This window comes from Faecalibacterium sp. Marseille-P9590 (assembly GCF_017377665.1).
In the GTDB taxonomy this organism is placed as follows: Bacteria; Bacillota; Clostridia; order Oscillospirales; family Ruminococcaceae; genus Faecalibacterium.
The window spans coordinates 339,112-396,473 of sequence record NZ_JAFREF010000002.1; the positions used below are offsets into that span (position 1 = coordinate 339,112).

The following is a 57,362-nucleotide window of genomic DNA, read 5'->3' on the forward strand; positions in this document are numbered from 1 at the left end:
GCAAGGCCCGGCCCGGCTCGTTTCAGGTGACACCGGAGCATATCGCTCTGCTGGACGCCATCGGGATGCAGTGGGACGCCCGGGAGGCCAAGTGGGCCGGGGCGTTCCGCCGTGCCGAAGAATACTGCGCCGCCCACGGCAATCTGCTGGTGCCGGTGAACTATAAGACCGAAGACGGCTTCTGCCTCGGCGACTGGGTCCGCCGGATGCGCGAAAACTACGCCTGTGCCGAGAAAAAGCTGACGTCAGAGCGCATCGCAAAGCTCGAAGCGCTGGGCATGGTCTGGACCGTGCCGCAGGAGGGCTGAGATATTGCATTTTAGGGCGGAGTGTGTTATACTTCACCTCGTCTGAATAGAAAACAGCAGGTGCCTGCCGCCGGGGCTTCGTCCCCGGCCGGGAGGGTAAAAGGGAAGCGGGTGCGAGTCCCGCGCGATCTCGTCACTGTGATAAGGGAGTCCGCTGCCTTGGCGCTCAGCGCCGGTCACTGGAGGCTTTGCCTCTGGGAAGGCGGCAGCGGGCGGTGAGCTTTCAGTCAGGAAACCTGCCCGCTGTTGGTACAGGAGCGTCCGGCTCCGGATCACGAGGAATTGGTCGTACCAAAAAGCCCGAAAGTTCAAAGGGTCTTTTTGCTGTGCCTTCCGCGCGGTGAAAAGGCTCTTTTTTCGTTTGAGCTGGCCCCCGTTTCGTACCCTTTCTATCGGAAACGTACATTCCACACAACAGAAAGGACTCAAACAATGCGTAAGGCAACCAACAAGAACTGGCAGCGCGTCACCGCCGCTGCTGCCGCACTGGCCCTGTGTGCCGGTGTCCTCACCGGCTGCGGTGCATCTTCTTCCACTGCCGCCGGCAGCACTGCCGCAAGCTCTGCTGCCGCCAGCGAAGTGAGCAGCGAGGAGGCTGATGAAATGGCAGCAAAGAATGTGGCAGACCTCATCGATGCCATCTATGTGCAGGAGCGCAATGAGAACACCGACGCTCAGTGTGAGGCTGCAAAGGCAGCATGGGACGCTCTGACCGACGCTCAGAAGGAGATGGTCGAGGGCGAGGAGGCTGACCCCGATTACTTTGGCCGCGACACCGGCGATGCCTCCAAGGACGACGCCCGCAATGAGGACAACATCGGCGACAACGAGATCCTGGTCGTCAGCTTCGGCACCTCCTTCAACGACAGCCGCGCAGCGGACATCAAGGGCATCGAGGACGCCATCCAGGCCGCATATCCCGACTGGTCTGTCCGCCGTGCCTTCACCGCACAGATCATCATCAACCATGTTCAGGCTCGTGACGGCGAAAAGATCGACAACATGGAGCAGGCCATGGAGCGCGCTGTTGCCAACGGCGTGAAGAATCTGGTCATCCAGCCCACCCATCTGATGCATGGCGCTGAGTACGACGAGATGATGGAGATGGTGGACAGCTACCGCGATAAGTTCGAGTCCGTCGCCATCGCCGAGCCTCTGCTGGGCGAGGTGGGCAGCGATGCCACCGTCATCAACGCCGACAAGGAAGCTGTAGCCAAGGCCATCACCGCCGAGGCCGTCAAGACCGCCGGTTTCGACAGTCTGGACGCCGCTGCTGAGGACGGCACCGCTTTCGTCTTCATGGGCCACGGCACCTCTCACACCGCAAAGGTGAGCTACACCCAGATGCAGTCTCAGATGGAGGCTCTGGGCTACAAGAATGTCTTCATCGGCACCGTCGAGGGCGAGCCTGAGGAGACTGCCTGCGAGAACGTCATCGAGGCTGTCAAGGCCGCCGGTTACACCAAGGTCGTCCTGCGTCCCCTGATGGTCGTTGCAGGTGACCACGCCAACAACGATATGGCTGGCGACGACGAGGATTCCTGGAAGAGCCAGTTCGAGGCCTCCGGCGAATTCGATTCTGTCGATTGCCAGATCGCCGGTCTGGGCGAGGTCGCTGACATCCAGCAGCTCTACGTCGCACACACCAAGGCCGCTGTCGATTCCCTGAACGGCTGAGCATAAGTTTATGATTGCCCGGAAAGGAGTGCCTTTTCGGGCAATTTCTTTTTCGGCCTGCTTTGAATTCGGGCCATTGCGTGTTATAATCTTTTCTGTAAAATAGATACTTCGAGGTATATCATCATGAAACTGAACCATAAATTTGCTCTTTTGCTGGCCGGCGCTGTGCTGGCTGGTTCTCTCACCGGCTGCGGCGCATCCGGCACCCCGGCCAGCTCTGCCGCTTCCTCCGAGGCTGCGGCTTCCTCCGCCGTGAGCGAGGCAGCTTCCGAACCGGCGGCAGAGGCTGCTCTGCCCGACGGCGTCTACACCGCCGACTTTGACACCGACAGCTCCATGTTCCATGCCAACGAGGCCAATGACGGCAAGGGGACCCTGACTGTGAAGGACGGTCAGATGACCTTCCACGTCAGCCTCGCCTCCAAGAAGATCGTCAACCTCTACGTCGGCATGGCCGCTGATGCCGAGGCCCACGAGGGCGACTGGCTCCAGCCCACCACCGACACCGTCACCTACTCCGACGGCCTGTCCGATGAGGTCTACGGCTTCGACATCCCGGTGGAGGCTCTGGACGAGGACTTCCAGCTGGCCATCCTCGGCACCAAGGGCAAGTGGTACGACCATACCGTCCGTGTCGCCAACGCCCAGCCTGCTGCGGCGGAAGCACCTGCCGACGGCACCTACACCTGTGATGTGACCCTCGAGGGCGGCTCCGGCCGTGCCACCGTGGACAGCCCTGCTGCTCTGACCGTGGCCGACGGCAGGATGACCGCCACCATCGTCTGGTCCAGCCCCAACTACGACTATATGCTGGTGGACGGCGAAAAGTATCTGCCCACCAACACCGAGAGTAACTCTACCTTCGAGATCCCCGTCACTGCTCTCGACACCCCGCTGGATGTGGTGGGCGATACCGTCGCCATGAGCACCCCGCATGAGATCGAGTATACGCTGACCTTCGCCTCTGCATCCCTGATCGAGGCAAAGTAACGATGAAACGCCGCAATTTCCTGAAAGCCCTGCCTGCCGCCGCCCTCACCCTTGCGGGCTGCGGGCAGCACAAGACCGCCCCAGCCAATACAGCATCCCTCGTGTTCGACCACAGCTACCCGCTGGACTATGCCACCCAGTTTTCCGCCGACTGCTATGAGGGCGGCTATGTGATGATCGACATCCCGGACGCCGGGCGGTTCCTCGTCGTCCCTGAAGGGGCCGCCGAGGTGGACGACCTGCCCGAGGACGTCGTGGTGCTGCGCCAGCCGCTGGATCATATTTATCTCGTCTCCACCTCGGTGATGGACCTCTTCGTCCATCTGGACGCATTGGACAGCATCGCCCTCTCCGGCACGAAGGCCGAGGGCTGGTATGTGGAAGAGGCCAGACAGGCCATGCAGGAGGGCCGCATCGCCTACGCGGGCAAGTACAGCGCCCCGGACTATGAGCGCATCCTTGCCGCCGGCTGCACCCTCGCCATCGAGAACACCATGGTGCTCCACGACCCCGAGGTCAAGGAGCAGCTGGAAAAGTTTGGCGTGCCGGTCCTCGTGGAGCGCTCGAGTTACGAGAGCGGCCCGCTGGCCCGGATGGAGTGGCTCAAGCTCTACGGCATCCTGCTGAATAAGACTGAGATGGCGGAAGAGGTCTTTCGCCAGAAAGTGGAGCAGGTGGCCCCTATCCTCGAGCAGGAGAACACGGGCAAGACCGCGGCCTTCTTCTCCATCACCACCAACAACCTCATCACCGTCCGCCGTACCAGCGACTATGTGGCCCAGATGGTGGGGATGGCCGGCGGCGTCTACATCTTCGACGACCTCGAGGGGGAGACGTCGGCCCAGTCCACCATCAAACTGCCGCTGGAGACCTTCTATGCCCGGGCCAAAGACGCCGACGTCCTCATCTACAACAGCACCATCGAGGGCGTGATGGAGACCCGTGACCAGCTCATCGAAAAATGCCCGATGCTGGCGGATTTCAAGGCCGTCCAGTCCGGCGACTGCTGGTGTACGGCCCAGAGCCTCTTCCAGCAGAGCATGGAGCTGGCCGACCTCATCTCGGATATGAACCACGTCTTCACCGAGGGCTCGCCCGACCCGGCGTCCCTCCGTTTCTTACAGCGCATCGTATAAAAGGAGCTTTGTCATGACCACCACCCGCCGCCTCAGCCTCGCGTACCTCGCCCTCACGGTGGGGGTCGCGGTGCTGTTTGCACTCAACCTGTTCTGGGGCAGTGTGTCCCTGACGCCCGGCGCGGTGGCGGCGGCTCTGCTGGGCAGGGACGAAGATGCGCTGGCCGTGGGCATCGTGCTCCAGCTCCGTCTGCCCCGGGCGGTCATGGTCGTGCTGCTGGGCGCGGCCCTCTCGGCTGCAGGCTACCTCCTGCAGACCTTCTTCGCCAACCCCATCGCCGGCCCCTTCGTCATGGGCGTGTCCAGCGGCGCAAAGCTGGCAGTGGCCCTGACGATGGTGGTGTTTTTACAGCAGGGGCTGCTCACTGGCTCGGCCACCCTCATCATCGCCGCCTTTGCAGGCTCGATGGCGGCGATGGCCTTTGTGCTGGTGGTGGCCCGGCGGGTGCCGCGGATGAGCATCCTCGTCATCTGCGGCATCATGATCGGTTATATCTGCTCGGCTGTCACCGACATCGTGGTGACTTTCGCTCAGGACTCCAACATCGTCAATCTCCACAACTGGTCGATGGGCAGCTTTTCCGGCATGACCTGGGCCAATGTGGGTGCAGCGGCCTGCGTGGTGCTGCCCGCGCTGGCGGCGGCGTTCCTGCTCTCGAAGCCCATGGCGGCCTACCAGATGGGCGAGAGCTACGCCAGGAGCGTCGGCGTACCGGTGCGGGCCTTCTCGACGGCCCTCGTGCTGCTTTCCAGCCTGCTTTCCGCCTGCGTGACGGCCTTTGCAGGCCCCATCTCCTTTGTGGGCATCGCGGTGCCGCATCTGGTCAAGAACCTGCTGGGCAGCGCAAAGCCCCTTTATGTCCTGCCGGGCTGCTGTCTGGGCGGGGCAGCGTTCTGTCTGCTCTGCGACCTCATCGCCCGCAGCCTGTTCGCGCCCACTGAGCTGTCCATCAGCTCGGTGACGGCGGTTTTCGGTGCGCCGGTGGTCATCTGGCTGTTGGTGCGCCGCCAGACACAGGAGGGCCGGGAATGAGCGATCCGAAATTCTACTGCCGCGCCGAGGACCTTGCCATCGGCTACGGCAAAACGTCCCTGATGGAACACATCGGACTCGGCGTCGGGAAGGGGACCATCCTCACCCTCATCGGCCCCAACGGCGCGGGAAAATCCACCCTGCTCAAGACACTGGCAGCGCAGCTGGCCCCCCAGGGGGGCGCTGTGCTGCTGGACGGCAAAAATCTCGCGGACTACTCCGGCCCGGAGCGCGCCCGCAAAATGGCCCTGATGGTGCCTCACACCCGCCGCACCGAGCTGACCACCTGTTTCGAGATGGCGTCCGCCGGGCGCTACCCCTACACGGGGCGGCTGGGTGTCCTCTCGGCGGAAGATAAGCGCCAGGTCCATGCCGCGCTGGCCCTCGTGGGGGCCGAGGCGCTGGCGGGCCGGGACTTCAACCGCATCAGCGACGGCCAGCGCCAGCGCGTCCTGCTGGCTCGGGCCATCTGCCAGCAGCCGGAGCTGATATTATTGGACGAACCTACGTCTTTCCTCGACATCAAGGGCAAGGCCGAATTGCTGGCCATCCTGAAAAGCCTCGCCCGGGACAAGAAGATGGCCGTCATCCTCAGCCTCCACGAGCTGGAGCTGGCGCAGAAAGTTTCCGACAAGGTCGTCTGCGTCTCGGCGGCGGGCGTCTCGGACGTCATGACGCCGGAAGAGGCCTTTGCCCGGGAAAACATCTGCAAAATTTATGCTCTGACCGATGAGCAGTACGCATTTCTCTACGGCGAAGAAAAAGCGCCGGAGGAAAAGCGCCCGCTCTTCGAGCACTACGTCCGCAGCGGCCAGAAGCTCCTGCGCTGCGGCTACACCACCGGCACCTGCGCGGCGCTGGGCGCGGCGGGCGCGGCACGGCTGCTGCTCACCGGCCGCACCCCCGAGACGGTGGCCCTCCGCACCCCGAAGGGCATCGTGGTGGAGGTGGAGCCCATCTTCTGCCGCCTGTCCGGTGAGGGGGCTGAGTGCGCCATCCGGAAGGACGGCGGCGACGATGTGGACGTGACCACCGGTCTGCCGGTCATCGCCGATGTCGCTCTCCGGCCCGAGCTGTCCGGCGAGGTGCGCATCCACGGTGGTGAGGGCGTGGGCCGGGTGACAAAGCCCGGTCTCGACCAGCCCGTGGGCGAAGCCGCCATCAACCACGTCCCCCGGGCCATGATAACGGAAGCGCTGGAAAAGGAGGCCGAATCTGCCGGGTACGCGGGCGGCTTTGACGTCACCATCTCCATCGAGGGCGGGGCTGAGACGGCGAAGCGCACCTTCAACCCCCACATGGGCGTGGAAGGGGGCCTCAGCGTCCTCGGCACCAGCGGCATCGTCGAGCCCATGAGCCAGCAGGCCATCCTCGACACCATCCAGCTGGAAATGGGGCAGGCGGCGCTCCGGGCGGTCAGCCCCCGGCGGCTCATCCTCGCCCCGGGCAACTACGGCCTCGACTATCTCCACGAGAAGATGCCCGCCCTAAAGAATATCCCGGTGGTCAAGACCTCGAACTTCATCGGGGATACGATGGATATGGCGGCGGCATCCCACTTCGAAGAGGTGGTGCTGGTGGGCCACATCGGCAAGCTGGTCAAACTGGCGGGCGGCGTCATGAACACCCACTCCCGCACAGCCGACTGCCGCACCGAGCTGCTCTGCGCCCACGCCGCCCTCTGCGGTGCGTCCAGGGACGTCTGCGCGGCCCTGATGAACGCAGCCACCACCGACGCCTGCATGGAGATATTAGACAAAGCAGAGATGAGAGAGCCGGTGCTGTCCAGCCTGCTGGACGCCATCCAGCTCCACCTCGACCGCCGCGCCGCCGGGGCGTTCCGGGTGGGCGCGGTGCTTTTCTCGAATCAATACGGCCCGCTGGGCCAGACCAGAACTGCAAAGGAGCTGCTGGACGAATGGAAAAACGGATAGGCACTTTTTACGGCGTCAGCGTCGGCCCGGGCGACCCCGAGCTCATGACCCTGCAGGCTGTCCGCCGCCTCGAAAACTGCCCGGTCATCGCCGCGCCCCAGACCCCGAAGGGCGGGATGCTGGCGCTGGACATCGCAAAAGGTGCGGTGGAGCTGAGCGGCAAGACCATCCTGCCGCTGCGCTTCGCCATGAGCCTTGACCCGGCGGTGCAGAAAGCCGCCCACATCGAGGCGGCCCGGGCCGTGAAAGAATATCTCGACGCCGGGCAGGATGTCGCCATGCTCAACCTCGGTGACGTGTCCGTCTACGCCACCTTCGGCTACCTGCAGGAGATCTTGGAGGCCGAGGGCTGCAAGACCGTGATGCTCCCCGGCGTGACGAGCTTCTGCGCCGCTGCGGCCCGGCTGGGCCAGTCCCTGACGGGCGGCATGGAGCAGCCGCTGACCATCGCCCCGGGGCGCTGCGCCGCTGAGGTGCTGGCCGCACCGGGCGCGAAAGTGCTGATGAAATCGGGCCGTCAGCTGCCCGAGACGCTGGCCGCGCTGGCCGACGCCGGGCTTCTGAGCTGGAGCGCGATGGTCTGTAACTGCGGCCTGCCGAACGAGGAGGTCTGGCCCGACCTGGCCGATTACGACCCGGCCCGGTCGGCGGGCTATTTCGCAACGATTTTGGTGAAGGAGGGGTAAGATATGGTCCATTTTGTAGGAGCCGGGCCGGGCGCGCCCGACCTCATCACCCGGCGGGGCGCGGCCCTGCTGGCCGATGCCGACTGCATCATCTACGCGGGCAGTCTCGTCAACCCGGCCCTGCTGGGGCTGGCGAAGCCCGGCTGTGCCATCTATAACAGCGCCGAGATGACGCTGGAACAGGTGCTGGACACCATCCGTGCCGCCGAAAAGGCCGGCGGAACCACGGTCCGCCTCCACACCGGCGACCCCTGCCTCTACGGGGCCATCCGGGAGCAGATGGACGCGCTGGATGCTGACGGCATCCCTTATGACGACACCCCGGGCGTGTCCAGCTTCTGCGGCGCGGCGGCGGCGCTCTGTGCCGAGTACACCCTGCCCAACGTCAGCCAGACCGTCATCATTACCCGGATGGAGGGCCGCACTCCTGTCCCTGAGGCCGAACAGCTGGAAAAGCTGGCCGCTCACGGGGCTACCATGGTCATCTTCCTCTCCATCGGGCTGGTGGACAAAGTCCAGCAGGCCCTTCTCGAGAGCGGCGGCTACCGCCCCGATACCCCTGCCGCTGTGGTCTATAAGGCCACCTGGCCCGAGCAGAAGGTGGTGCGCTGCACCGTCTCCACACTGGCCGAGGAGACCCGCAAAAACGGCATCACCAAGACCGCCCTCATCGTCGTGGGCGACTTTCTGGGCGAAAACTACGAGCGCAGCAAGCTCTATGACCCCGCCTTTACCACCGAGTTCCGGCAGGGGACGGAGGCCGGGCAGTGAGCCGGGCATATCTGGCCTTCACCGCAAAAGGCGAGGCGCTGGCCCATCGGCTGGCGGAAGCTCTGCCCGGCAGCGTGAGCCGCTGCGGCGGAGACGTGACCCTGAAAGGCTGGACGGCGGAGCATTTTGCACAGGATGAGGCCCTGATTTTTGTAGGAGCTGTGGGCATCGCGGTGCGGGCCATCGCGCCCCACTGCAAGAGCAAGGCCGCTGACCCGGCGGTGGTGGTCGTGGACGAGGGCGGGAACTTCGCCGTGCCGCTCCTGTCGGGCCATCTGGGCGGTGCCAACGCGCTGGCCCGGGCGCTGGCAAAAGCGTGCGGCGCGGTGCCGGTCATCACGACGGCCACCGACGTCAACGGTCTCTTCGCCGTGGACCTCTGGGCCAAGGCCCAGAACTGCGCTGTCCTTGAACCGGAGCGCATCAAGCGCGTCAGCGGCGCCCTGCTGGCCGGGCAGACTGTCCGGTACTGGTCGCCGTGGCCGGTGGCGGGGGAAATCCCCGCCGGCGTGGAAAAAACTGACGCACCCGAAGCCGCCGACTTCGCCCTGACCCTCACGCCGCAGGGCAGGGCGCTCCACCTCGTCCCCCGCATCGGGGTGCTGGGGGTGGGGTGCCGCCGCGGCACGACGGCCCAGCAGCTGGAAGAAGCCTTTGCGGCGTTCTGTGCCGCGTCCGACCTCAGCCCGGCGGCGGTCTGCGCCGCCGCCAGCATCGACCTGAAAAAAGATGAGCCGGGGCTTGCAGAGTTCTGCAAAGTCCACGGCTGGCCCATCACGTTCTATCCGGCCGACGAACTGCGGGCCGTGCCGGGACAGTTCACCCCGTCGGCCTTTGTGGCAAGTGTCACCGGCGTGGACAACGTCTGTGAGCGCTCGGCGGTAAAAGCCTCGGGCGGGATGCTCCTTCTGCCCAAAACGGCAGGCGGCGGCGTGACGCTGGCGCTGGCCGTCCGCCCCTTTGCACCCGATTGGAGGACAGAGCAATGAGTGAGAGTAAAAAGACCGTGTTCGTCGTGGGGCTTGGCCCCGGCGGCGGACAGTTTCTGACCGTGCAGGCGCAGAGCGCCTTGCAGCAGGCCGAGGTGTTGTGCGGCTATACGGTCTACATCGACCTTGTGCGCCCCCTCTACCCGGAAAAAGAGTGCTACACCACCGGCATGACCCGGGAGATCGACCGCTGCCGCTGGGCGCTGGATACCGCCCGGGCGGGTCGGGACGTGGCGCTGGTCTGCTCCGGCGACGCCGGGGTCTACGGCATGGCCAGCCCGCTGCTGGAGCTGGCCGAAGAGTACCCGGATGTCAACGTGGAGGTCGTCCCCGGCCTGACCGCCGCCCTCAGCGGCGGCGCGGTGCTGGGTGCGCCGCTGGCCCACGATTTCTGCGTCATCTCGCTGTCGGACCGTCTCACGCCGTGGGAGGTCATCGAAAAGCGGCTGGTCTGCGCCGCCCAGGGCGATTTCGCACTGGCGCTGTACAATCCCTCGTCCAAGGGCCGCCCGGACTATCTGCGCCGGGCCGTGGACGTCCTGCTGGCGAACGGCAAAGCCCCGGACACCCTCTGCGGCTATGTGCGGAACATCGGCCGGGAAGGGCAGGAAAAGCACATCCTGCCTCTCAGCCAGCTCCGGGACACCGAGGTGGATATGTTCACCACCGTCTTTGTGGGCAGCGCCGCCACTCGCGCGCTGAGCGGGCGGATGGTCACGCCGCGGGGGTACCGCCGATGAACGTCGTCGTTTTCAGCGGCACCACCGAGGGGCGGGAGCTTTCCCGCCAGCTGGCGGCGCTGGGCATCGAAGTCACCGTCAGCGTGGCCACCCCGCTGGGGCAGGAAGAGCAGGGGAGCACCCCCGGCGTCACCGTCCGGTGCGGGCGGCTCCTGCCCGATGAGATGGCCGCGCTCTTGGGGGATTCCGCCCTCTGCATCGACGCCACCCACCCCTACGCAGTGGAGGCGACCAAGAACATCAAAGCAGCGGCAGAGAAGGCCGGGGTAGGATACCTCCGCCTGCTGCGTCCGGCCAGTCCGCTGCCGGAAAACTGTCTCGTCTTTGAGAGCGCAAAGCAGGCAGCCGAGGCGCTGGCCGCAAAAGAGGGCAACCTTCTATTGGCCACCGGGGCCAAGGAGCTGGCGCAGTTTGCGGCCATCCCGCCCGAGCGGCTCTACCCCCGTGTCCTGCCCACGCTGGAAAGCATCGCGGCCTGCGAGGCGGCGAATATCCCCCACCGCAACATCATCGCCATGCAGGGCCCCTTCAGCTTTGCCCTCAATCAGGCCATGATGGAGCAGTTCCATATCCGCTGGCTCGTCACAAAGGACGGCGGCGCGGCCGGAGGCTTCGACGAAAAAGCCGCCGCCGCCTCTGCCGCCGGGGCGCAGCTGGTGGTCATCCGCCGCCCGCCCGAGCAGGGCGAGACGGCTTCCGAGGTGCTGAAACGCTGCAAGGAGATGATAAGATGAACGTGACACTTATCGGCATGGGCTCCGGCCAGCCGGAGAACCTGACCCTTCAGGGCCTGGCCGCACTGCGGCAGGCCGACCTCATCCTGGGCGCACGGCGTCTGCTGGCAGTTCTGCCTGCCGGCTGCACCGAGAACCGCGCCGCCGCCTACCGCCCCGACGAGGTGGCAGAGCTGCTGCAGACTTCCGGCGCAGAGAACGCCGTGCTGGTCTACAGCGGCGACACCGGCTTTTACTCCGGCGCGTCCTCCATGATGGAAAAGCTGGAGAACCTCGGCGTCCGCGCCCGGGTGCTGCCCGGCCTTTCCAGTATCCAGCTGCTGGCGGCGGCGCTGGGCCGTCCGTGGCAGGGGTGGAACCTTGTTTCGGCCCATGGCCGCACCTGTGACCCGGTGGCCGAGTGTATGCAGGGCAGACCCACCTTCTTCCTCACCGGCGGCAGCGAAGACCCCGCCACCCTCTGCGCCCAGCTGGCGGCAGAGGGCTTCGGGGACGTGCAGGCTGTTGTGGGCCAGTGCCTCGGCACGCCGGAAGAGAAGATCTTCCGCGGCAGCGTCAAAGAGCTGGCCGCAGGCCGCTTCAACAGCCTGAGCGTCCTTCTCGTGGAGGCGGCGGAGGTGCTGCCCCGCCGCGCCCCGGGCCTGCCGGACGAAGCCTTCGAGCGGGGCGACGTCCCCATGACCAAGCAGGAAGTCCGGGCCGCTGTGCTGGCGAAGCTGGCCGTCCGCCCGGAAGACATCCTGTGGGACGTGGGGGCCGGGACGGGCAGCGTCAGCGTGGAGCTGGCATTGGCCGCGCCCCGGGGCCGGGTCTACGCAGTGGAGTGCAGGCCGGAGGGCTGTGCGCTCATCAAAGCCAACCGCGAAAAATTCAGGACCCGGAACCTCGTCCTCGTGGAGGGGCTTGCCCCCGCCGCGCTTTCGGACCTGCCCGCGCCGGACGCTGTTTTCATCGGCGGCAGCAAGGGTAGCCTTGCCGCCATCGTGGACGCCGCGCTGGATAAGAACCCCGACGCCCGCATCTGCGTGTCGGCCATCGCCCTTGAGAGCCTTTCGGCGGCGGTGGCCGCGCTGACGGCCAAAGGCCGGACCGTGCAGGTGAGCCAGATCGCCGTCAGCCGGGCCAGGGCCGTGGGCGGACTGCACCTCATGATGGCCCAGAACCCCATCTACCTCATCACAGGAGAATGACATGATACAGTTTCTGCTGGCGGCGCCCCGCTCGGGCAGCGGCAAGACCACCATGACCTGCGCCCTGCTCATGGCGCTGAAGCGGCGGGGCTGTGCGCCCTGCGCCTTCAAGAGCGGGCCGGACTACATCGACCCCATGTTCCACCGGGCCGTGCTGGGGGTGGAGAGCCGCAACCTCGACCTCTTTTTTTCTGCGCCCGAGACGGTGCGCACCCTCTACGCGAAGGGGGCCGCCGGCCACGGTGCGGCGGTGTGCGAGGGGGCTATGGGCTTTTACGACGGCCTCGGGGGCGTCAGCGACAGGGCCAGTGCGTGGCATCTGGCCGACACGCTGGGCCTGCCGGTGCTGCTGGTGGTGGAGCCGAAGGGTCAGAGCCTGACGCTGGCCGCAGAGCTGAACGGGCTCGTAAACTTCCGCACTCCCAGTCACATCGCAGGCATCCTGCTGAACAACTGCACGGCACGGATGCACGCTCTGCTGGCCCCGATGCTGGAAGAAGAGACGGGTCTGCCGGTGCTGGGCTTTCTGCCGAAACTCCCGGAGGCCGTCATCGGTTCCCGCCATCTGGGCCTCTACACGGCGGCGGAAGTGGAAAATTTACAGCAGAAGCTGGCCCTTCTGGCCGACGCGGCGGAGGAGCACATCGACTGGCCCCGCCTGCTGGCCCTCTGCGAAAAGGAACCGCCCGTCCTGCCGGTGCAGCCGGAGACGCCTCCGGCCCGCGTCCGCATCGCCGTGGCGCAGGACGAGGCGTTCTGCTTCGCCTACGCCGAGACGCTGGAAGCCTTCCGGGACGCCGGGGCAGAGGTGGTCTTTTTCAGCCCCCTCCGCGACACGGCTCTGCCGGAAAACATCGGCGGGCTGTATCTGCCCGGCGGCTATCCGGAACTTCACGCAAGAGAATTGAGTGAAAATACCTCGCTTCTGCGCGAGATAAAGCAAAAAATCGAGTCCGGTCTGCCCACGGCGGCCGAGTGCGGGGGCTTCCTCTATCTGGGGCGGAGCCTCACGGACGCCGAGGGGCAAAGCTGGCCGATGGTGGGCGTTCTGCCGGGCGAAGCAAAAGATGCCGGACGTCTCGTCCGCTTCGGCTACGCCGCGCTGAGCGCAGACTCGGACAGTATGCTCTTCCGGGCCGGGGAGAGCTTTCCCATCCACGAATTCCACCACTGGGATTCCACCGCCAACGGCGTGGCTCTCGTGGCAAAAAAGCCGGTGGGCGGCGCAGAGTGGCGGTGCGGATCTGTAAACGAGCATTTCTATGCGGGCTTCCCGCATTTGTACTGGGCGGGTACGCCCCTGCCGCAGCGCTTTGCCGCCGCGGCTGAAAATTACAGGAGAGACCATGACTGAGACAGAACTCGCCGCCCTCTGTGCGGCCATCACGCCGCCGGACGAAGCCGCCCGGGCGGCGGCGCACGCCCACTGGGCCAGCCTTGCAAAGCCGCTGGGCGGGCTGGGTAGATTGGAAACGACCATCGAGGACGCCGCCGCCCTTACCGGCAGCGCAAAGCTGGATATTTCCCGCCGGGCGGTGCTGGTGCTCTGCGCCGATAACGGTGTGGTGGCCCAGGGCGTCAGCCAGACCGACAGCAGCGTGACCCGCGCCGTGGCTGAGAACCTCGCCGCCCGCCGCACCAGCGTCTGCCGGATGGCACAGACCGCCCGGTGCGAGGTGGTGCCGGTGGATATGGGCATCGCGGGCGACCCGGTCCCGGGCGTCCTCGACTGCCGCATCGCCCCCGGCACAGCGGACTTCACCCTCGGCCCGGCTATGAGCAGGGCTGAAGCTGTGGAGGCCATCGGCAGGGGCATCCGGCTGGTGCAGGAGCAGAAGAAAGCGGGCGTCGGCCTGCTGGCTACCGGTGAGATGGGCATCGGCAACACCACGACATCCAGCGCCGTGGCCGCTGTGCTGCTGGGCCAGCCCGTCGAAGTGATGACAGGCCGGGGCGCGGGTCTTTCGGACGAGGGGCTTGCCCGGAAGATCGACGCCATCCATCGCGGCATCGCAAAAAATCAGCCCGACTCTGCCGATGCACTGGACGTGCTGGCGAAGCTGGGCGGTTTCGATATTGCCGGGCTCTGCGGCATCTTCCTCGGCGGGGCGATGGAAGGTGTGCCGGTTCTGGCCGACGGTTTCATCAGCTGTGTGGCGGCGCTCTGCGCTGTCCGGTTCTGCCCGGCAGCGGCCAAGGCTGTTTTTGCAAGCCACTGCTCCACCGAGCCGGCCACAAAGCTGGTGCTGAACGCTCTGAACAAAAAAGCCCTCATCACGGCGGGCCTGCATCTGGGCGAAGGCACCGGCGCGGTGGCCGCCATTCCGCTGTGGGACATGGCGCTGGCCGTCTACGATGGCTGTTATTCCTTTGAAGAGGGCGGCATCAAAGCCTACACGCCGCAGGGGGGTGCGGGATGCTGACGCTGGTGCTCGGCGGCGCGGCCAGCGGCAAGAGCGCCTACGCCGAGAGCCTTGTGCTCAAGACCGGCCTGCCCCGCTATTACCTCGCCACCATGCAGGTCAGGGATGCCGAGTGCGCCGCCCGGGTGGAAAAGCACCGGAAAATGCGGGCGCAAAAGCAGTTCGAAACGCTGGAATGCCCGCTCCACCTCGACCGTCTGGCTCTGCCCGGCCGGGGGACCGTCCTGCTGGAAGACCTCGGCAACCTCGTCGCCAACGAGCTTTACAGCCCCGGCGGGGCAGGAAAGCACACCGCCGAGGCCGTTTTGGACGGGCTGGAACGCCTCGCCGCCGGGTGTGATAACCTTATCGTCGTATCGAACGAGGTGTTCAGCGGCGGTGCCGACTACGCAGGCGACACCGACCAGTATCTGCTGGCGCTGGCGCAGGTGAACAACGCCTTCGCCGCCCGGGCGGACAACGTCTGCCGGGTGGTCTGCGGCCTGCCGGTGTACTACAAAGGGGGAGAAAAGCTGTGACTGTTTTGCAGACCATCGCGGTGGCCTTTGCGATGTTTTCGGCCCTGCCGGTGCCGCAGTTCGAGTGGAACGAAAAAAATATGCGGTACGCCATGTGTGCCTTCCCCCTCATCGGGCTGGTGTGCGGCGTGCTGTGGTGCCTCTGCGGCGTCCTGCCCCTGCCGGAGCTGGCCCGGGCGGCGGCGTTCTGCCTCGTGCCGGTGGCCGTCACCGGCGGCATCCATCTCGACGGCTATGCCGACACCTCGGACGCCCTCTCGAGCTACGGCGACCGGAAAAAAAAGCTTGAAATTCTGAAAGACTCCCACTGTGGGGCCTTCGCTGTCATCCGGCTGTGCTGCTACTTTGTGGCCTACTTCGGCCTCTGCGGCAGTGTGCGGTTCACACCCCGGGCGGGCCTGTGCTGGACGCTGGCGCTGGTGCTGGAGCGGGCGCTGTCGGGCTTTGCCGTGGCGGCGTTCCCGCTGGCGAAAGACACCGGCCTCGCCCATACTTTTGCCACAGCGGCCGACAAGCAGACCGTCTGCCGCTTTCTCTGCGGCCTGTCGGCTCTGCTCATCCTGGCGCTGACGGCGCTGGGCGGCGGCGGGCTGGCGGCAGCAGCGCTTCTGGCGCTGTGGCGCTATTATTTCGTGGCAAAAAAGCAGTTTGGCGGCATCACCGGCGACCTGGCCGGGTGGTTTTTACAGCGGGCCGAGCTGTGGATGCTGGCGGCGCTGGCCGTCAGCCAGTGGGGAGGAGTGCTGTAAATGATGTTCATCACAGGGCCGCTCTACAGCGGCAAGCGCACCTTTGCGCGGAACTTCCGGGGCAGCGTCATCGCCGATGTGCAGGACGCCGCCGCCGAGACTCAGACCCCGGAGCAGCTCGAAACGCTGGCCCGGGAGCTGGCGGAATATGATATTGTCATCGCCACCGAGGTCGGCGGCGGTGTTGTCCCGATGGATGCTGAGGAGCGCGCCGGGCGGGAGGCCGCCGGACGGCTGGCCTGCCTGCTGGCAGAGCGCGCCGACTGCGTGGTGCAGATGTTCTGCGGCATTCCGACAGTATTGAAAGGAGAATTACCCCAATGTTGATTTATCTGCTGCGTCACGGCCTGACCGAATACAACGCCCAGAAACGCTATCAGGGCCAGCGCGACATCCCGCTCTCGGCGGAGGGTCTGAGCCAGCTGCGCCGGGCCGACATCGACCCGAAGGTGGTCTATATCACCCCGCTGCAGCGGACGGCCCAGACGGCCCGGGTGCTCTTCCCGGAGGCAGAGCTCGTGGTCGTGAAGGACCTGCAGGAGATGTGCTTCGGCAGCTTCGAGGGCAAAAACTACGTCGAGATGGAGCACGACGCCGATTATCAGGCGTGGGTGCAGGCCAACTGCGAGAGCAAATGCCCCGACGGTGAGCGGAAGGACGACTTCTCGAACCGCATCTGCAATGCCTTCTCTGCTCTGGTGGACAAGGCGCTGGCCGACGGCGAAGAGCTGCTGGTCATCCTGGCCCACGGCGGCACCCAGATGGCGGCCATGGAGCGGTACGCCCTGCCCAGGCGCGGTTATTATGCGTGGTGTGGCCCCAACGCGGGCGGCTATGTGCTGGATGCCGCCGACTGGGCCGAGAAGCGCCAGCTCCACCTCGTGAAGACCGTGCAGTACACGAAAGACGCGGAGGCCGGCGTATGATGACAGACTGGGCTGTGCTGGGAGGCTTCGTGCTGGATGCCATTTTCGGCGACCCGGCGTGGCTGCCCCACCCGGTGGTGTACATGGGCAAAGCAATCTCCCGGCTGGAAAAATTCCTCCGCGCCCGCCTGCCCAAAACGCCTCAGGGCGAGCTGCTGGGCGGCGCGGTGCTGGCGTTCTGCCTGCCGGTAGGAACGCTGCTGTTCACGGGCCTTGTCTGCTGGGGCGCGGCGATGCTTCACCCGCTGCTGGGGCTGGCCGTCCAGATGTTCTGGTGCGGGCAGGCGCTGGCTGCAAAGGGACTGGCGCAGGAGAGCACGAATGTCTATGTCGAGCTGAAAAAAGGCAGCCTGCCCGCTGCCCGGAAGGCCGTGAGCCGCATCGTGGGCCGCGACACGGAAGCTCTGACCGCCGAGGGCGTGACCAAAGCGGCGGTGGAGACGGTGGCCGAGAACGCCAGCGACGGCGTCATTGCGCCGCTGCTTTATATGCTGCTGGGCGGTGCGCCGCTGGCCCTGACCTACAAGGCCATCAACACCATGGACAGTATGCTGGGCTACAAAAACGAAAAATATCTCTACTTTGGCCGCGCCGCTGCAAAACTGGACGATGTGGCGAACTATATCCCGAGCCGTCTGGCGGCGCTGCTCTGGATCATGGCGGCGGCGTTCACCCGCAATGACGCCAAGGGTGCATGGCGTATCTGGCGGCGGGACCGCCGCAATCACGCAAGCCCCAACAGCGCCCAGACTGAGAGCGCCTGCGCGGGCGCGCTGGGCGTTCAGCTGGCCGGGCCGGCCTACTATTTCGGGGAATATTATCCGAAGCCCACCATCGGCGATCCGCTGCGGCCCATCGAGCCGGAGGATATTCTGCGGGCAGATCGGATGATGTATGTAGCCAGCGGGTTTGCGCTGGCGTTTGGATGTGCAATACGGGGGTTCTTGGGATGAAACAACTGGTCCACGGCGGTGACTGGATGGGCTACCGCGAACGCTTTGGCCGCGACGCGCTGGATTTTTCGGCGAACGTCAGCCCACTCGGTCTGCCCGAAGGGGTGGCGCAGGCCATCCGGGATGCACTGCCTCTGGCCGACCGCTACCCCGACCCCCTCTGCCGCACCCTGCGGGCGGCGCTGAGCCGGGCCGAGGGTGTGCCGCAGGAGCGTATCCTCTGCGGCAACGGCGCGGCAGACCTCATCTTCCGGCTGGTCTGGGCCGTAAAGCCCCATAAGGCGCTGGTGACAGCCCCGACTTTTGCCGAGTACGCCTCTGCATTGGATACGGTGGGGTGCGAAGTGAAACGATTCTTCCTCGATGAAACGAATGATTTCGCCCCGACGGACGCCCTCGTGGACGCCGTGGACGAGAGCATCGACATGGTGTTCCTCTGCCAGCCGAACAACCCGACGGGGCAGCTGGCCTCACCCGAACTGGTGAAAAAGTTGCTGCGCCGGTGCGGGGAGTGCCGCACGATTTTGGCCGTAGATGAGTGCTTTCTGGACTTTCTGCCCGACGCCGACGGGTGGACTGCGAAGCCTCTGCTGGAAAGTGGAAACCTCGTCATCCTGAAAGCTTTCACCAAGCTCTACGGCATGGCCGGCGTCCGGCTGGGCTACTGCCTCTGCGGCGACGAAACGCTTCTGGAAAAAATGCAGACAGCGGGCCAGCCGTGGGCCGTGTCCAGTCTGGCGCAGGCGGCAGGCGTCGCGGCCCTGAAAGAAACCGCTTATGTGGACGAGGTGCGCGCGCTCATCGCCCGGCAGCGGCCCGTTCTGACGGCGGGCCTGCGGGCGCTGGGTCTGCGGGTCATCGACGGAAAGGCAAACTATCTGCTCTTCCGCGCGCCCGCCGACCTGAATGAGAGGCTTCGCCCGCTGGGAACACAGGTGCGCAGCTGCGCGAATTATCCGGGCCTCGGGCCGGAGTGGTACCGCACGGCGGTGCGCACGGCCCCCGAGAACGCCCGGCTGCTGGAACTTATGAAAGAGGTGCTGGGATGAGCAGGGCAAAATGCATCATGGTGCAGGGTACGATGAGCGGTGCAGGCAAAAGTCTGCTCTGCGCGGCGCTCTGCCGCATCTTTGCGCAGGACGGCCTGCGCGCCGTGCCGTTCAAGAGCCAGAACATGGCTCTGAACAGCTTCGTCACCAAGGACGGCCTCGAGATGGGCCGGGCGCAGGTGGTGCAGGCGCAGGCCGCCGGTGTCGAGCCGGACGTGCGGATGAACCCCATCCTCCTGAAGCCCAGCAGTGACGTGGGCAGTCAGGTCATCGTCAACGGCGAGGTGCGGGGCCAGATGAAAGCGTCGGAGTATTTCCGCACGAAACGGCAGCTGGTGCCGGACATCCTGAAGGCGTATGACAGCCTCGCCGAGGAGGCTGACGTCATTGTCATCGAGGGCGCGGGCAGCCCGGCGGAAATCAACCTCAAGAGCGAGGACATCGTGAACATGGGCCTCGCCGAGATGGTGGACGCGCCGGTGCTTCTGGTGGGCGACATCGACCGGGGCGGCGTGTTCGCCCAGCTATACGGCACGGTGGAGCTGCTGGAAGAAAAAGAACGCCGGCGCATCAAGGGACTCGTCATCAATAAATTCCGTGGAGACGTAGAAATTCTGCGCCCCGGCCTTTCGATGCTGGAAGAAAAGACCCATCTGCCCGTGGTGGGCGTCGTACCGTACCTGAAGGTGGACATCGAGGACGAGGACTCCCTGAGCCAGCGCCTCGAGATGCGGGACGGCAAAAAGCCGCTGGATGCGGCTATCATCCGTCTGCCGCATCTGTCCAATTTTACGGACTTCATGCCGCTGGAACAGCACCCGCTGCTGGGTGTGCGGTATGTTTCGAACGCTCATGAGCTGGGCGCACCCGACCTCATCCTGCTGCCGGGCACGAAAAACACGGTGGACGACCTGCTCTGGCTGCGGCAGTGCGGGCTGGAAACGGCTCTGCTCAAGCTGGCCGCGAAAGGCACGCCGGTGCTGGGCGTCTGCGGCGGCTACCAGATGCTGGGCCAGACCCTCGACGACCCCACCGGCAGCGAGAGTGGCCGGCCGCAGACTCTGCGGGGGCTGGGTCTGCTGCCCACCCGGACCGTGTTCAGCGAGCAGAAGCGCCGCGCACAGGTCAAAGCGACCGCCGCCGCCCCCTTTGCGGGTGCAGAGCTGGAAGGCTACGAGATACACACCGGCGTGACCGAGGCTGAGGGCGGACCCTTCGCCCACTACCCCGACGGAGGCCGGGAAGGCTGTGTGCAGGGCAATGTATTCGGCACCTACCTCCACGGTCTGTTCGACACTGGCACGCTGACCGAGGCGCTGGCGGGCTGGCTCTGCCGCCGGAAGGGCATCGACCCCTCCGACGCGGCCCTCATCCCGATGGAAGAGTACCGCCGCCAGCAGTTCGACATCCTGGCCGACGGCGTGCGCGGGGCGCTGGATATGGACGCGGTGTATGCCGCGATGGGAATGGAGAGGCGCTGAATGGAACAGGGACTTTTGCATCTGTACTGGGGCGACGGAAAGGGGAAGACCACCGCCGCTATGGGTCTTGCGCTCCGTGCGCTGGGGTCCGGGAAGCGGGTGGTCATCGTCCAGTTTTTGAAGGGAGGGAACAGCGGCGAGATACCGCTTCTGGCCCAGCTTGGCGCGGAGATCTACCGGGGCAAGGCCGGGCAGAAATTCGTCTTTCAGATGACGCCGGAGGAAAAGGCCGCGACCCGGGAACTGCAAAACCAGAACCTCGCCGCCGCCATAGCACAGCCTGCCGACCTGCTGATACTGGACGAAGCCGGGAGCGCAGAAGAGCTGGATATGGTGGACGTCGATCTATTAAAAAAGGCCGTTCTGGAGCGGCCTGCTGGGTGTGAGTGCGTCCTGACGGCCCACACGCCGCCCCAGTGGATGCTGGACGCCGCCGACTACTCCACCGAGATGAAATGCCACCGCCACCCCTACCAGAAGGGGATAAAAGCACGAAAGGGGATAGAATATTGACGCCGCAGCATCATTTACCTGCTGACATTGAGCGGACGAGCTTCCACATCATCACCGAAGAGCTGGAAATGATGGGCCTGACCCCGCCGCCCGAGCACGAAGCCGTGGTCAAGCGGGTCATCCACACCACCGCCGACTTCGACTATGCGCGGAATCTCCACTTCACCCCCCGCGCGGTGGAGCAGGCCGTCAAGGCCCTCCACGCCGGGGCCGTCATCGTGACCGATACGAATATGGCGCTGGCCGGCATCACCAAACCCGGTCTGGCGAAGCTGGGCGGCACGGCCTGCTGTTATATGGCTGACCCCGAGGTGGCCGCCGCCGCAAAAGAGGCTGGCACCACCCGGGCCGTCGCAGCGATGAAAAAGGCAGCGCAGGAGCATCCCGGGGCCATCCTCGCCGTCGGCAACGCGCCCACGGCTCTGCTGACGATTGCAGAACAAATCGAAAGCGGCCTGCGGCCCGCACTGGTCATCGGTGTGCCGGTGGGCTTTGTGAACGTGGTGGAGAGCAAGGAGCGGCTCTTCGCCGTCTGCGAAAAGCATGATGTACCGGCCATCGTGGCGATGGGCCGCAAGGGCGGCAGCAACGTCGCTGCGGCCATCTGCAATGCCCTTATCTACTCCGCCGCCGAGATGCTCGACCCCTCGGCGCGGGGGTGGAAGTGAGCGATAAGTTTTGGAGGAGCGCAATGAACCCTACAAGAAAGACCGATGAAAGCTTTTACCGGTTGTTTTCCGCGTCTCACACCGTTTCAGAGCATCTGACCAAGCGGGAGGACAGCGAGCTGCGCGATAAATACGACCACAACGCGTTCTGCTATTACAGCCAGCCCTCGGAAGATGAAGTCCGGGCCGCGCTGGCCTACCAGAAAGAGCGGGGAGACACCTTCCTCAAGCTGGAAGGGTACGAGCCGCTGGCCGATGCATTCGGCATGGAGTGCGAAGAGACCCTGACGATGGTTCTGCCCCCGGAAACAGACATCCGCAGCTGGAAAACGAACCCGGACGTCTCGATCAAGGCCCCGGACGCAGACCAGCTGGAACAGCACGAACTGAAATACTACGGCCCGTTGTACGGAGATGATTTTACCGTGCGGAACAACCGGAACCTCCGGGAAAAGCTGACCTACCTCGGCGCGTATCTGGGCGGGAAGCTGGTGGGTGATTGCTATATTTTCGCATCCGATGGGTATGTCTGCATGGACGGCCTGCTGGTGGACGAGGATTTCCGGCACCAGTACATCGCCATGACCCTGATGAAGCATATTGCCGAAAAGGCGCAGGAGCGCGGAGAGATCCTGTATCTTCACGCTGACTCCGAGGATACACCGAAGGAACTGTATGCGAAGATGGGATTTCAGGCCGTTGACAAGCTCTATGAATATCTCTGCACCGATTTCTCGAAACTGAAAATATGAACGAATGCGCGCCGGATACGGCGATGGGCCTCCCAATGCGGGAGGCCTTTCTGTTACACCGTCGCCAGCACGGCGAGGATGCTCTGCCAGCGCTTGTTCTCGACCACAGGCGCACGGCGGACGGGCCGGGACTGTACAGGCTGAGGCCGCTGGGCCGTCTGGGGCAGGGGAGTGAAAAGCGCGGCCTGCCATGCGGCGGCAAGCTGCATGGCCTCCGGGCAGCTCTGCAGGGTGCGGCGCTCGGCCCCGGCGAGGTAGTCGCCCAGCCAGCAGAGGATGGCCGCGATGTTCAGCTGCTCTGCGGCGCGGGTGCTCCAATAGCTCCAATGGGCGGGACGGCCCACGAACCGCTCCACCGTGATGAGCGCACCCTCCCGGGCAGCAGAAGGGGAGACCGTCCCACAACCACCGGCAGTATGGGCCAGAACATCCAGAATGCGCGCCATCCGGCCGCTGTCGAGGGCGTCGTCCCGGACAAAAGCAGAGAAATCCGTCTGGGCCAGCAGACCGTCGGCGGTGGCGGGGAAGCGCCCCGTCAGCTCGCCCGAGGCGTTGTGGCAGCTCTGCCACCCTTTGCGGACGAGCTGGAAGTTCAGCTTCTGACGTCCCATCGTGGAATAGAACACCCGGGCCTTGCCGCTGACCGGCTCCTGCCGCAGCTCGAGATAAGCGTCTGCGCCTCCGAGGTCTTGGACCTTGACGCTGAGCACAAGGCGGTACTCAGGCTTCTGGCTGGACATGGCAAGATGCATCTCTTCAAAATAACGTGCGGCATCCATAGCGGTTCTCCTTCCTGTGGGCGCGGGGTGATGTGTAGGTGTGCGGCCCTTTGTTGGTTGTAGTATATCATAAATTGCGCCAGAATACAACTATAAGTTTGCAAATAAACCAAAAAACTTTTTGATTCTTCTGCAATGCAAAACAAGATGGTTGTGAATGACAACAAAAATACGGGGACGCTGGCAGCAGATACAACTGCACAGCGGCCCCGTACATTATTATGATTCAGTCGCCCAGCTCCCGTATCTCGTTCTGGATGAGTCGGCCTGCGGCCCGGGCCAGTTGGTCCATGCCCCGGATGCGGGCCATGTTCTTGCCGTAGATGCGGGAGGCGTCGGCGGCGCTGGCGTCTTCGCCCATAAAGACGGCGGAGACTCGCAGACCCTTCCGCTGCAGCGCCCGCACCTCGGCGGCGGCGTCCTCCACGCCCGCGCTGCCGCCGTAGTCGCGGCCCAGCGGGTCATCGGGAGAGGGCGGGATGCGGCGGCTGTCGTTGGGGGAAGCGTCCGTCAGGAGGATGAGCAGGTGCCGCGCGGCGGGGCCGGGGTCGAAGCCGATGAGGTCGCCTGCGGCCCGCAGAGCCAGACCGTCCCGGTTCCAGCCCGAGGCGAAATACTGGCAGATGCCCTGTAAGCTCTTCTCCTTGAAGCCCTTGAGCACCCGCAGGACGGTGTAGCCCCGCAGGCTGGAAAAGCAGCTCACCCGCACCGGGATGCCGCAGGCCGCGAGGCTCTGGGCGAGGATAGACCCCTGCGCCGCGATGACCTCCTGACAGTGGAGGCGGGAAGCCGAAGCATCCAGCAGCAGGTCAACGGTGAAGGACGAGTGGTTCTCTTCCTCCGCACAGCGGAACACCCGGTCGTCGTCCATGACGGTGCGCCAGACCCGCTCCGGGTCGAGGTTACCGCTGCGGGCGACCCGGGCGTTGGGCTGCTGGTGGACGAGGATGCAGTTGCGTATCTGTTCGGTCAGCCGCAGCACGACGCTGCGGTGAAGCTCGAGATTTTTCGAATAGTACGCCCGGTTCCGCTCAGCCTGAAGCTGGGCCTGTTCGGCCAGGTGCTTTGCCTCGGGGGTAGGGGCCTGCTCCGGGCTGGGGACGCCGGAGGCAAACCAGAGGTGACAGCCCAGATGCTCCCCGGTGCAAAGCTCCTGCTCGGCCTTCCGCAGCCGTTCGGGCGGGTAGAGCGACCGGCCAAAGCAGCTTTCGATGTAGGCGCGGTCTTCCTCGGCGCGCTGGCGCAGGGTGATGTGGGCCAGCCGCTTGTCGGCGTGGATGCCGCTGCCGGAGGCGTCCACCGAGCCGGAATGCTCCACCGTCACCCGGTCGGTCTTTATCATCTGGGTGGGCATGGTGCGGGTCATGAGGGACGCCAGCAGACCGTCCAGATGGAGATGCAGCCCGGCCTTCTGATGCACCGTGCCGTTGAACAGCTCGAATTTGGCGTAGACGGCCAGCAGTGCGGCTTTCAGCTCGTCCGGCTTCGGGGGCGTCTCGGGACTGAGGGCGGCGTCGAGATTCTTTTCGTAGGGGGTCATGACCGGCGGCGTGCGCCCCTGCACAGCCCGCCAGCGCGCGGCCTGCATGGAGTAGACCAGCTGGTTCTTCGCCATCCACTCCTGCCGCGAGAGCTTGTACTGGATGCCGAAAAAGTAGTCCGCATGGGCGCGGCGGAGGGCCGAAAGCACCGGGCGGCGGGGCAGTTCCAGCGCGTAGGCCGCGCTCTCGAGGTAGAGCCAGGTCAAATCGTCCAGCATGGCCTGCCGGATGTCGCCCTCCCATGCGTCAAAGAGGCTGCGTACCAGCTCGTCGCCGTAATATTTGTGGACCAGCCCCACGACGCAGTTCATGTAAAAATCAATGGTACCGTCGGTGTTCCGGGCGAGGAACAGCGGCTCGAAGCCGTAGGCTCCTGCCGCCGCCCACACCTGATTGGCGGCCCGCCGCTCTTCGGCGGTGTAGCTCTGCGCTTCCATAAAAACGCCCCTTTTTAATCGAAGAGCTTTGCGGCGGTGAGCTGGGCCGGGATGCGGGCGGCAATGGCATCCCGGATGAGGCCCTGTTCGTAGGAGTCGAAGGCTTTGTTGGTGATGCCCATGTCCAGCGCAGCCCCGGCAGCGACGCCCCGGCGCATCAGGCGCAGAGCGTCCAGCATACCGCGAAGGTCGAGAGCTTTGGTGGAGATCTCTGCGCTGTCGCACTTTTTCTGCAAATCGAGGAAGAGCAGGGCAAACTGCCTGACATACTTGCTGTTCAAATCGGGGAACTGGGTGCGCAGGAGCTTTTCGAGGTTCTCCTCGGTGATGGTGGGCATCTGGATGACCACGAAGCGGGAGGTGAGGGCCTCGTTCAGCTCACGGGTGCCGGCGTAGCCGTAGTTCATGGTGGCGATGAAGCGGGTCTCCTCGGCCAGCGGGATGCGCTCGTAGCCCGGCACATCGATGGCGCGGCGGAAATCCAGCACCGCGTGCAGGACGGCCAGCGCCTCGTTTTTGGCCATGTTGATCTCGTCCAGAACGCCGAAGCCGCCGCTCTGGGCGCAGCGGTAGACCGGGCCGGGGCGGAACTTGACCTGTCCGCCCTCGAAGGTGTCCATGCCGATGAGGGACGCCGCGTCCATATTGACGTGGAACGAGATGTCCCACGCGGGGCGTCCGAAGGCGGCGGCGAGGTTTTCGGCCAGCACGTTCTTGCCGGTGGCCTTGCCGCCCGCCAGCAGCAGATTTTCGCCGCAGAGCAGGGCGGCCAGCGCCTGCTCCCACACCTCTCTGCCGTAGTAGACGAAGGCAGGGGAGGGGATGCGGGGGCGCAGGGCCTCCGCCAGCGGGTGGGCGGTACGGTATTCTTCCACAGCGCGCAGCAGGTCGGGGGAGACCCCTTCCTGCCGCAGCGTATCCATTAGAACAGATGTTTCAGACATCCATGACATCTCCTTGCGGTTGACAGTGCCAAACCGAAATTTCACCCTTATCATAGCACAACCCGCGCGGTTTGTGTAGGGCTTTGACGGGCAAAAAAGCGGCAAAGAAGTAGAGAAAATAAAGGTGAAGCTATTTTAACAAACTTTCAGCCGGGACGTGCAGATTTCACGTTCAAAGTAAATTGACAGGCCGCTTAAAATACGATAAAATAATTTTCGTTGTGTCAAAGTGAAAAAGAAAGGCGTAAAAGTATGCTCGAAACCATCACAGCCGTCAATCAGGCGGTCAACAGCTTTATCTGGGGCATCCCGGCGATGGTCTGCATCATCGGCGTGGGCCTGCTGCTCAGTGTGCGGACAGGCTTTTTGCAGCTCCGGAAATTCCCCTATGCCATCAAAACGACCATTGGCCGCATCTTCCGCAAAAAGGATGCCTCCGACGGCGCGATGACTCCGTTCCAGGCAGTGTGTACGGCGCTGGCCGCTACCGTCGGCACCGGCAACATCGCCGGCGTGGCGGGCGCGATCGCCATCGGCGGGCCGGGTGCGGTGTTCTGGATGTGGTGCTCGGCTCTGCTGGGCATGTGTACCAAGTTTTCCGAAGTGACGCTGGCTGTGCATTTCCGCGAGCGGAACAAAAACGGCGAGCTGGTGGGCGGCCCCATGTACTATATTAAAAACGGCCTCGGCAGCCGGTGGCAGTTCCTCGCGGTGCTGTACTCGCTGTTCGGCGTGCTGACGGTCTTCGGCACCGGCAACGCCACCCAGGTCAACACCATCGTCACAGCCATCGACTCGGCCCTGCTGGCCTACGGCAGCAGCCTGAACAGCATCCTGCCCACGGTCAACCTCGTCGTGGGCGTGGTGGTGGCCATGATGGTGGCTATGGTGCTGCTGGGCGGCGTCAAGCGCATCGGCAGCGTGACCGAGAAGCTGGTGCCGTTCATGGCACTGTTCTACGTCGTGCTGGCGCTGGGCGTCGTGGTCATCAACTACCGGCGCTTCCCGGCGGTGCTGGCCTCCATCGTCGGCGGTGCATTTGACCCGCAGGCCTTCACCGGCGGTGCCATCGGCAGCATCTTCCTCAGTATGCAGAAGGGCGTTTCTCGCGGCATCTTCTCCAATGAGGCTGGCCTCGGCACCGGCTCCATCGCCCACGCCTGCGCCGACACCCGCAAGCCCGTCAAGCAGGGGATGTTCGGCATCTTCGAGGTCTTCGCCGACACCATCGTCATCTGCACCCTGACCGCCATGGTCATCCTGTGCAGCGGCGTGCCGGTGGGCTATGGCAGTGCGGCAGGCGCAGAACTGACCATCTCCGGCTTTACGGCCACCTACGGCGGCTGGTCGTCCATCTTTACGGCGGTGGCGCTCTGCAGCTTTGCATTCTCCACCATCATCGGCTGGGGTCTCTACGGCTCCCGGTGCATCGAGTTCCTGTTCCACACCGACAAGGTGGTCGGCCCCTTCCTCGTGGTCTACTCCTTCGTGTCCATTCTGGGCGCGACGGTCGATCTGGGCCTGCTGTGGAGCATCGCCGACACCTTCAACGGACTGATGAGCATTCCGAACCTTATGGCCCTGCTCCTGCTGTCCGGCACGGTGGCAAAGCTCACGAAGGAGTTCTTCGCGGGCGAGGGCGCAGGAAAGTAAAGAATCATTCAAAGCGCCCTCCGGCCCGCGCCGGAGGGCGCTTTGCTGTCAACAAACCTTTGATTTTGTCTACTTTCTCTGCAAAAACTCAAAAAAGTATAAAAATTTCATGGAAATCATAAGAATTGATATTGAACAAATTTTAACAAAGTGGTAAAGTAAAAGCAAAGAGAGTCGTACCCGCCGCCCGGCGGGGCGCAAAATCAGGAGGTTTTACCAATGGCTGATCGTATCGTTCTGAATACTATTTCTTATCATGGCCACGGCGCTATCGAGAACATCGTTCCCGAGCTGACCGCCCGCGGTTACAAGAAGGCTTTCGTCTGCTCTGACCCCGACCTTCTCAAGTTCGGCGTCACCAAGAAGGTCACCGACCTGCTGGACGCTGCAAACTTCGCCTACACCGTCTACAGTGAGATCAAGCCCAACCCCACCATCGCAAATGTGCAGGACGGCGTGGCCGCTTTCAAGGCCGCAGAGGCTGACTGCATCGTGACCATCGGCGGCGGCTCTTCCATGGACACCGCAAAAGCCATCGGCATCATCATCAACAACCCCGAGTTCGCCGATGTGCGCTCTCTGGAAGGCGTCGCTCCCACCAAGAAGCACGCCGTCTTTACCATCGCGGTCCCCACCACTGCCGGTACTGCCGCTGAAGTCACCATCAACTACGTCATCACCGATGTCGAGAAGAAGCGCAAGTTCGTCTGCGTCGATACCAACGACATCCCCGAGATCGCTGTGGTTGACCCCGATATGATGGCCTCCATGCCCAAGGGTCTGACTGCCGCCACCGGCATGGACGCTCTGACCCACGCCATCGAGGGCTACATCACCAAGGGCCATTGCACCATCTCCGATATGTTCCATCTGGAAGCCATCAAGCTCATCAGTGAGAACCTGCGCGGCGCTGTCCAGAACACTCCGGAAGGCCGTGAGGGCATGGCTCTGGGCCAGTACATCGCCGGCATGGGCTTCTCCAATGTGGGTCTGGGCATCGTCCACTCCATGGCACACGGCCTGTCCGCTCTGTATGACACTCCCCACGGCGTGGCCTGCGCTATCCTGCTGCCCGTCGGTCTGGAGTACAACAAGACCGTCGCCGGTGAGCGCTATCGTGCCGTCGGTAAGGCCATGGGCGTGAAGGGCATCGACGAGATGAACGACGCACAGGCCGCAGATGCCACCATCGCCGCTGTCAAGCAGCTGAGCGCTGACGTGGGCATCCCCGCAAACCTGAACGGCATCCTGAAGGAAGAGGATATCCAGTTCCTCGCCGAGTCCGCTTATGCTGACGCCTGCCGTCCCGGCAACCCCCGCGACACCAGCGTGGAGGAGATCGTGGAGCTGTACAAGAGCCAGCTGTAAGCTGAGTCGGAGCGATTTACCCTTATAAAAAATACAGGCCGCTGTAAAATAACCTCTCAGTCTCGCATTCGCTCGACAGCTCCCCTACCGAGGGGAGCCTCTGGCGAAAAGGCAAGGCTATCCGTCATGCCAAAGCCTCCCCTCGCTAGGGGAGGTGGCAGCGCGTTAGCGCTGACGGAGAGGTTTCTTACAGCGGCCTTTTTGCGTAAAAATCCCGTCTCCCTCTTGCGGACGCGGCCAAAACTGCATACAATAGCTCTATAACCGTTTATATGAGAAAGGAAACACGCAATGGAGCTGAATTTTTATACCCTCTGCGTCATCTATCTGGTCTACTCGTTCCTCGGATGGGTAGCCGAGACGGTGGTGGCGACCATCAAGGGCCGCGCCTTCGTCAACCGCGGCGTGGCGTCCGGCCCGTTCTGCTTCGTCTACGGTACGTCGGCTGTGCTGATGGCGGTGGGCTTTGCCGACCTGCGCTCGACGCCGGTGGCCCTCTTCTTCGGCTGTGCGGCCAACGCCACCGTGGTGGAGTGGGTGACGGCCAAGCTGCTCGAGAGGATGCACCGCCGCCGCTGGTGGGACTACTCAGATAAAAAGTTCAATCTGGACGGCTACGTCTGCCTGCAGTACTCGGTGCTCTGGGGCCTGCTGGGCATGGCAAGCGTGCTGTGGGGCAACGTCCTGCTGCTGCGGCTCTGCGCCCTGCTGCCGGGCTGGCTGCTGCATATCGGCGTCTGGGCGGCGATGACGCTGGCCGTCCTCGACCAGCTGGGCGCAGCGCTGGCCGTCAACCGGTACGCCGCCAGCCATCCGAGGCTGGAACAGCTCAACCTCGAGCTGGAAAAGCACTCGGACAAGCTGCGCCAGCGGCTCATCGCCCATGTGGAAAAGCGTATCCAGCGGGCTTACCCGGCCATCGTCCAGCCCGAGCCGACTGTTCAGAAAGAAAAGGCTCTGAGCTTCGGCGACCTTGTCTGGCTCTTTGTCATCGGGGCTTTCCTCGGCGACGTGGTGGAGACGCTGTTCTGCCGGGTGACGGCGGGCGTCTGGATGAGCCGCTCGAGCCTCGTGTGGGGACCCTTCAGCGTGGTGTGGGGGCTGGCGCTGGTCATGGCGGCGGTCCTGCTGCGGGGCAGCGAGGAGCGGAGCGACCGCTCCATCTTCCTGTTCGGCTTCGTGATGGGCGGCGCATATGAGTATATCTGCAGCGCCGTGGGTGAGCTGCTGTTCGGCGTCATCTTCTGGGACTACAGCGGCTTCAAGTTCAATCTGGGAGGCCGTGTCAATCTGCTCTACTGCTTTTTCTGGGGCATCGCGGCGGTGGTCTGGATCCGGTACGGCTACCCCCTCGTCGCAAAGCTGATGGCAAACCTGAAAAAGCACATCCTGCCCTGGATGACCGTGGTGCTGACGGTGTTCATGGCCGTGAACATGGGGCTTTCGGCACTGGCGCTGGCCCGGTACGACGCCCGCACCAGCGGCCTCGCCCCGGCGAACCAGCTGGACGTCTTCCTCGACGAACATTTTGACAACGCCCGGATGGAGCGGGTGTACCCCAACGCCAAAAAAACCGGCTGACCCGGCAGCCATAAACGCAAAAAAGCACTGCACCCGCCCGCTTTTGGGGAGTGCAGTGCTTTTGGTTTGTTCAGCCCTTACTGAGCGGCAAAGACCTTTACCTCGTCCTTGTCCATGAAGGCGGCACCGGCAAAGCCTGCGGCTTCCAGCTGGCCCAGCTGCTTGCCGAGCTTCTTGCCCTGAGGCAGGACGGTGACGTTGTAGGTATCGCGCAGGGCAGCGGCCTTGCTCAGGACGGCGGTGAAGTCAGCGTCCTTACCGTAGAGCAGTGCGATCTTCTGCTTTGCGCCGGGGATCTGATAACCCTGCTCGAGCAGGATGCCGCAGACGCGCTCGAAGCCGATGGAGAAGCCGACTGCCGGCACCTGAGTGCCGAGGAACTTGCCCACCATGTTGTCATAGCGGCCGCCGCCGGCGACTGCGCCGCTGAACTGCGGGCAGGTGATCTCAAACACCATGCCGGTGTAGTAGCCCTGACCACGCACGAGGCTGGGGCAGTAGGCCACCTGATAGCGGCCTGCGGCCATGGCGTTGGCAGTAGCGAGGACGTACTTGAGGTCGTCGGCGATGGCGGGGTCTGCGCAGCGGGCGGCCACAGCGTCCAGCGTCACCTCGCCGGCGGCGATGAAGTCGGCCAGTGCGTTGACCGCGCTCTCGGGCAGCTGCTTCTCGAGAAGCTCAGCCTTCACACCGTCGGCACCGATCTTATCCATCTTGTCGAAGGTGATGCAGACGGAATCCAGCGTGTCGGCGGCAAAGCCCATGCTCTCCAGCATCCCGCGCAGGATGCGGCGGTCGTTGATGTTGACGGTGAAGCCGTCGAAGCCGATGCCCAGCAGGGCGCGGGTGGTCACGTCGATGAGCTCGACCTCGGCGTTGGGGCTCTCGTCGCCCAGAATGTCGATGTCGCACTGGACGAACTCGCGCAGACGGCCCTTCTGGGGGCGCTCGGCGCGGAAGACGCGGTCGGTCTGGATGACCTTGAAGGGGTGGGGGAGCTTGTCCTTGTTGGCGGCGTAGAAGCGGCTCAGGGGCAGGGTCAGATCATAGCGCAGGCCCATGTCGGAGAGCTCTTTCGGGTCGCCGGAGTTCAGGGCGGCGGTGAGCTTGTCGCCGCGCTTGAGCACTTTGAAGATGAGGTTCAGGTTGTCGCCGCCGTCGGACTTGTCGAGGTTCTCCATATCCTCCAGCATGGGGGTGGAGATGCGCTCGAAGCCGGATGCGCGGTAAGTCTCGAGAATTTTGCCCTGAATGTAGTCGCGCAGGGTCTGCTCGTTGGGCAGAAGGTCGCGCATACCTTTTAAGGCCTGAGTTTTCATAATATAGTCCTCTTTCTGTATATCAAAAATAAAATAACATCCAATACTTATCTATTATAAAGAATACTGCCTTTTTGTCAATCGAAAAGGACACACTATTCTCTGAGGTGATGCACGAAATGCAGAAAACAAGACCCTGGGCCATCCTGACGGCGGGCGCGGCCATCCAGGTATTGACAGGCCTGCCCGCCGCGTGGGGCGTGTTTCAAAGACCTGTCATGGAGGAATACGGCCTCAGTGAGCAGGGGGCAGGCTATGCCTTCGGAGTGCTCATCGCATTTTTCGGCATAGGGTGCGTCATCGGCGGCTTTCTGCAGGATAAGCACGGCCCTCGCTTTGCAGCTTTGTGGGGGACGGGTCTGCTCTGCGGCGGATTCTTCGCGGCGGCGGCTCTCCCGGCAGAGAAGGGAAAGGCTTTTTTCGGGGTGTTCAGCATCCCGGCAGGGCTCGGCACAGCCTTTCTCTATCCGTCCATCCAGTCCTGCGCTCAGAAGTGGTACAAGGGCCGGAAGGGCCTCGCCACCGGCGTCATCGGGGGCGCAGTGGGGTTGAGCGGAGCGTTCCTGACCGTCTTTGTCCGCACGGCGCTGCGGGGTTTCGGACCGGTGCAGGGTATCCGGGGCGCGTTCTGGGCGCTGGGTGCGCTGACCCTGCCGGTCTGCCTCGCGGGCAGTGCATTGCTGACCGACCCGCCGCCCGAAAAACCTCGGCCCAGCCAGCAGGGAAAGGCTAAGGCCGCGCCGCCCCTCGACCTCTCGCCCCGGCAGATGCTTGGCACGCGGCAGTACTGGCTCTGCGCCGGAGCGGTCTGCTTTTCCACCCCGGCGGTGCTGCTGTTCAGCCCCATCATCCTGAAACTTGGCATGGAGCGGGGGCTGGACGAGAGCGCCGCCCTCTGGGCCGTGGTGCTGGGCAGTGTGGGCAGTGCGGCCGGACGGCTGCTGATGCCCCTGATCAGCGACAAGATCGGCCGCCGCCCCACCGACCTCATCCTCTTCGGCGTGTCGCTGGGGCTTTCGGCGGCGTTCCTGTTTGCCCGGGGATGGGCCGTCGTGGCAGTGTATGCGGGGCTGACGTTCTGCTACTCGGCGCTGGCGGCGGTACTGCCCACCCTCTCCACCGATCTGTTCGGCCTGCCCCACGCCGGGGTGAACTACGGCTTTCTGGCGCTGGGCCAGAGCGTGGGAAGCCTTTTGTTCCCCTGCATCGCTGATTTCTGGGGATTCGAGCAGGGACGGCACATCCTCGCCATCGCGGGTGCGGCGGCGGGCTTCGCCTGCATCTGGGCCGTCACGCCGGTGCGGCGGGAGCCGCAGAAAAAACCGAATTGAGAAGTTGCGCTCCTGCGCAGAAAAACGAAAATGACAAAAAGATTGCGAAAAATTTGTCAGAAATGACTTGCAAATTGGGCCAACGTCCTCTATAATAAAATTGTGCGTGGTAGTACCGGGAAAGGCGCTGAAAAGAGAGCGGCACGGCCCGGTCAATGCAAGGCGGCAGGGGAGAGAAGCTTCTGCCGCACGGCATCAATTTGTCAAAAGGAGAGTATGATTATGACCTATTCGCAGCAAGTACAGAATATGTGCCCGATCACCAAAGGTCCTAAGCATGGTCCGGCCCCCATCCCCGAAGAGGGCGCATGGGTCAAGGCCTATGAGATCAAGGACATCAGCGGCTACACCCATGGTGTGGGCTGGTGCGCACCTCAGCAGGGTACCTGCAAGCTGTCTCTGAACATCAAGAACGGCGTCATCGAGGAGGCTCTGGTGGAGACCATCGGCTGCTCCGGCATGACCCACTCTGCTGCTATGGCAGGCGAGATCCTGCCCGGCAAGACCATTCTGGAAGCTCTGAACACCGACCTCGTCTGCGACGCCATCAACGTGGCTATGCGCGAGCTGTTCCTGCAGATCGTCTACGGCCGCAGCCAGACCGCTTTCTCTGAGGACGGTCTGCCCATCGGCGCAGGTCTGGATGACCTGGGCAAGGGCCTGCGCTCCATGACCGGCACCATCTTCTCCACCAAGGAGAAGGGCGTCCGTTATCTGGAGCTGACCGAGGGCTACATCAACAAGCTGGCTGTGGATGCCAACGGCGAGGTCATCGGCTATCAGTTCGTCAAGCTGGGCAAGATGATGGAGGACATCCGTCACGGCAAGACCCCCAACGAGGCTTACGAGAAGAACGTGGGTACTTACGGCCGCTTCAGCAAGGAAGCAGGCGCTGTCAAGTACATCGACCCGCGTGAGGAATAAGAGAGGAGGAACAACTCATGGCAACTTTTGAATCTATGGATCGCCGCATGCCGAAAATCGAGGCATGCCTGAAGGCCAACGGCCTCGAATCTCTGGACGCCTGCAACGAGATGCTCCTCGCTAAGGGCATCGACTGCGACAAGATCGTCCGCGGTGTGCAGCCCATCTGCTTTGATAACGCTGTCTGGGCTTACACCCTGGGTACCGCTATCGCCGTCAAGCGCGGCCTGACCGATGCTGCCGAGTGCGCAGCCGCCATCGGCGAAGGTCTGGAAGCTTTCACCATCCCCGGTTCTGTCGCTGAGCAGCGTCAGGTCGGTCTGGGCCACGGCAACCTGGGCGCTCGTCTGCTGAGCGAGGACACCACCTGCTTCGCTTTCCTGGCAGGCCACGAGTCCTTCGCCGCTGCTGAGGGTGCGATCGGCATCGCCCGCACTGCAAACAAGGTCCGCAAGACCCCCCTGCGCGTCATCCTGAACGGCCTGGGCAAGGACGCCGCTTACATCATCTCCCGTATCAACGGCTTCACCTATGTGCAGACCGAGTACGACATCCCCACTCAGACCCTGACCGTCGTCAAGGAGATCCCCTTCTCCGAGGGCGAGCGCGCAGCTGTCAAGTGCTACGGCGCTAACGACGTCATGGAGGGCGTTGCCATCATGAAGAAGGAGGACGTCCAGTGCTCCATCACCGGCAACTCCACCAACCCCGTCCGCTTCCAGCATCTGGTCGCCGGCACCTATAAGAAGTGGGCCATCGAGAACGGCAAGAAGTACTTCTCCGTTGCTTCCGGCGGCGGCACGGGCCGTACCCTGCACCCCGATAACGTCGCAGCCGGCCCCGCCAGCTACGGCCTGACCGACTCTCTGGGCCGCGTCCACGGCGATGCTCAGTTTGCAGGTTCCTCTTCTGTGCCTGCACACGTCGAGATGATGGGCCTCATCGGCATGGGCAACAACCCGATGGTCGGCGCTACTGTCGCCTGCGCTGTTGCTGCTGCACAGGCCAACGCCTAAATCCTTTTCCCAAGTTCGGCAGAGGGGGCTGCTTGTAAAAGGGCAGCCCCCTTTTTATGCTGATAGATGTTCGCAACCACAAACCACGAAGCAATCAAGGAAGGAAAATCATGAAGAAAGCTCAGATCAAAAAGAGCGTGTCTGCACTGGCTATGGCAGCGGTCATCGCGGTCAGCCTGTTTGGCTACGGCTGCGGTGCAAAGTCTGCCTCTACCAGTTCTGACGCGGGTGTGTCCGGTGACTTCACCGGCACTGCCAAGGGCTTCGGCGGCGACGTTTCCGTCACCCTGACCCTGACCGACGGCGCCATCACCGGCTGCACCGCCGAGGGCAAGGACGAGACTCAGGGCGTCGGCTCTGAGGCCATCGCCAAGATGCCCGGCGAGATCGCCGAGAGCGGCAGCATCGCCGTGGACGGCGTGTCCGGCGCTACCGTCACTTCTACCGCCATCAAGGAGGCTGCTGCAGCTGCCCTGACCGCTGCCGGCCTGAACCCCGATGACTACAAGACCGCTGTGGAGAAGACCGGCTCTGCCGAGGACTCCACCGTTGAGGCCGACGTCGTCGTCGTCGGTGCAGGCGGCGCAGGCATGACCGCTGCCATCACCGCTGCTGCCGAGGGCAAGAGCGTTGTGATCGTGGAAAGCCAGCCCATGGTGGGCGGCAACTCCGTCCGCGCTACCGGCGGCATGAACGCCGGCAAGACCGTCTATCAGGACGAGAACGAGTTCGGCGAGTCTGCCGGCGTCGAGAAGACCCTGAAGACTGCTGCCGAGAAGTACGCCGACAACGAGACCATCACCGCTCTGGCAAAGACCGTCTCCGAGCAGTGGGCTGCCTATCAGGCCAACCCCACCGGCTACTTCGACTCTGTCGAGCTGATGGAGCTGGATACCATGATCGGCGGCAAGGGCATCAACGACCCCGAGCTGGTCGAGACCCTGTGCGCAAACTCCGCTGACGCCATCGACTGGCTGGACGAGCACGGCATCACCCTGCACGACGTCTCCAGCTTCGGCGGTGCATCCGTCAAGCGTATCCATCGCCCTGTGAACGCAGAGGGCAAGACCGTTTCCGTCGGCTCCTACATGATCCCCCTGCTGCAGGAGAACTGCGAGAAGGCTGGCGTTCAGATCCTGCTGAACACCACCGCCAACGAAATCCTGACCGATGCCAACGGCGCTGCCGTGGGCATCAAGGCCACCGGTTCTACCGGCGAGACCGTCACCGTCAACGCCAAGGCAGTCGTTCTGGCTTCCGGCGGCTTCGGCGCAAACCTCGACATGGTCGTCAAGTACAAGCCCGAGCTGAAGGGCTTCATGACCACCAACGCCGCTGGCATCCAGGGTCAGGGCATCGAGATGGCAGAGGCCATCGGCGCTGCTACCGTGGACATGGACCAGATCCAGATCCACCCCACCGTTGAGGCCAACACCGCTGCCCTTATCACCGAGGGCCTGCGCGGCGACGGCGCTATCCTCATCAACGAGGAAGGCCAGCGCTTCATCGACGAAGTCGGCACCCGTGACGTCGTCTCCGCCGCTGAGATCGCTCAGACCGGCAGCTACAGCTGGCTGGTCGTCGATCAGGCCATGGTCGATGCTTCCAGCGTCATCCAGGGCTACATCAAGAAGGGCTACACCGTCACCGGCGCTACCTACGAGGAGCTGGGCAAGGCTATGGGCGTCGATGCCGCTGCCTTCGCAGAGACCATGGAGAAGTGGAACGGCTACGTTGAGGCCAAGAATGACCCCGACTTCGGCCGTACCAGCTTCGCCAACCCCCTGAACACCGCTCCCTACTACGCTGTGAAGGTCACCGCCGGTGTCCATCACACCATGGGCGGCCTGAAGATCAACGCCAACACCGAGGTGCTGAACGAGAAGGGCGAGGTCATCCCCGGCCTGTTCGCAGCAGGCGAGGTGACCGGCGGCGTCCACGGTGCAAACCGTCTGGGCGGCAACGCTGTTGCTGACTTCACCGTCTTTGGCCGCATTGCCGGTGCTGCTGCCAGCGACTACGCTGCATGAGCATCCGCAAGCAGCCTGAGCCGGCAAAAGGCGCAAAACGCCTGAGCTGGAAGGCAAACCTCCTCTTCGCAGCCGTCGTCCTGGCGGCAGCTGTCCTGCTGGTCTTTCTGCTGCGTCCGCGCAGCAAGACGGAGCCGCTGGCAGCAGTCGTGGATTTCGGCGACGGCATCACCGAGGTGCTGCCGCTGGATAAGGACTACGATTACCTGTACGATGTGGGCAGCTATGTCGTTCATTTACAGGTAAAAGACGGCACCATCTCGTTTCAGGACAGCCAATGCCCGGACCATGTCTGTGAGCAGTTCGGCCAGCTGAGCGAGGAAGGTGCATGGGCGGCCTGCGTCCCTGCCGGGGTGTATGTGCAGCTGGCTCCGCTGAGCGAGGCCGAAGCCGCATCCTGATAGGATAAAAAATAAGAGACACCCGCATTGCTCTGAAGAGGGCGCTGCGGGTGTCTCTTTTTGCATAAAAACAGACGTGTATTTTGTAAATAAAGGGTGAAATGAAATTTGGACGCTTGAGTATTTTGGTGAAATGCGATACACTACCAATAACAGATTTTTCGTGCAAAGGGGCAATTATGCCCTTTTGCATCGACTAGGAGGAAAAGCATGATCTGGAAAAAGAAAAAGGATACAGCGGCTCAGTCTGCTGAGGCTGCCGGGGAAATGACCGGAGCCAAGGGTAGGACCGGTGCAGGCGCATTTGCCAAAAAGAACTGGAAATGGCTCGTGCCGCTGGTCGTCGTGGCGGCAGCGGGCGCTGTCTTTCTCATAGGCGGCGGCAGAAATGGCGCTGCCAGCGGCGATGTGACCTACGCCGAGACGACGCCGGTCCGTCAGGATGTCTCCAACTCCCTGAGCGGCACCGGCACGCTGAACCCGGCCAATACATATACCGTCAAGTCTCTGGTGGACGGCAAGATCCTCACCGGCGGCTTTGAAGAGGGCGATAAGGTGGAAGAGGGCGATGTGCTCTACACCATCGACAGCTCGGACGCCTCCACCAATCTGGAAAAAGCCAGCATTGCCCTGCAGCAGGCCCAGCGCAGCTACGACAAGACTGTGGACCGCCAGTATGTCCGCGCAGAGGTGGACGGCACCGTCAGCAGCCTCAAGGTCGCAAAGGGCGACGAGGTGACCAGCGGCCAGGAGGTGGCGGTCATCCGCGACAGCTCCAAGATGCTGCTGAACCTGCTGTTCCCGGCAGCCGACGCCGCCAATTTCTCGGTGGGCCAGAGCGCTGACGTGGTGCTGGACGGCACCTTTGAGACGCTGAAAGGCACCATCACCGCCGTCACCGGCACCGATGAGCTGAGCACCGGCAACCTGCTGGTGCGCACCGTCACCATCCGGGTCAACAATGCCGGCGGTCTGACCACCGCCCAGGCCGCTACCGCCAGCGTCAACGGCGTCAGCTCCATCGCCTCTGCCACTTTTGCCTATCAGGCAGAGCGCACCCTGACCGCTCAGGCCAGCGGCACCGTTTCCGCCATCAATGTGCAGGAGGGCGGCGCGGTCTCCAAGGGTGACATCATCATCGAGCTGACCGGCGACGAGCTGACCGAATCCATCCAGTCTGCTTCCGAGTCCCTGCGCAGCGCTGAGATCTCGATGCAGAACCAGCAGGACAATATGTCCAACTACACCATTACCTCGCCCATCAGCGGCACCATCATTGAGAAGGACGCCAAGCAGGGCGACGCCCTGACCTCCGGCAGCACCCTCTGTGTCATCTACGACCTGAGCTATCTGGAGATGGTCATCAATGTGGATGAGCTGCAGATCGGCGCACTGTCCGTGGGCCAGAAAGTCCAGCTCACCGCTGACGCTGTGACGGACAAGACCTATGTCGGCACAGTCACCCGTGTGTCCATGAAGGGCAGCTCCAGCGGCGGCACCACGACTTATCCCATCACTATCCGCATTGACAACACCGACGGCCTGCGCCCCGGAATGAACGCCAACGCTGAGATCGTCGTGGCCGAGGCCAACAACGCCCTCGTCGTGCCGAATGCTGCCGTTATCCGCGGCGGCTATGTGCTGGTGAGCAAGAAGTCTCCCAGCGCAGCCAATGCGGTGGAAGACATGGACGCACCGGACGGCTATGTCTACGTCAAGGTCGAGACCGGCGTCAGCGACGACAGCTACACCGAGATCAAGAGCGGCCTGCAGGAGGACGACACGGTGGCCTACGACACCAGCTCTGTGTCGGATGACTATTACAGCGACAGTTACAGCGACAATTACAGCGACAGTATCTGGTAAGGAGGTGCCCCATGAGCGCTCTGATCGAATTTGACCAGGTATGCAAGTATTATCAGATGGGCGATACTCTGGTAAAGGCCGCCGACCACATCACGATGAAGATCGAGAAGGGGGAGTTCGTGGCCATCGTGGGCCAGTCCGGTTCGGGCAAGTCCACCTGCATGAACATCATCGGCTGTCTGGACGTCCCCACCCACGGCATCTACCGGCTCAATGGCCGGGATGTGGGCAAGATGAACCGGGACGAGCTGGCGGATGTGCGCAACGAGATGCTGGGCTTCATCTTCCAGCAGTATAACCTTCTGCCCCGCCTCAACCTGATGGAGAATGTGGAGGTGCCGCTGATCTACGCGAATATCTCCCGCGCCGAACGCCACCGGATGGCCAAGGATGTGCTGGAAAAGGTGGGTCTGGGCGACAAGCTCAAGAACCTGCCAAACCAGCTTTCCGGCGGCCAGCAGCAGCGCGTTTCCATCGCCCGTGCTCTGGTGCGCAACCCGGCGGTCATCCTCGCCGACGAGCCCACCGGCGCTCTGGACTCCCACACCGGCCGCGAGGTCATCGGGATGCTTCAGCAGCTCCACAGGGAGGGGCATACCGTGGTGCTCATCACCCACGACAATTCCATCGCCGTGCAGGCGGAGCGTATCATCCGTCTGGAAGACGGTCAGGTGGTGTACGATGGCGACGCCCACGCGCCTGAGGCTGTCGTGCAGCCCACTCTGTCCGGCGAAGCGGCACAGGAGGAAGCAAAATAATGGTATTAGAGACTTTCCGTCAGGCACTGCAGAACGTCTGGAGCAATAAACTGCGCACGTTTCTGACCATGCTGGGCATCATCATCGGCGTCATGGCGGTCATCGTCATCGTCGGTCTGGGCAACGGCATGACCAGAAGCATGCGGGACAGCTTTTCCGCAATGGGAACCAACACCCTCTCCATCCAGATATGGGGCTATGGTTCCCGCACTGCGACGGTGGATGATTTGTACGACATCGTCAAAAAGAACCCCGAACTGCTTTCCTCCATCTCGCCGCAGCTGGATTTCAGCGACAACACCCCCAAGGTGGGGACTACGACATACCGCTACAGCGAGATGTACGGTGTGGATGAAAACTACATCGAGATGAAGGGCTACACCCTTGCCAAGGGCCGGAACATCCAGTATATGGACATCGCAGACAACAAGCAGATCTGCGTCATCGGCGATTACATCAACCGCACGGCCTACGGCGGAAATGCGGTGGGCCAGACCATCAAGCTTGGCCCCTATAAGTTCCGCATCGTGGGCGTGCTGAAAGCCAAGATCTCTAACCTCGACCAGCAGGAGGGCAGCGACGACGACAGCGTCTACCTGCCCTACACCACAGCCATGCGCCTTTCCAACGAAAGCTCGCCGGACTCCTACTCCGCCATCATGGTGGACGAGGGCCAGGCCAACGAGGCCAAGGCTGCGGTGGAGCAGGGACTGTATGACATCTTCAAGAGCGACAATGCTTACTACGTCTACAGCGCCAGCGAGTGGCTGGAAGAGATGAACAAGATGATCAACATGGTCATCGTCATCCTCACCGGCATCGCCAGTATCTCGCTGCTGGTGGGCGGCATCGGCATCATGAACATCATGCTGGTGTCCGTCACCGAGCGCACCCGTGAGATCGGCATCCGCAAGGCCATGGGCGCGAAGGAAAAGACCATTCTGGCCCAGTTCGTCACCGAGGCGGCCACTACCTCGGCTCTTGGCGGCACGCTGGGCATCGTCCTCGGCTACATCGTGTCGGCCATCGCCAATCAGGTGCTGCCCATGTTCACCGATGGCATGGACATCACGGTCAGCCCGTCCTTCAACTCCATCGTGGCAGCTTTCGGCATCTCGGTATTCATCGGAGTGCTGTTCGGCTATCTGCCCGCAAAACGCGCCGCGCGGCTCAACCCCATCGACGCGTTGAGATATGATTAACCTCTCCGTCTGTGCCTTTGGCGCAGCCACCTCCCCTGACGAGGGGAGGCCTTGGCAGTACGGAAAGCTTTCTCTCTTCGCCAGAGGCTCCCCTCGGTAGGGGCAACAACGACGACCACCGCCAGTGGCGGAAACAGGGAGTCGTTGCTGGGGCAGCGGCCAGCAAGACGCGCGCAATGCGCAGCGGATGCTGGGTGCCGCAACCCGGCCTTGTCGAGCGAAGCGAGACTGAGAGGCTTAACATTTTTTATAAGGAGATCACAATGAAAAAACGTCTTCTCGCATTTCTGCTGGCGGTCAGCATCGCGGTGTCGATGCTGGTGATGCCGGCATCGGCTGCGGGCAACAACACCGCCGTCCAGTTTGCCATCACGCTGGGTGCTATGGATTCCGAGCAGTCCGGCGCACTGAATGCAGCCGTGACCCGCGGCGCATTTGCCAGAATGCTGACCTCTTACTCTACCTACCGGGAGAGCGTCTCTTCTCAGGGGGCAGTGGGTACCCTCTACACCGACCTGCCCGGCTCCTCGGCATGGGCGCCCTATGTCCGCATCGCCGTGCAGCAGGGCTGGATGAACGGCTACACCGATGGCAGCTTCCGCCCGAACAACGCCGTCACGCTGGAAGAAGCATGCACTGCAGTGCTCAAGCTGATGGGCTATAAGATGACCGACCTGAGCGGCGCGTTTCCCAACGCCCAGCTCAACAAGGCCAGCGAGATCGGCCTGCGTACCGGCCTCGACCGCCGTCAGGGCGAAGCGATGAACTACGAGGACTGCGCCGTCCTGCTCTACAATGCCCTCACCGCCAACAACGCCAGCGGCTCGGCCTACGGCACGACCCTTGGCTTTACCGTGAGCAATGGTCAGGTGGACGGCTCCACCATCCTGCTCAGCAGCCTGGAAGGCCCCTTCGTGGCTTCGGAGAGCACGGTGCTGCCCTTCGTCCCTGCCAGCGTCTACCGCAACGATAAGGTCTCCGGCTCCGCAGAGCTGAACAAATACGACGTCTACTACTACAGCGAGAGCCTCAAGACCCTGTGGGTCTATACCCGCCGTGCCGCAGGCCGCATCACCGAGGTATCTCCCTCGGCCAGCGCCCCCGCTTCCATCACGGTGGCAGGCACGTCCTATACGCTGGGCAGTACGGCCATTGCTTCTCAGGTGTCTTCTCTCAACGGCGGCGGTGTCGGCCAGGTGGTCACTCTGCTGCTGGGCATGAACAATGTGGCCGCAGGCATCATCACCGGCGAGGAGGCCGACGAGGTCTTTTACGGCGTGGTGCAGTCGTCCGCCCGCAACCTCATCGACGAGGACAACAGTGCCGATGTGCTTCAGACCGTCAAGGTCCTGTGTACCGACGGCCTTGCCCGCGAAGTGAATGTAGACAAGAGCCTGAATTTCCCCGCTGGCTGGCTGGTGGAAGTGCGGGTCAGCCCCGAAGGCGAGAGCGTGGAAAAAATCGATGAGCGCTCCGTCAGCGGCACTGTGAACGAGAACGCCACCGCGCTGGGCGATATGGCTCTGGCAGATGACGTGCAGATCCTTGATACGAGTACAGGGGGTGTGGCTGGGACGGTTCGTCCCAGCCGCCTATCGGGGGTAAACTTAAAGGCTTCCGATGTCCGCTACTACACCACCAATCCGCAGGGACAGATCGACACGCTTATTCTGAACGATGTGACCGGCGACCTGTGGTATTACGGTGTGCTGGACGATGTGAAGAATGTCGCCGCCAACTACAGCACCCTTCTCAGTGCCATCAAGGCTGAGCCGGGTAACGGTACCATTGACACCAATGCAGTCGTCAGTCAGGTGAAGAGCATCATGGTACCCACCACCACAGAGATCTTGTGGGGCGTTATCTCCGGCGACATCCTCAGCACGGCATGGGAGCGCCTGACCAGCAACACCGGCGCACTTCTGGGCCTCGGCTTCCAGCAGATCGCCCAGATCACCGGCACTCCCTTCAGCCAGATATTCAACTTCATCGGCAGCGGTGCGACCTATATCGGCTACGTCAACGGCCAGCAGGCCAGTCTGAGCACTTCCATCAAGTATCCTGTGCTGGCTGGCGGCATTGCGGTCTGTCAGGAGACGACCGGCTCTGTCCGCAACATGGTGCAGCTGATGCCCATGAAGATCGACAAGGTGGGTGCGGCCAGCGTCCTTTCCTCCAAGGGCGAAAGGTTTGAAATGGCCGATAATACGCAGGTCTACCTGTGGTACAAGGGTCAATATTACTACACCAAGCTCACTTCCGTCAACTCCGATGATTACTATCTTACCGGCTGGTACGACAACTTTGGCTGCGCCGCTGGCAAAAAGGTGCGTATCATCGTCGCCGTCAAAAAAGACTGATGGCAGATTATTACAGCCGCCCCGCGCAGCTTGCCCGGCAGATGCGCCAGCTGCTTTTCCCGAGGCGGTGTCCCTGCTGCCGCAGGGTGCTGGGAACGCCGCCGCTCTGTGAGGTGTGTACACCGCGGCTGGAAGAGCTGCGCCGCGGCCCGGTCATGCGGCTGGACGTGAGCCGCCACTATCTGGGTGCTCTGGACGGGGCGGCTGCGCCCTACCGGTATGAGGGCGTCGTCCGCAGCGCCATCCTCCGTGCCAAATACGAAGGCGAAAGCTGGACGGCAGTGGAGCTTGGCGTGGAGATGACGGCCCGGCTGTTCGGGGCAGAGGTGGAGATGCACTTTGCAGAGCCGGTGCCGGGGCTGGTCCCCGGTGCGGCCATCGGTTATGACTGCATCGTTCCGGTGCCTGCCACCAGCCGTCGGCGCGGCTACAATGTGCCGGAGCGGATGGCGCAGCCTCTGGCCCATGCGCTGGGTCTCCCGCTGCTGCCAAAGGCGCTCTGCCGCGTCCGGGCCGGACGTCATCAGGCAGGACTCTCGCTGGACGAGCGTCTGGCAAATGCGGCCGGTGCCTTCCGGGCGCAGGAGCCGGAGCTCGTGGAAGGGAAGCGGGTGCTGCTGGTGGATGACGTCATCACCACCGGCGCTACCGCCGCAGCCTGCGCACAGGCACTGCTGGATGCGGGCGCCCACAGCGTCTTTGCCGTGGCAATGGCAGTCACCGAAAATGAAATGGACGCACCATCGAGAGCTTCTGGACGATGAGCGAAAAATCCAGAAAAAATCCAAGAAAAATAAAAAAAGCGCTTGACAAAACGGCCTATAGCGGGTATACTAATGGAGCTGTGAGCGATGAGCCACAACAAATATCCGGGTGTAGCGCAGTTTTGGTAGCGCGCTTGAATGGGGTTCAAGAGGCCGTGAGTTCGATTCTCGCCACTCGGACCATTAGGAGCAAATCCGAACTTTATAATCTTCAATTTGCTTCTAATCCAGACAAAAAGGCATAGATAGTCCAACTAGGGGCTGTCTATGCCTTTTCTTTTTATGCACTACGCCCGTTCGGATTTGGAACGTAATGCCTATACCCTTTATAAAAAGAAAGGTGGCAGACCGGAAAGCCTGCCACCTCAGAATCAGGTCTTATTCAAACCCGACTCCCTATTGCATACAGTATACCACTACGAATGGGAGCCGTCAACCTTTACCGGTGCCGCGCTCCTTGCAGTTGCACTTCGAGCAGTGCGCACACCGCTTGCCCTCGTCACGACAAGCCTTGGGAGTTTCGTTGCTCTCCCTCGTGCGCCGTGCAGCAGCCATATTAGCGGCAATCGCGCCGCCCATCGTACAGATAGGTGCTACGAACATAGAGGTTGCCTCCTTACTTCGTGGTCTTACCCTGCCACTCGTTCAGCAGGTTGTCGGCCTTGATAGCCTCCTGAGTGAACGAGTTGTTGTTCCACCACGCAATCAGCGCGGTAACACAGGTGATGCCGGTAGTGACCAGCTGCTCGACGGTAGCCGACTCAATGGGCAGGACGGGCTTGCCCATTGCGCTGAGAACCTGATTGGTCAGGGCCAGCAGCAGGACAGCGGTACGGGCGATAGTAGCGGTAGAGATTTTCAGCTTGATGTTGTTAGACATAATTTTCTTCCTTTCTCTGATCGGTGTTCAGTGGGAGAACTTTGGCACGGTTGTACAAGTTGGTTCCGGTGCCATTGCCCCCCAGTCGGTGATATGCGTTATACAGGTAATCCAGATTGTGCAGGCTCTCCGTATCAATCCAGCCCTGAGCAACATAGTGTGTACACGCCTGATAGAGCCGGTCGTGAAGCAGGGACTTCACACCCTCCTTGACTGCATCAGTTTCGTCTTTCTGAGCCTTGACGCGCTTCCAGAGAGTGCGGAAACCAGCAGTCAGACCGGCAATCATCAGCGCGACGGCTACCTCCTGCCAGTGATCGGTGATAAACTGCATTGGATTTACACCTCGTTATCTTCATCTTCCCAAGCCTGCCGGATGGACTGACCGTTGTTGCAGACAACATCCAGCATGGCATCGGCCTGAATGTGAGTAGCGGCGACTGCCTTATCACCCATCGTCATGTTGGTGTAGCCAGTAAATACCGACTGCCCATCTGGTGCGATACCGACAATGGCAATCTTTTCCGCGCCCATTTTTGCAATGGTAGCCAGTGCATCGGCCAACCATTCAGCATAAGGCGCATCGGACATTAAGATATTCTGCATCGGTCTGTCCTCCTTACTTTACCAGTTCCAGTCCTGCTTTCTTGATGATAGCAGGGTAGTTCTTGTAGGCATAGCTCATATCCACGTTGCCGCTCACGCCGGGGACGGAATCGGTCGAGGTGTGCTGCCACATACCAAAAGCAAAGTCGGTGGCAGGCTTGGTCTTGTTGACGCGGTAAGCAGCCAGCCAGAGGTCGTACTGTTTGAGAGCCGCGCCGCCTGCGTACAGGTAGTTCAGGCAGTAATCCAGATTGGCGTACAGCATTGCGTATACGCCCCAACTCTCGATCATACTCAGCTGGTAGGCCACCAGATCGGTGAGCTTCTGCTTGCCGAGCCGCTTCTGGGTTTCATGCTCAATGTCAACCGCGATAGGCAGCTGGAACTTCTTACCGAGGATAGTCCGACGCAGGAGAGCCAGCTCAATGTTGGCCGCACTGCGGAGGGTGGCCGCACTGTAATAGTAGACACCAACCGGGATGCCGCGCTCTACGCAGGCTTTATAGTTGACCTCAAAAGTGGGGTCAACGTAGGGTTTGCCGCCCTTACTGCCAAGCACTCGCAGAATGACACCATCGACCTTGCCGGAGGCTTTCACCTTGTCCCAGTCGATAGTACCCTGCCACTTGGATACGTCCATGATATTCAGAGTTGCCATTTTACTTCTCCTTTCTCGGCCCGCAAATGCTAAGGGCCTGTGCCGGGGTGATCGTATTTGCATCGGCATACGCCCACACCTGTTCCGAGGTGATTGCGTGCCGGACACAGTACAGAGTTTTCACCAGATTAAACATATCTTTCAACCTCCTTTACAGACTCATAAGAGCCGTCAGCGCGTTTTCCAGATCGGCAACCCGATCTTCCAGTGAGGGAGTGTTGTTCTCGCCGGTGTACTCCACACCGTAAGTCCACCAGTCCGCAAAGGACGCAGTGATGGTCTTTACGGTTTCCTCACCCACACGATCATAAGGCAGCGGGAACATCACCTCGTCGTAGGTGTAGGCGGTGTTGGTGATCTTCTCACCCTCAGCTGCACCCTCGCTCTCTACGGTGGTTTTCGTGATGTTGTCATGCAGAGCAACCATCACAGAACCGTCAGGCAGCGAGGTAAGCACAACCTTTGCGGGCTTGTCGCCCGACATTGCATTGTATAACATAGCGTTCCATCCTTTCTCGCTTTGCTTTCGCAAAACGCTTTGACCAGTAACCGATAACTGATTTTGCCACCTTGCGCACTTCTTTCACATGGTAGGTAGCGATTATCCCAACAGAGTTTGTCCATTTGAAATAACCGTTGTACGACATGATTTTCCGTGCGCGTTGCAGGTGGATTGAACCAAATGCCTGTATCTCACGCCAGCCTCTCAGAAACTCCCTCCGCAGCCTGCGAAAGATGCCGGGGCGAATCGTGACATATCCACGGTGGATTTTGTAACCGCCCATGTCCAGACACGGACAGCCTCGGTTCTTATGCTTCTTCCTTTCCCGTTCTTCCTTGTAGGTCATAAACCGAATCATGTGTTCTTTGATCTTCAAGCGAATACCGAGAAATTTCCGCATCCACGCATCCAGCAGCTTGACCGTCCGCTGCACCGGTGTCTTGCCGGTGCCCATCAACCCGAAATCATCCATATAGGAGGTGTCGGCTTTGACGTTGGGAATGAACTTACCCCGGCGAGTCTTGCCGCAACTTCTCACATACCGCAGAGCGAAACTCATTGCGTAGTTGAAAAGCCATGCGTCGAGATACCCGCCAATGATAAGGTGCCCTCCCGGTGCATACGCGGCCAGTGCCCGCAGCACAGTCAGAATCCAGATCGCGGACGGAACATCTTTTTCCAGCAGGCCAATGACCACGGCATACATCAGGGAGCCATAGGCTTTCGCCACATCGGTTTTCTGACATACCGTGATGCCCAGACCTGCTTTGCGGATGTACCGTTTTGCCTTTTTCAGCAAACCAGTCTGTCCGCGCCCCGGAATACTGGCGCATTGCGTAGGAAGAATACGAGCATGGAACAGTGGTTCCAGTCCCAGCTTGACGAGGTGGCCTAAGAGCTGGTGCAAAATGCAGAGATCGCAAATATCGCGCATCTTGCCAGTCATGCCATCCGGCCTCGACCTGACAATGACAGGTCGCATATCCAGCGGCTCACCGTGCATCAGCTCGTCCACCACTTCTTCAAGGTAATAGGCGATTGCCTCTGCCGCTTCCAGCTGAGGCCAAACCTCTTGTTTCAGCTCGGCTTCGTAGAACTCCCGCGTGGGAATACCTGCATAGTGGTTGGCAAAGGCCATAACCTCCGGCCTATGCCATTTCTTATCAAAACAGGAGAGGACGGCTTGTACACAAAGATCATGGGTCAACTCGTTATATCGCTGCTTCATATACAAACCTCCTATCCATTAACTCTTTCTTGCAAAAAGTGACTTTCGGTTACGGCCTGTCCTTAAAGGCAGAATGGGCCTTGTTACTACTAGCCACGCGCAGCACCCACGGTGCTACACCCTTGCGGTTGCAGTCTTGTGCGATTTTATCAAGGGAACGGATTTGATAACGTAATTTCAGGATAAGGTGCCAAAATCTTATCCCTTTAGATATGCTACCGGTTGCACACCGTAGCAATGCAAGAAAGCCGAGGCCGACCATTCCAGTTCGCGTTGCTGGGCCAATTGTTGCCATTCTCGTAAGCCAAACCGCCATTCGCACCATTGTTCAAGTTGCCGAAACGCCAAGGACAACGAGTGCCTGTGCTGTTCGTGCCATTGAAAGCGGAAACGTGTCACGCTATCAAACCCTAAAAGAAAAATTATAATTGCTCTTTTATAAGGGGCCTTGCCCCTCTGAGCGGCTTACGCCGCCCATTCACCCCGCTTCTTACCTGCACCGGAAAGCCGAGGCCGACCATCCCAGCCCGCGCCGCCGGGCCAAACGCTGCCAACCTCGCAAGCCAAACCGCCACCCGCACCATCGTCCAAGATGCCGAAACGCCAAGGACAACGAGCGCCCGTGCTGCCCGAGCCATAGAAAGCAGACTTGTAGTAGGTGGTGGAGCTGCCATTGAACAGCTTCGGGAACAGGATGCCGAGCTTGGTACGGAAGAACTCTTTTACCCAGTTGACACCCCAGCCCTGTGCAACGTCATTCAGCACAATGCCGGTAGAGGTGTAGTTGGAGGTAATGCTACCGGCCAGCTTCTCAGAATCCCGGCACTCGAACACCTCATAATTCCAATGAGTTGCGTCGGAACCAGCGGTGACGTTGTACAACGGGTCGAGGCCAATAGAGTAGGCACCGTCCAGCAGCTCAACACCCATCACACGAATGGGGGTCTTGCCTGCGGTCAGAGAGTAACCGCAGCCGTCCTTATGACCCGGCAGACACTCGGTATGGCCGGAGATATACGGCCAAGTGCTGATATAGGTGGTGGCAGTCACCTCAATAGGCGCATCCAGCACCAGATTGACAGCGGAATACTGCACGTCATCAATGGTCACATCCTCGATACTGCCAATATGGACAGCCTCAGCCAGATTACGCATATACGCCTGACCACGATCGTAGTTGGTCTGATCGGCAGGGTCGCCAATGGACACCGTAGAACCGACCAGCAGGTTTGCAGCCTGCGCCTTGGTCAGCAGCACACGGGTCACACCAGACTCAGCCTGTGCGACCTTGTACTGGTAGTTGTAGTTCAGACAGCCCTCACAGATGCCGGAGTTTTCCAGATCGAAGTGACGCAGCTGCCACATCCGCAGTGCCCAGCGGGTATCACAGTCGTTCCACAGACCCTCGTATGCGGAGGTCTTGCGAGCAGTAGTGATGCCGGTCTGAGCGGAAGCGAAGTTGTACGGCTTGCCGCCTGCACCAGAGGTCAGACCGCCCTTGCTGTTCAGACTGCCGGGGAAGCAGGAATGCCAAGTGATAGGACGCTTGGTATTGTCCGGGGCAACGTCGGCAGCGTCGGGGTAATACTGCTGACCCTCCTGAGTGCGATAGCTGATATAGTCGTAGGCACCGTCGCTCCACTCTCGAATCCACAGGGCCAGAGAGAAAGCATAGACGGGAGCAACCTCACCGGTAATGTCGAAACCGTCCTCACCCTCGACAAACAGCACGTTCATGGTGCCGTCTGCCAGACTCAGGGCATTGGCACGGATGTACCACGTCATTGGGTCATTGTCAGCCCAGTCCTCGACGGCAGCGGTACTCTCGGTACACAGCTGGGCACCGGTCTTACCCGCCAGATCGTCAAGCGGGGTCATGGTATGCACACCACCGGAGGTTGCAGCGTTGATCGACCGCAGGGTGTAGGTCTTATCTTTCCATGCACGAGCCATGATGTGCGCCCAGCGGCACAGACGCTCGTACTTCGTACCGTCACCGACTGCACTCAGGGGCCACCAAGACCAGAAAACGGTCGTGGTGTTGGAGCCGTCCAGCAGGTTGACGAACATTTCATCCGTGAAATCAGCACCAGCGGTGCCGGAAGCGATAGCGGCCAGAAGCTCATTCTGCCGCTCCATCTGGGCTTTGTACTCTTTCTCAGACAGGAAACCAAAGATGTTATCCATGTTTTGTCCTCCTTATTCCTTTTCCTTGTAGATCATCACAGGCTTGCCATCGACAACCTGCAACGAAGCAGCGTAATTTTTATGAGTGTCCGTGTTGACGATATAAAGCGGAGCCGTCACCAGCTGCATATTAGCGATTGCCGCTTTGCTGTCGGCCATTGCCTGCTCATGCTCGGCCTTGCGGGTTTCTTCCGCAGTGTTTCGGGCCGTTTCCGCAGAAGCACGTTTGTTTTCCGCATCCACACGAACCGTTTCACGGTTCAGACGTTCCGTTTCATTGGAAGTGCGGGACTGTTCATGCTGTACACGGACATTCTCACTCTCAATGCGAGTGCTTTCCGCAGAGGCGCGAGAGGTTTCCGCAGAAGCACGATCTTTTTCAGCAGAAACACGGGAGCTTTCAGCCGTAACACGGTTCTTCTCGGCAGTAACACGGCTCGACTCTGCCTTTGCGCGGTCAACCTCTACCTGCTTGATCGCGTTGACTTCCTGAATCAGCTCGACCAGCACACCGTAATCATCGTCACCGGTGATTTCGTCATTGCCGTTTGCTGCCTGCTCAACCTTGATTTCAAACAGGGTAGTGGTCAAGGTCTGGGTGCCGTTGATAATCGACACATCACACTGCACAGTGCCGTCCAGCTCCACCATCCAGTAGGCGATAGGCAGCAGCACCGTACCGTCACTGTTGACAGTACCCATAAACGACTTGCCTGCCTTATCCGGGCGGCGGGCATTGATAACCGCGCTCGACCCGGCTTCAACCTTGATAGGTTCGTCGTTGTTTGCCAGCTGCACTTTCAGGAAACGGGTTTCACGGTCGTACTGCTTGGCAACAATCGCATTGAAGTAATTGAGCTTCGCTACATCAACCTTGACTTCCTTAATAATCTGAATCAAATGTCCTCACTCCTTTCGTATTCCATACAGGGCTTGCCGTCGATACAGCGCAGTTTGCAAGCGTACACTGCGCCGTCCTCTCCCTCTATATAAAGGAGTAGAGCCATTTTCTTTGCAGCGGCCACCCCAGCATTTGCCGTTTCAACCTGCCGGTCGGTATACTCCGCTGCCTGCTGCTGGGCTTCATCAACCGCAGAATCGGTATAGCCATTGGCAACCGTCATGGTACTTTCGCCCACGCTGTCCGCATAGGACTTAGCGGCTGCGGTCTGCTCGTCGGTGTACTCTTTACCCTCGGTCAGCTTATCATCCGCATAGGATTTCGCGCTGTTCAGGGTGTTGGTGCCGACCGACTCTGCATAATTTTTAGCAACTTCCTGATTGGTTTTATCCTGTGCATCTGCATAAGATTTCGCATCAGACAGTGTGCTTTCGGCCAAGCTGTCCGTATACTGGGTGGCTACTGTAAAGAGGCCATCCGCATAGCCCTTAGCCTGCGTCAGCAGCTCGTCAGCGTAAGCCTTGGCGGTTTTCAGCAAGCCGTCTGCATAAGTCTTAGCCTCGCCGGTCTTGGTGTTCGTGTACTGTTCAGCCTCACTCAAAGCGTGGCTGATAGCGGAATCCACCTTGTCCAGATACTCCTTAGACAGCGATTTTTCCTCAATCGCGCCATCTGCAATATAGTCAGAGGTAATCTGATAGAGCATCAGGGAACGGAGGATAATGCTACTCTCCTGCGTATATCCGTACTGCCACAGCGGATTGCCGTGGTTGTAGTCCGTGGTATAAGCAAAGGTGCCGCCCAGCAGGGTATAAATGATATTGCTACTTGACAGCGTTTGGCCGTCGTGGTAGTAATAGGTCATAACCCCCGAATCAGAGGTCATAATCGTTACATTCAAGCCCATAGAGTTTACGGTCAGCTGGGCTAGATCGCGGGCACTTAACGCCTGCTCGGAAAGGTTGACCTTGATTTCATTCTGAACACCGTTGATAGCGGATGCCTGCTTTGTGGTCATGCCGCTGCCGGAAGAATACGAGTTGCTGGTAGCCGTTTCGCCGGAACCAGCAATCGACGTGTTACAGTTCAGAGTAAAAGTTACGTTGGTGACAATGGTATCGTGCATCCCACCGGACTTGTCCTGATAATGAATCAGGTCCAGTGGGAACAGATACGGTGCAGCCTTGATCGTGGCCGTATACGGACGATACCGGAAACCGCCACGCGCGGCATACAGCTCTTTCAGCACACCAGCGTAGGTGTTGGTGAGCAAGCCGCAGTCGCTCATGTCAATTGCATAATCGTCCGAGCCTGCAAGGTAGGTAGCGTTGTCGCTGTTCGTGCAGGTGAAACCAGTAATCACAATGTCGTTTTCCAGCATATCGCTGTTATAACGCTCACTGGGAGTAATGGTCACATCGACCTGCTCATACCATTTCATAACCAGCTGGCCGTTTGCATCCATAAAGGCGCAGGTGCCGGTCATAGCCGCACACCACTGTAACAGCTGGCGATAGGTCAAAGTGCTGGACGTAGACGGTAGACTGCCGATACTATAAATATGGTTCGGGAGGCTGCTCACATCCGTTACCAGCGACACACCGCAAATATCACAGATCGACCGCACCAGAGCGTCAACGTGCATCGGGAATTTCAGCCGCTTCTCGTCAACCTCACGGTCGAATCGAACCATACGGTCAAGGGCCGAAATAGAAATTGTGCTGAGTGTGCGAGGCGGGGTGTCGATAATGAAATAGCCGCAGGGAATCCAATGCACGACTGCATTCTCCCATTTGCCTGCATCCCACTTACAGATACCCACCTGCACAAACAGGGAAGCACCCTCAAACGAAACATCATCAAAATGTCCGTCATAATTTTTCAGCTTGATTGTGAGTTCCGACGCGATTGCCGAACCTATTTCGATTTTGGAGCCAGATACGCAGTAGCGGTCAACAGTCATACCGCCCTGCACAATGTCTGCCTCCGTAATGTCAAACTGCTGCTTGCCGTTATCGAAATGAATTCGAACAACCTGCCGGTACTCCCGATTAAAAAGGTCGATCACTTCCTGTCCACAGTTGAACATTAAACACCCGACCTTTCGATAATATTAAATGCTACATTGTTCCATACCCCCAGTTTCGCATTATAGAGCGGAGTGCTGCGGTCGCCCACATAAAACTCGCTCGTCCGATAAGTGCCGGTCATAGCATCGAGGTAACAGACCTCGATATATTCCGGGTTGAACGCCTGCAAGATAGCCGCTGCATCCGTAATGGAAACATTCTGCCATTCGAGTTCGATCTTGCGAATCTGCCCGATACGCTTCTTGTCCATCTTGGTATCTTCGGTGCGGCCCGCATCGGAAGCGGAAATGTCCTGCATCTTCCATTGATAAGAAGATGGACATTTGACGAGCTTGCCGTCAACGCTCCGCAGCGGATTGTGTTCGTCATACTCCATCAAATGTCCCTCCTTTACATCCCAACGGGAACGATGGTCTTACCGTCCCGCTGATTTTTACGGTTCAGAGCTTTTGCCATGCTGGAAGCCGTGACCTCAACGGTCTGGTCTTTCTCCAACAACTGCTGCAACAGCTCGTTTTGCTGACGAAGAATATCATTCTGCCGAGCCAGTGCATCAGCAACACCAGCACGGATGCCCTCAATGATCTGGTCGTTGTTTGCGACTGCGGGAGAACCGCCAATCGTACCAACCAGCTCAGGGCCACTCTCACGAGCATAGAACAACTCGCCTACATCAGGGAAGCCGCCATTCGCAAAACCGAACAGGTGGCCGATGCCCTTACCGATACTCTTGATACCGTTCCAGACACCCGACGCGACGTTCTTTACGCCATTCCACACACCGCTCGCAACATTTTTGGCTCCATCCCAAACGCTAGAGGCTACATTTTTCACGCCACCCCAGAGGTTCGAGAACATATTGCCAACTCCGTTTGCCACATTCGTTACGACATTCCAGAGGCCAGAAGCCGCGTTGGAAATGCCCTTACAAATGCCGGTAATCAGGCTATCGCCGGACTCTGCACCAGTCGCATAGAAAATCGCACCCAGACCGGCTACTGCCGCTGCTGCGATACCTACAGGGCCAGTCGCAATCGAGAGCAGGCCGGAAGCCGCCGCGCCGAGGCCGGAAGCCGCCGCAGAACCAATGCCCGCGAATGCCGAGCCGATGCCGCCGACTGCGGAAGCCGCGCCTGCGGCCAGACTCGAAAGCCCACCGCCAAGCGTGGAGCCTAAGCCACCAAGCAGCGAGGATGCACCAGCGGTCACGCTACCCCACAGACCGGAGAAGCCGGAGCCGATAGTGCCGAGCAGGCTGCTCAGACCTGCACCCAAGCTACCACCGCCTGCTGCCGAGAAAATACCGCCGATACTGGACATAAGGTTGCCAGCACCCGATACGATGCCGCCCCATCCACCGGAGAAAGCCGAGCCGATCTGCCCAACAAGCGACATAACACCGCTGCCGAGCTGCGACCAACCGCCAGAGAACAGAGAACCCAGATTGCCGAGCAGCGAGGATGCACCACTACTAATCTGACCCCAGCCATTCGTGAAGAACGAAACAACCGTGTTCAGGAGAGAAGAAGCACCACTGCTGATTTGGCCCCATCCACCGGAGAAGAAATTCCCCAGATTGGAAAGCAACTGACCTGCGCCGGTCAGGATGTTACCCCAACCGGTAGAGAAAGCAGACACGATGGAATTTACAAAGGAACCTACGTTACCGCTAATCTGCGACCAACCGCCAGAGAACGTAGTAGAGAGGTGAGTAATGATATTACTTGCACCTGTCTTGACATTCGCCCATCCATCCGAGAAGAACGACTTGATATTCTCGACAAAACCACTCAGGTTGCCAAGCGTCCCGGTGCTATCGCCGGAGAACTGAGAACTCAGCCATCCGGTAAAATCACTGGTTTTCTGCTTGATAACACCCCAGCCATCCGAGAACAGCTGCTTTGCGGAATCGAAGAAACTACCAAAATGCTGGCCGACACCATCTAATGCCTCTTTCAGCTTCGGGCAGGAGTCGATAAACTCTCCAACCTTGGACTTGAGATTATTAAACGTGTCTATGACCTTTTTGACATTGTTGATAGTGTTCTCTACGTTGTCAATCACGTCAGAGATTGCTTGGAAGCCCTGAGCAATTCCCTCATAGGCACGACGAATCGCAACACCCAGCGCATTGATAGTGCCAGTCACGCCACCACCGGAGTAGTTGTAGGCATTCTCGATCTCGGCCACACTGTCCGACACATACGACTTAATGCCATTCACGATGGAAGCGAAAGAGGCATGAGTCGATACGATGGACTTAGAGGCCGATGCCAGCGCGTCGGCTGTGTTGGTAAAAGCACCAGACAGGGACTCGGTGGTATCTCTTGCAGAGTCCAACCCCTCGCTCAAATCCGAGATACCGCCACGGATTTTGTTCAGGACTGCTTTCAGCGAGGTGCCTGCACTCGACACAGCAGAGCCGATAGCAGAGATATTCTCCGAGAACTTATCGTCCAGAATAGAAGTGAACTTCTTATAGAACGTGTTCAGAGGAAGAATTGCTTCCGGGCCAGCCTCGCCGCCAACCATTGCATTGGAGCCGTTCATACCGAACAGCGTAGGGCCATCCATAACACCGCCCTTGGCGTACCACTCGACACCCAGCTTCGGAATACGGGTAGGCAGGCTCAGAGCTTCCAGAATAGACTTGATAACGCCGGTTGCCTGCGGGCCACCATCCGTCCACTTAATGTGCGGGAGCTTGATCGCAGGCAGGCTCCATTCAAACTTGAAGAAACCTTTTGCCTTGTCGATTGCTTCTTTAACAGGTTGAACCAGATGTTCGTCGAACCACTTGCCGATATTGCCCAGACCCGTTTTGATACCCCTATACATAAGGGTTATCCACGAGCCACCTGCATCTTCAAGAGCCTGTCCGAGCGGAGTTGTAGCAAACCACGTCTTGAATGGTTGAAAAACGTGTTCGTCGAGCCAACTACCTATACCACTACATACACCGACCAGAAATTCAACTGCCGCCGTTACTACATCCGTCAACAGCTGAATAAAAGTAACGATGATTTTTCCCCATTGAATGTTACTAATGAAATCCAACAGATTGGTTGTCAGATCGTGACCAAGTTTTACCCAGTCAATAGAAGAAATCCAATCCCGAACTTCATTCAAAACACCCAACAGAAAATCACTGATACTTCGACCGATCAGGCCCCAATCCAAACCGGTAATGAAACCGATAACCAGATCAAACAGGGCCGTAACCTTTCGGACAAGCAATGCGCCCAAAGTTCCAAAGTCTATCTGTTCTAATGCCGCATTTACACCCGATGCAAGATCGGTGCCTAGCTGCATAAAATCGAAAGTCTTTAAGAAACTATACAGAGTAGAAATAGCACCATTGAAGTAATAGCCCAGCTTAGAGCCAATGCCCGACCAATCCACCATGTCCACGATGGAGTTTAGCTTTTCGCCCAGCAAAGAACCTAACGAGTTCCAATCCCCGGCATTAAAAGCTGTACGCAGCTGATTAGCAAAATCAGAAATTTCGCTGGCAATGGGAGAGGTTTCAAACATGGAGCTATAATCCGGGGTCTTTTTCTTGGAGCTGGTAGCACTACTCTTTTTGCCCAGAATGTTGATTTCGTCAAAACTAACCGTAAACCGCTTCGTGGCTTTGTTAGCCTTGGTTGCCGCAGCAGCATACTCAGTAGCGGATTTAGCAGCATGAGTATACACATTCTTGCCAGAGATTGCGGAGAACAGCTGATTTACAACATTCATCATGCGCACCAGCTGGTCGATCACAACCTCCAAAGCAGGGGTCAGAGCCTCGATGATAGGCGACACCATTGC

Annotated in this window: 54 protein-coding genes, 1 tRNA gene and 1 riboswitch (2 of these 56 only partly in view); of the genes, 38 read left to right on the forward strand and 17 right to left on the reverse strand. The window is 60.9% G+C overall.

The window, feature by feature from the left end:
* The 24 genes from J3349_RS04205 to J3349_RS04320 all read left to right on the forward strand — a co-directional run.
* On the forward strand, positions 1-308 hold the end of the coding sequence (locus J3349_RS04205) for a helicase associated domain-containing protein (RefSeq protein WP_207676523.1). The gene continues 2,383 nt to the left of window position 1, outside the view; the window shows 308 of its 2,691 coding nt (coding positions 2,384-2,691); the start codon falls outside the window, past its left edge; its stop codon occupies positions 306-308.
* Between the two features lie 41 nt (positions 309-349).
* Positions 350-567: riboswitch (cobalamin riboswitch) on the forward strand.
* A gap of 173 nt (positions 568-740) precedes the next feature.
* A complete protein-coding gene (locus tag J3349_RS04210; RefSeq protein ID WP_207676524.1) occupies positions 741-1,985 on the forward strand; it encodes a sirohydrochlorin cobaltochelatase in 1,245 nt (414 codons plus the stop codon).
* 126 nt (positions 1,986-2,111) lie between these two features.
* Positions 2,112-2,978, forward strand: coding sequence for an iron transporter (locus tag J3349_RS04215; RefSeq protein ID WP_207676525.1), 867 nt, complete (start codon positions 2,112-2,114; stop codon positions 2,976-2,978).
* Between the two features lie 2 nt (positions 2,979-2,980).
* A complete protein-coding gene (locus J3349_RS04220; RefSeq protein ID WP_207676526.1) occupies positions 2,981-4,114 on the forward strand; it encodes an ABC transporter substrate-binding protein in 1,134 nt (377 codons plus the stop codon).
* Positions 4,115-4,127: 13 nt separating this feature from the next.
* Positions 4,128-5,147: an iron ABC transporter permease gene (locus J3349_RS04225; RefSeq protein WP_207676527.1), complete on the forward strand. Its 1,020-nt coding sequence runs from the start codon at positions 4,128-4,130 to the stop codon at positions 5,145-5,147.
* Positions 5,144-7,081 (forward strand): cobalt-precorrin-5B (C(1))-methyltransferase CbiD, encoded by a 1,938-nt coding sequence (cbiD, locus tag J3349_RS04230; RefSeq protein WP_207676528.1) that lies wholly within the window; start codon positions 5,144-5,146, stop codon positions 7,079-7,081. The genes J3349_RS04225 and cbiD overlap by 4 nt, the downstream gene beginning before the upstream one ends.
* On the forward strand, positions 7,066-7,767 hold the full coding sequence (gene cobI, locus J3349_RS04235) for a precorrin-2 C(20)-methyltransferase (protein ID WP_207676529.1): 702 nt from the start codon (positions 7,066-7,068) through the stop codon (positions 7,765-7,767). Before cbiD ends, cobI begins: the two co-directional genes overlap by 16 nt.
* Positions 7,768-7,770: 3 nt before the next feature.
* Entirely contained in the window at positions 7,771-8,538 is a 768-nt protein-coding gene (cobM, locus tag J3349_RS04240) for a precorrin-4 C(11)-methyltransferase (RefSeq protein ID WP_158405512.1), read from the forward strand.
* Complete coding sequence (locus tag J3349_RS04245; RefSeq protein WP_207676530.1) at positions 8,535-9,527, forward strand: cobalt-precorrin 5A hydrolase; 993 nt, start codon at positions 8,535-8,537, stop codon at positions 9,525-9,527. The genes cobM and J3349_RS04245 overlap by 4 nt, the downstream gene beginning before the upstream one ends.
* Positions 9,524-10,267, forward strand: coding sequence for a precorrin-3B C(17)-methyltransferase (cobJ, locus tag J3349_RS04250; protein WP_207676531.1), 744 nt, complete (start codon positions 9,524-9,526; stop codon positions 10,265-10,267). The genes J3349_RS04245 and cobJ overlap by 4 nt, the downstream gene beginning before the upstream one ends.
* On the forward strand, positions 10,264-11,001 hold the full coding sequence (gene cobK, locus J3349_RS04255; protein ID WP_207676532.1) for a precorrin-6A reductase: 738 nt from the start codon (positions 10,264-10,266) through the stop codon (positions 10,999-11,001). Before cobJ ends, cobK begins: the two co-directional genes overlap by 4 nt.
* Positions 10,998-12,191 carry a precorrin-6y C5,15-methyltransferase (decarboxylating) subunit CbiE gene (gene cbiE, locus J3349_RS04260; RefSeq protein ID WP_207676534.1) on the forward strand — a complete coding sequence of 398 codons (1,194 nt, stop codon included), beginning with the start codon at positions 10,998-11,000 and terminating at the stop codon, positions 12,189-12,191. Before cobK ends, cbiE begins: the two co-directional genes overlap by 4 nt.
* A gap of 1 nt (position 12,192) precedes the next feature.
* A complete protein-coding gene (locus J3349_RS04265) occupies positions 12,193-13,545 on the forward strand; it encodes a cobyrinate a,c-diamide synthase (protein ID WP_207676535.1) in 1,353 nt (450 codons plus the stop codon).
* A complete protein-coding gene (gene cobT, locus J3349_RS04270) occupies positions 13,538-14,614 on the forward strand; it encodes a nicotinate-nucleotide--dimethylbenzimidazole phosphoribosyltransferase (RefSeq protein ID WP_207676536.1) in 1,077 nt (358 codons plus the stop codon). The genes J3349_RS04265 and cobT overlap by 8 nt, the downstream gene beginning before the upstream one ends.
* A complete protein-coding gene (locus J3349_RS04275; RefSeq protein ID WP_207676537.1) occupies positions 14,608-15,132 on the forward strand; it encodes a bifunctional adenosylcobinamide kinase/adenosylcobinamide-phosphate guanylyltransferase in 525 nt (174 codons plus the stop codon). The genes cobT and J3349_RS04275 overlap by 7 nt, the downstream gene beginning before the upstream one ends.
* Positions 15,129-15,881, forward strand: coding sequence for an adenosylcobinamide-GDP ribazoletransferase (locus J3349_RS04280; RefSeq protein ID WP_207676538.1), 753 nt, complete (start codon positions 15,129-15,131; stop codon positions 15,879-15,881). Before J3349_RS04275 ends, J3349_RS04280 begins: the two co-directional genes overlap by 4 nt.
* Complete coding sequence (locus J3349_RS04285; RefSeq protein WP_158389605.1) at positions 15,882-16,208, forward strand: bifunctional adenosylcobinamide kinase/adenosylcobinamide-phosphate guanylyltransferase; 327 nt, start codon at positions 15,882-15,884, stop codon at positions 16,206-16,208.
* Entirely contained in the window at positions 16,202-16,807 is a 606-nt protein-coding gene (locus J3349_RS04290; RefSeq protein ID WP_158396832.1) for a histidine phosphatase family protein, read from the forward strand. Before J3349_RS04285 ends, J3349_RS04290 begins: the two co-directional genes overlap by 7 nt.
* A complete protein-coding gene (cbiB, locus tag J3349_RS04295; RefSeq protein ID WP_207676644.1) occupies positions 16,807-17,760 on the forward strand; it encodes an adenosylcobinamide-phosphate synthase CbiB in 954 nt (317 codons plus the stop codon). Before J3349_RS04290 ends, cbiB begins: the two co-directional genes overlap by 1 nt.
* A complete protein-coding gene (locus tag J3349_RS04300; RefSeq protein WP_207676540.1) occupies positions 17,757-18,809 on the forward strand; it encodes a threonine-phosphate decarboxylase in 1,053 nt (350 codons plus the stop codon). Before cbiB ends, J3349_RS04300 begins: the two co-directional genes overlap by 4 nt.
* Positions 18,806-20,290 (forward strand): cobyric acid synthase, encoded by a 1,485-nt coding sequence (locus J3349_RS04305; protein ID WP_207676541.1) that lies wholly within the window; start codon positions 18,806-18,808, stop codon positions 20,288-20,290. Before J3349_RS04300 ends, J3349_RS04305 begins: the two co-directional genes overlap by 4 nt.
* A complete protein-coding gene (locus tag J3349_RS04310; RefSeq protein ID WP_207676542.1) occupies positions 20,291-20,803 on the forward strand; it encodes a cob(I)yrinic acid a,c-diamide adenosyltransferase in 513 nt (170 codons plus the stop codon). It abuts the gene before it with no gap.
* Entirely contained in the window at positions 20,800-21,471 is a 672-nt protein-coding gene (locus tag J3349_RS04315; RefSeq protein WP_242699494.1) for a precorrin-8X methylmutase, read from the forward strand. The genes J3349_RS04310 and J3349_RS04315 overlap by 4 nt, the downstream gene beginning before the upstream one ends.
* Positions 21,472-21,494: 23 nt before the next feature.
* Positions 21,495-22,223, forward strand: coding sequence for a GNAT family N-acetyltransferase (locus tag J3349_RS04320; RefSeq protein ID WP_207676544.1), 729 nt, complete (start codon positions 21,495-21,497; stop codon positions 22,221-22,223).
* Between the two features lie 53 nt (positions 22,224-22,276).
* Here the strand turns inward: J3349_RS04320 and J3349_RS04325 are convergent, their stop codons facing one another.
* From J3349_RS04325 to J3349_RS04335, 3 genes are all read right to left on the reverse strand, one after another.
* The gene (locus J3349_RS04325; protein WP_207676545.1) at positions 22,277-23,002 is read right to left on the reverse strand and encodes a hypothetical protein; all 726 of its coding nucleotides are present in this window, start codon (positions 23,000-23,002) and stop codon (positions 22,277-22,279) included.
* Positions 23,003-23,228: 226 nt separating this feature from the next.
* Positions 23,229-24,980, reverse strand: a complete 1,752-nt coding sequence (locus J3349_RS04330) for a hypothetical protein (RefSeq protein WP_207676546.1) — start codon at positions 24,978-24,980, stop codon at positions 23,229-23,231.
* A 14-nt stretch (positions 24,981-24,994) separates the two neighbouring features.
* Positions 24,995-25,924 (reverse strand): MoxR family ATPase, encoded by a 930-nt coding sequence (locus J3349_RS04335; protein WP_207676547.1) that lies wholly within the window; start codon positions 25,922-25,924, stop codon positions 24,995-24,997.
* Positions 25,925-26,176: 252 nt separating this feature from the next.
* Between J3349_RS04335 and J3349_RS04340 the strand changes: the two genes are divergently transcribed.
* The 3 genes from J3349_RS04340 (at position 26,177) to J3349_RS04350 (ending at position 30,526) form a co-directional block, all read left to right on the forward strand.
* The gene (locus J3349_RS04340; protein ID WP_158396850.1) at positions 26,177-27,577 is read left to right on the forward strand and encodes a sodium:alanine symporter family protein; all 1,401 of its coding nucleotides are present in this window, start codon (positions 26,177-26,179) and stop codon (positions 27,575-27,577) included.
* Positions 27,578-27,796: 219 nt separating this feature from the next.
* Positions 27,797-28,945 carry a lactaldehyde reductase gene (fucO, locus tag J3349_RS04345; RefSeq protein ID WP_158396852.1) on the forward strand — a complete coding sequence of 383 codons (1,149 nt, stop codon included), beginning with the start codon at positions 27,797-27,799 and terminating at the stop codon, positions 28,943-28,945.
* A gap of 291 nt (positions 28,946-29,236) precedes the next feature.
* The gene (locus J3349_RS04350) at positions 29,237-30,526 is read left to right on the forward strand and encodes a putative ABC transporter permease (RefSeq protein WP_207676548.1); all 1,290 of its coding nucleotides are present in this window, start codon (positions 29,237-29,239) and stop codon (positions 30,524-30,526) included.
* A gap of 77 nt (positions 30,527-30,603) precedes the next feature.
* On the opposite strand, the gene hisS is transcribed toward J3349_RS04350, so the two are convergent.
* Positions 30,604-31,845, reverse strand: a complete 1,242-nt coding sequence (gene hisS, locus J3349_RS04355; protein ID WP_158402418.1) for a histidine--tRNA ligase — start codon at positions 31,843-31,845, stop codon at positions 30,604-30,606.
* Between the two features lie 119 nt (positions 31,846-31,964).
* Between hisS and J3349_RS04360 the strand changes: the two genes are divergently transcribed.
* The 11 genes from J3349_RS04360 (at position 31,965) to J3349_RS04410 (ending at position 44,680) form a co-directional block, all read left to right on the forward strand.
* A complete protein-coding gene (locus J3349_RS04360; protein WP_242699495.1) occupies positions 31,965-33,176 on the forward strand; it encodes an MFS transporter in 1,212 nt (403 codons plus the stop codon).
* Between the two features lie 222 nt (positions 33,177-33,398).
* The gene (locus tag J3349_RS04365; protein WP_149795248.1) at positions 33,399-34,100 is read left to right on the forward strand and encodes a hypothetical protein; all 702 of its coding nucleotides are present in this window, start codon (positions 33,399-33,401) and stop codon (positions 34,098-34,100) included.
* A gap of 17 nt (positions 34,101-34,117) precedes the next feature.
* A complete protein-coding gene (locus tag J3349_RS04370; RefSeq protein WP_005935035.1) occupies positions 34,118-35,116 on the forward strand; it encodes a GGGtGRT protein in 999 nt (332 codons plus the stop codon).
* 110 nt (positions 35,117-35,226) lie between these two features.
* Positions 35,227-37,146 carry a flavocytochrome c gene (locus J3349_RS04375; RefSeq protein ID WP_207676549.1) on the forward strand — a complete coding sequence of 640 codons (1,920 nt, stop codon included), beginning with the start codon at positions 35,227-35,229 and terminating at the stop codon, positions 37,144-37,146.
* Complete coding sequence (locus J3349_RS04380; RefSeq protein WP_207676550.1) at positions 37,143-37,547, forward strand: NusG domain II-containing protein; 405 nt, start codon at positions 37,143-37,145, stop codon at positions 37,545-37,547. The genes J3349_RS04375 and J3349_RS04380 overlap by 4 nt, the downstream gene beginning before the upstream one ends.
* Before the next feature lie 210 nt (positions 37,548-37,757).
* Positions 37,758-39,413: an HlyD family efflux transporter periplasmic adaptor subunit gene (locus J3349_RS04385; RefSeq protein WP_207676551.1), complete on the forward strand. Its 1,656-nt coding sequence runs from the start codon at positions 37,758-37,760 to the stop codon at positions 39,411-39,413.
* Between the two features lie 11 nt (positions 39,414-39,424).
* Positions 39,425-40,171: an ABC transporter ATP-binding protein gene (locus J3349_RS04390; RefSeq protein ID WP_207676552.1), complete on the forward strand. Its 747-nt coding sequence runs from the start codon at positions 39,425-39,427 to the stop codon at positions 40,169-40,171.
* The gene (locus J3349_RS04395; RefSeq protein WP_207676553.1) at positions 40,171-41,373 is read left to right on the forward strand and encodes an ABC transporter permease; all 1,203 of its coding nucleotides are present in this window, start codon (positions 40,171-40,173) and stop codon (positions 41,371-41,373) included. Before J3349_RS04390 ends, J3349_RS04395 begins: the two co-directional genes overlap by 1 nt.
* Positions 41,374-41,636: 263 nt before the next feature.
* Positions 41,637-43,733: an S-layer homology domain-containing protein gene (locus tag J3349_RS04400; RefSeq protein ID WP_207676554.1), complete on the forward strand. Its 2,097-nt coding sequence runs from the start codon at positions 41,637-41,639 to the stop codon at positions 43,731-43,733.
* Positions 43,733-44,497, forward strand: a complete 765-nt coding sequence (locus J3349_RS04405) for a phosphoribosyltransferase family protein (RefSeq protein ID WP_207676555.1) — start codon at positions 43,733-43,735, stop codon at positions 44,495-44,497. The genes J3349_RS04400 and J3349_RS04405 overlap by 1 nt, the downstream gene beginning before the upstream one ends.
* A 105-nt stretch (positions 44,498-44,602) precedes the next feature.
* Positions 44,603-44,680, forward strand: a tRNA-Pro gene (locus tag J3349_RS04410).
* Positions 44,681-44,929: 249 nt separating this feature from the next.
* Here the strand turns inward: J3349_RS04410 and J3349_RS04415 are convergent.
* From J3349_RS04415 to J3349_RS04470, 13 genes are all read right to left on the reverse strand, one after another.
* A complete protein-coding gene (locus tag J3349_RS04415) occupies positions 44,930-45,100 on the reverse strand; it encodes a hypothetical protein (protein ID WP_207676556.1) in 171 nt (56 codons plus the stop codon).
* 13 nt (positions 45,101-45,113) lie between these two features.
* On the reverse strand, positions 45,114-45,377 hold the full coding sequence (locus tag J3349_RS04420) for a phage holin (protein ID WP_207676557.1): 264 nt from the start codon (positions 45,375-45,377) through the stop codon (positions 45,114-45,116).
* A complete protein-coding gene (locus J3349_RS04425) occupies positions 45,370-45,711 on the reverse strand; it encodes a hypothetical protein (protein WP_207676558.1) in 342 nt (113 codons plus the stop codon). Before J3349_RS04425 ends, J3349_RS04420 begins: the two co-directional genes overlap by 8 nt.
* A gap of 5 nt (positions 45,712-45,716) precedes the next feature.
* Complete coding sequence (locus J3349_RS04430) at positions 45,717-45,983, reverse strand: hypothetical protein (RefSeq protein ID WP_207676559.1); 267 nt, start codon at positions 45,981-45,983, stop codon at positions 45,717-45,719.
* Positions 45,984-45,996: 13 nt separating this feature from the next.
* Positions 45,997-46,641: a GH25 family lysozyme gene (locus J3349_RS04435; RefSeq protein ID WP_207676560.1), complete on the reverse strand. Its 645-nt coding sequence runs from the start codon at positions 46,639-46,641 to the stop codon at positions 45,997-45,999.
* A gap of 1 nt (position 46,642) precedes the next feature.
* Positions 46,643-46,777: a hypothetical protein gene (locus tag J3349_RS14175; RefSeq protein WP_278251791.1), complete on the reverse strand. Its 135-nt coding sequence runs from the start codon at positions 46,775-46,777 to the stop codon at positions 46,643-46,645.
* 15 nt (positions 46,778-46,792) lie between these two features.
* Entirely contained in the window at positions 46,793-47,140 is a 348-nt protein-coding gene (locus J3349_RS04440) for a hypothetical protein (protein ID WP_207676561.1), read from the reverse strand.
* Entirely contained in the window at positions 47,079-48,371 is a 1,293-nt protein-coding gene (locus J3349_RS04445; protein ID WP_207676562.1) for a hypothetical protein, read from the reverse strand. Before J3349_RS04445 ends, J3349_RS04440 begins: the two co-directional genes overlap by 62 nt.
* A gap of 465 nt (positions 48,372-48,836) precedes the next feature.
* The gene (locus J3349_RS04450) at positions 48,837-50,558 is read right to left on the reverse strand and encodes a hypothetical protein (RefSeq protein WP_207676563.1); all 1,722 of its coding nucleotides are present in this window, start codon (positions 50,556-50,558) and stop codon (positions 48,837-48,839) included.
* Between the two features lie 12 nt (positions 50,559-50,570).
* Positions 50,571-51,458, reverse strand: a complete 888-nt coding sequence (locus J3349_RS04455; protein WP_207676564.1) for a BppU family phage baseplate upper protein — start codon at positions 51,456-51,458, stop codon at positions 50,571-50,573.
* Entirely contained in the window at positions 51,455-53,152 is a 1,698-nt protein-coding gene (locus J3349_RS04460) for a hypothetical protein (RefSeq protein WP_207676565.1), read from the reverse strand. The genes J3349_RS04455 and J3349_RS04460 overlap by 4 nt, the downstream gene beginning before the upstream one ends.
* Before the next feature lie 395 nt (positions 53,153-53,547).
* A complete protein-coding gene (locus J3349_RS04465) occupies positions 53,548-53,925 on the reverse strand; it encodes a DUF6711 family protein (protein WP_207676566.1) in 378 nt (125 codons plus the stop codon).
* A 14-nt stretch (positions 53,926-53,939) separates the two neighbouring features.
* Positions 53,940-57,362 carry the 3' portion of a hypothetical protein gene (locus tag J3349_RS04470; protein WP_207676567.1) on the reverse strand. The gene runs 1,155 nt beyond the window's last position, so the window shows 3,423 of its 4,578 coding nt (coding positions 1,156-4,578); its start codon lies off the right edge, out of view; the stop codon is at positions 53,940-53,942.

Bases quoted from the DNA above. Each gene is read 5' to 3' on its own strand.
- J3349_RS04210 (WP_207676524.1), top strand. From the start codon at position 741: ATGCGTAAGGCAACCAACAAGAACTGGCAGCGCGTCACCGCCGCTGCT.
- J3349_RS04215 (WP_207676525.1), top strand. From the start codon at position 2,112: ATGAAACTGAACCATAAATTTGCTCTTTTGCTGGCCGGCGCTGTGCTG.
- J3349_RS04220 (WP_207676526.1), top strand. From the start codon at position 2,981: ATGAAACGCCGCAATTTCCTGAAAGCCCTGCCTGCCGCCGCCCTCACC.
- J3349_RS04225 (WP_207676527.1), top strand. From the start codon at position 4,128: ATGACCACCACCCGCCGCCTCAGCCTCGCGTACCTCGCCCTCACGGTG.
- cbiD (WP_207676528.1), top strand. From the start codon at position 5,144: ATGAGCGATCCGAAATTCTACTGCCGCGCCGAGGACCTTGCCATCGGC.
- cobI (WP_207676529.1), top strand. From the start codon at position 7,066: ATGGAAAAACGGATAGGCACTTTTTACGGCGTCAGCGTCGGCCCGGGC.
- cobM (WP_158405512.1), top strand. From the start codon at position 7,771: ATGGTCCATTTTGTAGGAGCCGGGCCGGGCGCGCCCGACCTCATCACC.
- cobJ (WP_207676531.1), top strand. From the start codon at position 9,524: ATGAGTGAGAGTAAAAAGACCGTGTTCGTCGTGGGGCTTGGCCCCGGC.
- cobK (WP_207676532.1), top strand. From the start codon at position 10,264: ATGAACGTCGTCGTTTTCAGCGGCACCACCGAGGGGCGGGAGCTTTCC.
- cbiE (WP_207676534.1), top strand. From the start codon at position 10,998: ATGAACGTGACACTTATCGGCATGGGCTCCGGCCAGCCGGAGAACCTG.
- J3349_RS04265 (WP_207676535.1), top strand. From the start codon at position 12,193: ATGATACAGTTTCTGCTGGCGGCGCCCCGCTCGGGCAGCGGCAAGACC.
- cobT (WP_207676536.1), top strand. From the start codon at position 13,538: ATGACTGAGACAGAACTCGCCGCCCTCTGTGCGGCCATCACGCCGCCG.
- J3349_RS04275 (WP_207676537.1), top strand. From the start codon at position 14,608: ATGCTGACGCTGGTGCTCGGCGGCGCGGCCAGCGGCAAGAGCGCCTAC.
- J3349_RS04285 (WP_158389605.1), top strand. From the start codon at position 15,882: ATGATGTTCATCACAGGGCCGCTCTACAGCGGCAAGCGCACCTTTGCG.
- J3349_RS04290 (WP_158396832.1), top strand. From the start codon at position 16,202: ATGTTGATTTATCTGCTGCGTCACGGCCTGACCGAATACAACGCCCAG.
- cbiB (WP_207676644.1), top strand. From the start codon at position 16,807: ATGACAGACTGGGCTGTGCTGGGAGGCTTCGTGCTGGATGCCATTTTC.
- J3349_RS04300 (WP_207676540.1), top strand. From the start codon at position 17,757: ATGAAACAACTGGTCCACGGCGGTGACTGGATGGGCTACCGCGAACGC.
- J3349_RS04305 (WP_207676541.1), top strand. From the start codon at position 18,806: ATGAGCAGGGCAAAATGCATCATGGTGCAGGGTACGATGAGCGGTGCA.
- J3349_RS04310 (WP_207676542.1), top strand. From the start codon at position 20,291: ATGGAACAGGGACTTTTGCATCTGTACTGGGGCGACGGAAAGGGGAAG.
- J3349_RS04320 (WP_207676544.1), top strand. From the start codon at position 21,495: ATGAACCCTACAAGAAAGACCGATGAAAGCTTTTACCGGTTGTTTTCC.
- J3349_RS04325 (WP_207676545.1), bottom strand. From the start codon at position 23,002: ATGGATGCCGCACGTTATTTTGAAGAGATGCATCTTGCCATGTCCAGC.
- J3349_RS04330 (WP_207676546.1), bottom strand. From the start codon at position 24,980: ATGGAAGCGCAGAGCTACACCGCCGAAGAGCGGCGGGCCGCCAATCAG.
- J3349_RS04335 (WP_207676547.1), bottom strand. From the start codon at position 25,924: ATGTCTGAAACATCTGTTCTAATGGATACGCTGCGGCAGGAAGGGGTC.
- J3349_RS04340 (WP_158396850.1), top strand. From the start codon at position 26,177: ATGCTCGAAACCATCACAGCCGTCAATCAGGCGGTCAACAGCTTTATC.
- fucO (WP_158396852.1), top strand. From the start codon at position 27,797: ATGGCTGATCGTATCGTTCTGAATACTATTTCTTATCATGGCCACGGC.
- J3349_RS04350 (WP_207676548.1), top strand. From the start codon at position 29,237: ATGGAGCTGAATTTTTATACCCTCTGCGTCATCTATCTGGTCTACTCG.
- hisS (WP_158402418.1), bottom strand. From the start codon at position 31,845: ATGAAAACTCAGGCCTTAAAAGGTATGCGCGACCTTCTGCCCAACGAG.
- J3349_RS04360 (WP_242699495.1), top strand. From the start codon at position 31,965: ATGCAGAAAACAAGACCCTGGGCCATCCTGACGGCGGGCGCGGCCATC.
- J3349_RS04365 (WP_149795248.1), top strand. From the start codon at position 33,399: ATGACCTATTCGCAGCAAGTACAGAATATGTGCCCGATCACCAAAGGT.
- J3349_RS04370 (WP_005935035.1), top strand. From the start codon at position 34,118: ATGGCAACTTTTGAATCTATGGATCGCCGCATGCCGAAAATCGAGGCA.
- J3349_RS04375 (WP_207676549.1), top strand. From the start codon at position 35,227: ATGAAGAAAGCTCAGATCAAAAAGAGCGTGTCTGCACTGGCTATGGCA.
- J3349_RS04380 (WP_207676550.1), top strand. From the start codon at position 37,143: ATGAGCATCCGCAAGCAGCCTGAGCCGGCAAAAGGCGCAAAACGCCTG.
- J3349_RS04385 (WP_207676551.1), top strand. From the start codon at position 37,758: ATGATCTGGAAAAAGAAAAAGGATACAGCGGCTCAGTCTGCTGAGGCT.
- J3349_RS04390 (WP_207676552.1), top strand. From the start codon at position 39,425: ATGAGCGCTCTGATCGAATTTGACCAGGTATGCAAGTATTATCAGATG.
- J3349_RS04395 (WP_207676553.1), top strand. From the start codon at position 40,171: ATGGTATTAGAGACTTTCCGTCAGGCACTGCAGAACGTCTGGAGCAAT.
- J3349_RS04400 (WP_207676554.1), top strand. From the start codon at position 41,637: ATGAAAAAACGTCTTCTCGCATTTCTGCTGGCGGTCAGCATCGCGGTG.
- J3349_RS04405 (WP_207676555.1), top strand. From the start codon at position 43,733: ATGGCAGATTATTACAGCCGCCCCGCGCAGCTTGCCCGGCAGATGCGC.
- J3349_RS04415 (WP_207676556.1), bottom strand. From the start codon at position 45,100: ATGTTCGTAGCACCTATCTGTACGATGGGCGGCGCGATTGCCGCTAAT.
- J3349_RS04420 (WP_207676557.1), bottom strand. From the start codon at position 45,377: ATGTCTAACAACATCAAGCTGAAAATCTCTACCGCTACTATCGCCCGT.
- J3349_RS04425 (WP_207676558.1), bottom strand. From the start codon at position 45,711: ATGCAGTTTATCACCGATCACTGGCAGGAGGTAGCCGTCGCGCTGATG.
- J3349_RS04430 (WP_207676559.1), bottom strand. From the start codon at position 45,983: ATGCAGAATATCTTAATGTCCGATGCGCCTTATGCTGAATGGTTGGCC.
- J3349_RS04435 (WP_207676560.1), bottom strand. From the start codon at position 46,641: ATGGCAACTCTGAATATCATGGACGTATCCAAGTGGCAGGGTACTATC.
- J3349_RS14175 (WP_278251791.1), bottom strand. From the start codon at position 46,777: ATGTTTAATCTGGTGAAAACTCTGTACTGTGTCCGGCACGCAATCACC.
- J3349_RS04440 (WP_207676561.1), bottom strand. From the start codon at position 47,140: ATGTTATACAATGCAATGTCGGGCGACAAGCCCGCAAAGGTTGTGCTT.
- J3349_RS04445 (WP_207676562.1), bottom strand. From the start codon at position 48,371: ATGAAGCAGCGATATAACGAGTTGACCCATGATCTTTGTGTACAAGCC.
- J3349_RS04450 (WP_207676563.1), bottom strand. From the start codon at position 50,558: ATGGATAACATCTTTGGTTTCCTGTCTGAGAAAGAGTACAAAGCCCAG.
- J3349_RS04460 (WP_207676565.1), bottom strand. From the start codon at position 53,152: ATGGTTCGATTCGACCGTGAGGTTGACGAGAAGCGGCTGAAATTCCCG.
- J3349_RS04465 (WP_207676566.1), bottom strand. From the start codon at position 53,925: ATGGAGTATGACGAACACAATCCGCTGCGGAGCGTTGACGGCAAGCTC.